This window comes from Binatus soli (SeqCode), assembly GCF_050015535.1.
Taxonomy (GTDB): Bacteria; Desulfobacterota; Binatia; order Binatales; family Binataceae; genus Binatus; species Binatus soli.
In genome coordinates this window covers 115344-172060 of sequence record NZ_JBEKBF010000002.1, presented here as the reverse complement: position 1 = coordinate 172060, position 56717 = coordinate 115344, and the positions used below count along the sequence as shown (strand labels likewise).

Sequence of the window (56717 nt, the reverse complement as noted above, 5' to 3'; positions counted from 1 at the left end):
CGACGCTCCCGGCACCGCGATCACGCGCACGTTTGCCTCCCACGCCGCCCGCACCAGTCGAAAGCCCGGATCCGAAATCGCCGGCGTGCCCGCATCGGTGACGAGCGCGATTTTTTCTCCCGCCTTCAGCCTCGCGATCAGCTCCGGCACGCGCCGCTCCTCGTTATGCTCGAAGTGGCTGACGGTGGGCGTGCGAATCTGATGACGCGCGAGCATCCGCCCGGTTCGCCGGGTGTCCTCGCATGCGATCAGGCTGACCTCCTCGAGCGTGCGAATCGCGCGCGCGGAAATGTCGTCTGGATTGCCGATCGGCGTCGCGACTACGTACAGAATTCCGACAGCGTCGGTTTGTTTATTTGCGCGCCGAGACATTAGAGTTCAAAATTACTATTCGCCCCCGGAGTAATCAGCGTGGCCGAAGGCAAAGCTACTCTCCTCATCTCATGCATCGACCGTCCCGGCATCATAGCCCGCGTCGCCACCCACCTGTTCGCTCTCGGATGCAATATTATCACCTCCGACCAGTACTCCGACGACGAGGACGGCCACTTCTTCTGGCGCGTCCACTTCGAAAGCCTGCGACTCCCCGTCAGCGAGCTGTCCAAAGAACTCGACGCGTCGATGCCGTCGCTGCTGCCGTGGGAGCGGCTCAAGTGGGATCTCTTCGACGCCGCCAAGCGGGACCGGATTGTCATCATGGTTTCGCGCCTGCCGCACTGCATGATGGATCTGCTGAGCCGCCATCGTTTCGGCGAGCTCGACGGCGACGTGGTCGGCGTGGTCAGCAATCATCCCGATCTCGAACCGCTCGCGCGCCCGTTCGAGGCGCCCTTCACGGTCATCGCGGTCGCGAAGGATCGCAAATCGGAGTCTGAAGCCGCACTGCTGAAGCATCTCGCCGGACTCCGTGCGGACACCGTCGTGCTCGCGCGCTACATGCAGGTGCTGTCGGGCGAATTTCTTCGCGCGTGGAACAAGCCGACCATCAACATTCACCACAGCTTCCTGCCCGCCTTCGCCGGCCAGCGGCCGCACAAGCAGGCGCACGACCGCGGCGTCAAGCTAATCGGCGCGACCGCGCACTACGTGACCGAAGAGCTCGACGCCGGCCCGATAATCGCCCAGGCCACCGCGCCGATGACGCATCGCGACACCGTCGCCGACCTGGCGCGCAAGGGCAAGGATCTCGAAGTGATGGTCCTGGCAAAGGCCGTGCGCGCCCACCTCAAAAAGCAGGTGCTGCTGCACCACAACCGCACGATCGTTTTCGAGTAACGAGTAATCCCCGGCCTCCGCTCAGGCGGGGCCGGTGAAGAAACTCAGCGAGCGGTTCGCAAACGAGATGATCGGCGACCAGTATACCCCAAACACGATTGTCGCGCAGGCCAGCACTCCCATCAGGCTGTAATTCCACGCCTCGAAACGCACCGTGCCTTCGTCGCCGCGCGGCTGTTCGAAGAACATCAGCCTAATCGGCTTCAGGTAGTAATACAGAGACACTACTGAATTGAGTATTCCAACAATAGCCAATATGTAGAATTGGCCGCGAATCGCGGCGGCAAGCAAATAGAACTTCCCAATGAATCCAACCGTCAGCGGAATGCCTGTCAACGAGAACAGGAAGATAGTCAGTGCGACCGCCGGAACGATTCCGCCGCGCCACGCCAGCCCGCGGTACGCGTCCACATCCTCGCGCCCCGTCGAGTTTGCCACGATCATCACCACCATGAAGGCGCCCGCATCCATTACATAGTAGGCAAACAGGTAAAACAGCATCGCCCGAATCCCGTCGTTCGACAGCACGACGAATCCCATCAGCGCGTATCCTGCCTGCGCGATACTCGAGTACGCCAGCAGCCGCTTCATGTTGGTCTGCTGAAGCGCCGCGAGGTTGCCAAGCGTCATCGTGATGATGCAAACGAAGAGCAGCAGTTGCGGCCAATCGACGCCGGCAAGCGCCGTCCAGCTCCCGCCCGCCGCCAGATGCGAAATCGCCGGAAAGAAAAAGCGCGTCAGCAGCGCAAAGCCCGCGGCCTTCGAGCCGATCGCCAGAAAAGTCGTGATTGGAATCGGCGCGCCGGTGTAAACGTCCGGCGCCCACATATGGAACGGCACCGACGCCACCTTGTAGCCCATTCCGGTCAGGATCAGCACCAGCGCGATGAATACCGCGAGCACCGGCAGATGCCCCGGCGTCGAGAGCGCCTTGTTGATCACGCTGAAGTCGAGTGAGCCGGTGATGCCGAAAATCCAGCTCATGCCGTAAATCATCGTGCCCGACGCGACGCCCCCGTAGATCAAGTACTTGAGCGCGGCTTCGAGCGAGCGCCGGTTATGCCGCAAAAAACCCGTCAGGATGTACGAGGTCAGGCTGACGAACTCCAGCGCCAGGTACGCCATCAGCAGGTTCGCCGACTCCGCCATCAGAAACATCGCGAACGTGCTCGCCAGCAATATCGCGTAGTACTCGCCCTGGTCGCAGCTCTTCACTTCCTTCGAGCCAATCGACATCCAGATAGCCACCACCGCGGCCAGCGCGATCAGCGTGCGGAAGTAAATCGCAAACGAATCGAATACCAACATCCGATGAAACAGCCACGCGCCCGACAGCGCCGGCTCCAGGCCAATCGCCAGCAATGACGCTGCGGCCGCTATCAGAGCCAATGCGCCGAGACGCGACTTGTCGCGTACCGCCAGGTCGATGAGCACGATCGCCAGGACGCCGGCCACCAGGATCATTTCCGGGATGAAATGTTTCAGGCTCGCGAGATTTCCGAGATCCATCTGCTTCCGTCCGACCTGCCTTGAGTCTCAGCGAACCATCGCGACGGCTGCGCCCGAAGTCGACAGCACAACCTGGTTGAGGTGAACCAGCGAGGTGTTGAGCAGGCCGAGAATCGCGTGCGGATAGACGCCGAGTATCAGCACGATGATCCCGAGCGGCACCAGCGTGAACGCCTCCCGGAACGACAAATCGGGAAAGTCCTTGTATTTTTCGTTCAGCGGCCCAAGGTAGATTCGCTGGAAGGTCCACAGCAGATAGCCTGCCGTCAGGACCGCGGTCGCCGCGCCGAATACCACCATAAACGGATGCGTCTGCCACGCGCCGAGCAGCACCAGCACTTCGGAAATAAATGCCGACATCCCCGGCAGTCCCATTCCGGCGAAAAACGCGAACCCCGTAATCGCCGTATATATCGGCATCTGCTGCGCCAAACCGCCGAAGCCGTTTATCTCGCGATGATGCGCGCGATCGTAGATCACGCCGACCAGGATAAAGAGCATCGCGGTGATCGTTCCGTGATTGAACATCTGCAGCACCGCGCCGTTGATTCCCGCCGTCGTGAACGCCGCCATCCCCAGCATCACGTAACCCATGTGGCTAATCGACGAATATGCAATCAGTTTCTTGTAGTCAGTCTGCGCCATCGCGCACATCGCGCCATACACGATGTTGATAGTGCCGATCACTCCAAGGAACAGCCACGCAAGCTGGTAAGTGGCGGCAGGCAGCACCGCGAAATTGACGCGCAGAATGCCATAGGTGCCCATTTTCAGCAGCACACCCGCAAGAATCACGGAAATCGCCGTGGGCGCTTCCACGTGCGCGTCGGGCAACCAGGTATGGAACGGGAAGGCCGGAATCTTGATCGCGAAACCGATAAACAGTGCGAGCCACACTATTCGCTGGAACCCGATTGAGTAATGACTCGAATTCGCCGCCAGCTCGGTCAAGTCAAAGGTCGGAGTCGCGCCGTAGTAATATAGTGCGAGCATCGCCAGCAGGATTAGCACCGAACCCAGTAGCGTGTAGAGAAAGAATTTGATCGCCGCGTACTCGCGTCGCGGACCGCCCCAGATGCCGATAAGAAAATACATCGGCAGCAGCATCACTTCCCAAAAAATATAAAACAGGAAGAAATCGAGCGACACGAACACGCCCATCATCCCCGTGTCGAGCATCAGCAGCATCGCGTAGTAGCCCTTCTCCGCGCGATTTATGCCAAAGCTCGCGAACACCGAGATGAACATGATGAGGGCCGTCAGCAGCACCATCGAGATGCTGATTCCGTCCACGCCCATGAAGTAAGTAATGTGGTACGAGGGCATCCACGACGCCTTCTCGGCGAACTGAACCGCGCTGGTCGTCGTGTCGAAGTGCTCGTACAGATGAATCGCGATCAAGAGTTGCGGTATCGTCGCCGCCACCGCGATCCACTTGAATGCGTTCTTCATCGCGTCGGGCAGCGCGAGAATCAGCACCATCCCGACGATCGGAACAAAGGTTATCAGCGTAAGCGCGTGACTCATTTCAGTTTCGCTCTTCCCGTTTGACTTGCAGCGGCGCCGCCGCCGAATCTGTCATGCCCTTGCCACCGCGCGCACCAGCAATATCAGCATTACCGCGGCCAGAAGTCCGTATAGGTATCCATTGATCGAGCCAGTCTCCAGCCGTCGCAGCCTGCCGCCCACGTCGAGCGTCAGGTTCGAGGCGAAATTCACCAGCCCGTCGACTACGTAGTGGTCGAATAGTCCCGACAGCCACGACAGAAATACTATGATGCTTGCCGCGAGGTTTACGACTCCGTCGATGATGTTGGAGTCGAACCATGCCAACGCCCGCGTCGCAAACATATATGGCTGTATAATCACTCGATTGTAGAATTCATCGACGTAGTATTTGTTGTATACCCATTCGTATGGCACTCCGTCGAGCATCTGACTAAAGCGCGCGGGATCCAGTTTGTGCTGCCGATACATCAGATCCGATACCAGCCATCCGATTAGCACTATCGTGAACGTGACAAATCCGAATGCGGCTTCGGTCGCGTGACTATGTATTCCGGCTTCGGTTATCCGGCGCGTCACTTCGGAGCTGAATACGGGATCGAGAAATGCCTCGAACGGTTTGAATGTCCCGATGAATTCCGGAATCATCACGAATCCGCCGACTACCGACAGCGCGCCCAGCGCGATCAGCACGTACGCGATCGACGGTGGCGATTCGTGGACATGATGCTCCTGCTCGTGCGTGCCGCGAAATTCGCCGAAGAACGTCATGTACACCTGGCGAAACATGTAGAACACCGTGATTCCCGCGCCAATCAGCAGCATCGCCCACACCACCGGGTGCCCGTGCGAGGTTGCCTGCCAGATGATCTCGTCCTTCGACATGAATCCCGCGAACGGCGGCACGCCCGAAATAGCCAGCGTCGCCGCCATGAACGTCACGAACGTCACCGGCATCTTGTGCCGCAGCCCGCCCATCTTGCGCATGTCCTGCTCTCCACCCATCGCGTGGATCACCGACCCCGCTCCCAGGAACAGGCACGCCTTGAAGAACGCATGCGTCATCAGATGGAACACGGCGGCCGCGTATGCGCCGACGCCCAGCGCCGCGAACATGTATCCGAGCTGGCTCACCGTCGAGTACGCGAGCACTTTCTTGATGTCGTTTTGCGCCACGCCAATCGTCGCCGCGAACAGCGCCGTCAGTCCGCCGACCAGCGCGATCACCTCCATCGTGAACGGCGACATCGAAAACAAAAAGTTCAGCCGCGCCACCATATACACGCCCGCCGTCACCATCGTCGCCGCATGTATCAGCGCGCTCACCGGCGTCGGTCCCGCCATCGCGTCCGGCAGCCACACGTACAGCGGAATCTGCGCCGACTTTCCCGTCGCCCCGATGAACATCAACAGCGTCACGAAGCCGACCAGGGGATACGCCGACTGATAGCCCGCGAGATTCAGCGGCACTCCCGCAAGCAGCGGCGCGTATCTCGCGATCTCGCGCGTCACCAGCGTCGCGTGCCCGATCGACTGCAGTCCCGCGAACAAACTGAACAGCGCGATCACGAATGCCAGGTCGCCGATCCGGTTGACGATGAACGCCTTGTTGCCCGCCGTCGTGTTCGCCGTCACCTTGTACCAGAACCCGATCAGCGCGAACGAGCACAGCCCCACGCCTTCCCAGCCCACGAACATCAGCCACAGGTTGTCGCCCAACACCAGCACCAGCATCGCGAACGTGAACAGGTTGAGCCATCCGAAAAAACGCCAGTAGGCGTCGTCGTCGTGCATGTAGCCAATCGAGTAGATGTGGATCAGGCCGCCCACGCCGGTGACTATCAGCGTCATCACCATCGACAACGGATCGAGCCAGAACGCGATGTCCAGGCTCAGGCCGCCGACGTCGAACCACTTCCACAGGTCGTCGAGCATGAAGCGGTTTTCCGGCGGGATCGCGAGCATCGCGATAAACGCGCGCACCGCAAGGATGAACGCCGCAATAACGACGCCGCATCCAATCAAACTGATCGCGCGCTTGCCGAACGTCTTCTGGAGCCACGCGCCCGCAATGAAATTGATCGCCGCGCCAAGCAGCGGCAGCGCCACGATCAATCGGATGAAGCTAACTGCAATCGGATGATCCATCGCTCAGCTATCCGCGCAGCGTCTCGGCCGCATCGACATCGATCGTCTTGAAGTTCTGATAAATCGCCAGCACCACGGCCAGTCCGATCACCGCCTCTGCCGCCGCCAGCATGATTACGAAAATCGCAAAAATCTGGCCGTCGTATTTGCCGCCGCCGTAATACGCGAACGCAAGGTAGTTGATGTTGGCGGAGTTGAGTATCAGCTCGACGCCCATCAGGATTCCAATCGCGTTTCGGCGCGTCAGAACCGTTACCAGCCCGAGCGAAAATATTATCAGGCTCAGAACCAGGAAATCGTTCAGCGTTATTCCCCCGCCCATCCCGGTCCTCCCGCTCCCCTATTCCCTGACTTCGTGACTCGAAATGACAATCGCGCCGATCAGCGCCGCCAACAGCACCAGCGACGCGACCTCGAACGGCAGCACGTAATCGCCCAAGAACGCGTTTCCGATCGCGTAGGTTGTCGGCGCGGGAGTGAATGCAGCCGCCTGATGCCACTGCGTTCGCATCACCGCATACAGCATCACAATCGCCGCGACTCCTGCTACTACAATCGCGGGTCCGGTTCCCACCGTGCGATTCGATACCTTCACGTCGGCGATTCCCGCCGTCAGCATCACCGCGAAGATAGTCAGTACCAGTATTCCGCCGACGTAAACGAGTAGCTGCACCATCGCGACGAAATCCGCCGCGAGCAGAATGTAGATACCCACTACGCCCATTAATGCGCCCAGCAGCGCAAAGGTCGAATAAACTATGTTGCGCGAGAACGCCACCAGCGCGGCCGACCCCACCGTCAACGCAGCCAGCGCATAGAATATTACCTGTGCGAGCATCGATTCGCCCTTCCCCGCGTTGCAGACCCGCGCGTGCGCTACGCCGGCTCTTCTCCGGCCGGCTTCTCACCTCCAGGTTGCGCCCATTGATCGAGGTAGGCCATGCCGCGACTCAGGATTGGCGCGATTCTCGGATCCGTCTCCGGCCCCTTCTTGGCCTTGTACGCTATCACCGGATCCTTGACGAAGCGGCGAATCAGGCTCTCCAGCGAATAGTCAGCGCCCTCGAACTCCGTCGTATGATGTATCGATCCGGTTGGACACGCCTCGCTGCACAGGCCGCAGTACATGCACTTGGCGATGTCTATATCGAACTGCGACAGCAGCAGCTGGCGCGTTTGCTGATCCTTGTCGGCGACGATGACGATGCAATCGATCGGACAGGCGCGCTCGCACGCCAGGCATCCCGTGCAGATTTCGAGATCGACTTCCAGAATCCCGCGATAACGGAACGGCAGCGTGTCCTGCACGCGCACCGGCATCCGATCCGGATATTGCACCGTGTACGGCTTGCGCATGAAATGCGACGCCGTGACCGCCATGCCCTCGAAGATCGTCGAGACCGTGTCCTTTATATTATGTGCGTATTCCGAAACCGCGCTCATCAATAGCCTCTATATAGTCGGATTCAAGTAAACTTCCATCTGCGAACGCCTGAGATAGTATATAACCCGCTGAATGAATATTGCCCCGAGCGCGATCGCCCCGGCGAACATGATATAGCCCATCGCCACGTTGCCGTCGGGCCATATAGCTACCCACACCGCGGTGCCGATCATATTCACAAACGATATCGGCACGAAGTACTTCCAGCATGCTGTCATCAGCTGATCGATTCGGACCCGCGGCAGCGTCGCGCGTATCCACATCGAAAGGAACACCAGGAATAGTACTTTGACGCTGAACGTAATCAGTTCCAGCACGTTCATTGCAACTACATTGTTCGTCACGTGCGGAAATTGCCATCCGCCAAGGAACAACGTCGTGATTATCGCGCCGATGATAAACAGGTTTCCCCATTCCGCCATGGAGAAACACGCGTAGCGCCAGCCGCTATACTCAGTCGCAAAACCTGCCACCAGTTCGGATTCGGCTTCGGGCAAATCGAACGGCGTGCGGTTAGCCTCGGCGAGCGACGACATATAGAGGATGTTGGCCGCCACGAACGTGAATGGATTGGCGAACAGGAACCAATGCTGCGGCGCCCAGCCCTGCCCGCGGATGATTCCCTGCATCGACAGCGTGCCCGTCATCAGCACGACCGGGAAGATCGAAAGCCCCGCCGGTATTTCGTAACTGACTATTTGCGCCGCCGAGCGGACTCCGCCGATCAGCGACCACTTGTTGTTCGACGCCCATCCCGCCATCAGCACGCCCACCACCGTAAGCGCCGTCACCGCCGTCATGTAAAGGATGCCCACGTTCAGGTCGGCCAGTATCAGCGACGACGAGAACGGCATCACCGCCCACGGCAGGGTGAACGCCAGCATCACCAGGAACGGCGCCAGCTTGAACAGGCGCGCGTCGGCTTCGTCGGGGACGATGTCTTCCTTGCAGACGATTTTCACTCCGTCCGCCAGCCACTGCAGAAAGCCCTGCGGACCGACGCGGTTTGGACCCACCCGCGACTGGATTCGCGCCCACACCCGCCGCTCGACCCAGGTAACGATTCCCGCAAACGGAAGCGCGATGGCCAGGAACACGACAAGGCTCATCACGAACACCACGATCGCGGCGACCAGGTCCCTCGGCGGGTTCTTGCCGAACGCGCCCGACGCAATCAGATTTTGAATCAGCGTCTGCATCAATGCCTAGCGATCGATCTCCGGCGCAATCACGTCCAGGCTCGCGATCAGCGTGACCAGGTCCGCGATCATCAATCCCGCGCTCAGCTTCTGGATGATACCCATCGCCGCGAACGATCCCGTGCGCACGTGAACCCGCCACGGATACCCGGTGCCATCGCTGACCAGGTACCAGCCCATGTCGCCGCGTCCGCTCTCGACGCGAATCTGGCATTCGCCGGCCGGCGGCTTGAAATTGCGCACCACTTTCGCCAGCACCGCGCCCGGCGGGATCTTCTCCAGCGCCTGGCGCAGAATTTTCGACGACTCCGCCATCTCGCGAATCCGCACCACGTATCGATCCATCGAGTCGCCGAGCTTGCCCCACTGGCCGTTGCCGACCGGCACCTCGAACTCGAACTCGGGATACACCGAATATGGAATATCCTTGCGGATGTCCCACTTGATCCCGCACGCGCGCAGATTCGGCCCGACCAGGTTGTAGTTGATCGCGTCCGCCGGCGTTATCACTCCGACGTTCGCCAGCCGCTCGATGTAGATTTTGTTCCACGAGATGAGCGCGTTGTATTCCTCGAGGATCGGGTCGAAATGATCCAGGTACTTAAGCGCCTTCTCGCGCCATCCGGGCGGCAGATCCCACGCCACGCCGCCGATTCGCATGTAGTTGAACGTCAGCCGCGCGCCGCACAGCTCCTCGATCAAATCGTTGATCATCTCGCGCTCGCGGATCACGTGCGCGAACGGCGTCATCGCGCCGATATCCATCGCCATCGCGCCCACCGACAGCAGATGCGACGCGATTCGGTTGAACTCCGCCGCGATCACCCGGCAGTACTCGCCGCGCTTGGGCACTTCGATTCCCGCCAGCTTCTCGCACACCATGCCCCAGCCCTGGTTGGTGAACATCGCGCACACGTAATCGACGCGATCGGTGTACGGCATGAAGCCGCGGTAGCCGACCTTTTCGGCAATCTTTTCGATCGACCGGTGCAGGTAGCCGACGTCCGGAATCGCCTCGCGCATCACCTCGCCGTCGGCGCGCACCACGAAGCGCAGCACCCCGTGCGTCGACGGATGCTGCGGGCCCATGTTGAGCGTCATTTCTTCGGTGCGCAGCGTGCTCATTTCTTTTTCGTGTCGAGCCGGACTATCGGGCTCTCCCTGACCGTTGAGATTCCGTGGTATTCGGGCGGCTCGACGAAATCCTTGCGCAGCGGGTGACCGATCCAGTCCTCCGGCATCAGGATTCGCCGCATGTCGCTATGCCCTTCGAAGTTGACGCCCAGCAGGTCGAATATTTCGCGCTCCATCCAGTTGGCCGACTTCCACACGCCCTCGAGCGTCGCCACGCTCGGGTTGTCGCGCGGCAGCTTCACCTTCAGCACCGCGCCGTGGCGATGCTGGTACGAGAACAGGTGATAGACCACCTCGACGCGGTCCTTGTAATCGACGCCGCTCTCGTTGGACAGGCAGTCCATCGCGAGCTCGGGGTCCTCATTCATGAAACGGCCGACCTCGACGATCGCGTTGGGGTCAATCACCGCGAATGGATCCGGCTTTTTCTCGGATATTTCCAGCACCCGATCGCCGAACCGATTCTTGACCCGCTCGAGTATTTGGAGCGCCTCCATTTGCTCAGGCTGCTGCGACCTGCTTGCCGTTGGGCGAGCGCACCAGCCAGCGCTCGGTCATGATTTTCTCTTGCAGCTTGAGCAGGCCTTCGGTCAGCGCCTCGGGACGCGGCGGGCAGCCCGGAACGTACACATCGACCGGCAGGATTTTGTCCACCCCGTCGCAAACCGAGTAGGCCAGTTGGAACAGTCCGCCGCAGCTCGCGCACGAACCCATCGCGATGGCGTATTTCGGGTCAGGCATCTGATCGTAAAGCAGCCGCGTCCTCAGCGCCATTTTCAGCGTCAGCGTTCCCGCTACGATCATCAGATCCGACTGACGCGCCGAAGCGCGCGGCACCGCGCCGAAACGATCGAGGTCCGCGCGCGGGCCGCCCGTATGCATCAGCTCGATCGCGCAACAGGCCAGGCCGAACAGCATGTACCAGATGCTCGATTTGCGCATCCAGTTCAGCAGTTCATCCGTCTTGGTGGTCAGAACGTAATCCGGGAGCGTATTCAGCAGGGGCATAAGATAAACCTCAATCTTCGACCGGGACCTTCTTGATCCATTCCAGGTCGTGCTTGACCCACACATAAACCAGGCCGACGAACAGGATCAGCAGAAAAATTAACATTTCACTGAGCGCGTAAAGGCGGCGGCCCGAACGCACCCACTCCAGGTAAACTGCGGCAATCGGATAAACGAACGCGATCTCGACCTCGAACACCACGAAAATCAGCGCGATCAGGTAGAAGCGGACGTTGAAATTGATCCACGCGCGGCCGGTCGGCGGCTCGCCGCATTCGTAAGGAGTCAGCTTTCGATCGTACGGATTTTGCGGCGCCAGCAGCTTCTGCAGACCGAGCATCAACGCCACGAAGCCGATCGCGATGATCGAAAGGGCCAGCGGCACGCCGAAATTGAGATACATTTTATGTTACCGAGTCCTCATTAATTGGACTGGGCTAAGCTGTCAAGAAGCACCGCTTTACCAGCGGTCGATTTCGCTTAAGTAATTCTTAATTTAAACCGGCGCGCTGCCAACCAACGGCAACGGCTATTTGCGCTCCTTCAGCACCGTCTTCAATGCCGGCGCGTCGAGCCACGCGCCGTGCCCTGCGGGGCACACGTGCATTGGTACTCCGGCCTCGGTTTTCGCCACCAAAAACTGCTTGCAATGCGGACAGGCCGTCCTGCTTAAGCGCTCGCGCATCTTCTCGAGCAGGTCGGCATCGCGCTCTCGCGCCCACTGATCTTCGCGCGCCGCCTCGACATCGTGCAGCTTGCTGCCCAGCCGATCCTTGTTATCACCCGTCATAGTCCCGCCTCTTCGTCGCGCGCCGTCAGGTCATCTCCTTGATCAGCTTGCCGCTGCGTGCTTTCTCGACCGTAGCCTCGAATTTCGATCCGAGATCGACGCCCATCTCCTTGGCCCGCTTCTTCGCCCACAGTCCAACGTTGCGCGAGTCGCGATAGAACGAATCGTCGCGCGGCTTCGACGCGTCGAAACTCGCAATCCGCGACGACTCGCTCTCGACCACCGCGAACGACGACATCACGCGTCGCAGCCGCGCCGACCCGCACTCGGGACAGCCGCGACGCTCGCGGCGGCGCGACGAACCCATTATCACGTGCGAGCTGACGAGCCCGCATCGCGAGCATTCGTACTCGAAAATAGGCATCCGATTTAAAGAATATGCTCCCCGTGAACGGCTCGCAAATGAGCCTGCTGGCGCGGCTTTTGCCGCCGTCAGGTGGGACTTTTGTTTTCGTGAGCGCCGGGCTTGGGCCGCGATAAGGGCCGCCAACTTTCGCGCACGTCGAGCACCGGTCCCGCCAACGGGTTGCCGACCAGCAGGATAAGTCCAACTGCGCCGACCACCAGCCCGCATCCGAGCCACCAAAGAGAGCGGTACTCGACGCCGAGCGCGAGCATCGCGAGCGCCCACAGCGGAATTATGAGCGAGACGACGAAGCGCATCAGCGCACTCATCGCATGTTCAGCATGTTCAACCCGATCAGCCATCGATTCTCTATTTAGCCGCTCCGCCTGAGCCTTTCAAACCCCCGTTCGCGCCGCTTGGCGAGATTTCATACAGCGCCGGCGGCCCGCCGCCACCGATGAGATTGGACTTCGCGATGAGCTTGAGCCGCGTCCGATACTCGGGCGTCATCGCGTCCAGCTCGCGCGGAGTCGCGATCAGATAAACCACCTTGCCGGCAGCAGCACTCGCGCATCGAGGATTGGCAAGATCGGGCACCGCGGCGCCGTAGTAGTACGACAGCTCGTAGTTGATACCCGACGGAATGCACAACTGATCGCCTTTGACGTGATCCACGATGATCGGAACGAAACTCTTCACACTGCGCGTAGCGGCGAGGAGGGGTCGCAGCCCCACAGTCGCGAACAGGCTCAAGGAAAGCGCGGTGACGCCAAACGCGGCGCCGCTTACAATCGCGCTTCGCCGGATTATCGCGAATATCGCGATGCCAATCGCGACCAACCATCCCGCTGCACATGCGAGGAACCCTCGCCCAAACGTTCCGACGTTGGCAAGAATGATCGAATAGTAAGCCGCGTCGCTCGATTGAAGATTTATGTGGGGGGCGTTGCGGCGGAGGAACAGGCCTAAGAGACCCAACCAAATTGGACTCAGCACGAATAGTGCGACGATCACGTCGCGCAACTTCGCCGCGGCGCCGCGTACGTCCAGCGTGAACACCGACGCGCACAGAATCGCGATTCCCGGGAGCGCGGGCAGGATGTAGTCGTCGCGCTTGACGCTTGCAATCGAGAAAAATAGCAACACCGCGAGCGACATGCTGACCTGGTAGAGCACCGCGCGCCGCTTCCCCGCCGAAATCTCGCCCGTAAAGAAGGCGAGCGCGGCCGGTAGAATCAGCAGGGTCATCGGAAAAGCGCCGCCCAACAGGCGCGCGGCGATGAAATAGAAGGGTCGAGAACTCTCGCCCGTCCCGCCGAGCGTGGCCGGCATGAAATGTCCAAAATTCTCCGCGACGATGATCCTGAGGATTTTATCTCCGCCGACGATCGCGGCCGGCACGTACCAGACCGCGCCCAATCCAACCGCAATCGCGACGACCTGCCACGGCCATCGTTGACGCAGCAGCACGATCGGGTTGCGCCGCTCGATCAGCAGATAGACCGAGGCGGCGAGCGCACACAGTACGATTGCAACCGGACCCTTGGCCAGCACTGCCAGCCCGAGGATCAAGCCTGCCTGTATCGGCCGGCGCGGCGCGGCTCGCGCTTGCGGCTGCGAGTTGTCAACTAAAGTTGCGAGCGTGCAATACGCTGCAAACAAAAGAAACGTGAGCAGCATGTCGGTCAGCGCTTCGGTCGCGCGCGACGCGAACCCGTAGGCGCCGAGCGTGAACAGAAACGCAAGCCATCCTTCGGATGCGCCGACGTTGGCGGCCGTCCAGGCGAGCACCGCGGTCGCAAGCGCGGTGCCTGCCACCACGGACACGGCGCGCGCGCGAACCTCGTCGACGGTGGCGCCGGTCGCCTTGGCGACTAGCGCCGAGAGCCAGTAGAAGAGCGGGGGTTTGCGATCGGTGTAGCCGTACGCGTCGTCCGGTATCAGCCAGTGTCCGTCGCGCACGATGCTTTGAATCCACTGGGCCGATTGCGGCTCCGCGTCCTTCTGAAACGGCGCACTGATTCCCTGTACGAGAACGATGAAGGCGAACAGCGAGGCAATCGCAAGTGTTGCGGGTTGCATGACCGCGGCGCGACCGGCAGCCGCCGTCGTATCGGGACGCTCGATAGTCACGGACGGCGGCCCGTCGCGATCGGCTTGAGCCACAGATGGCGCAGTCCGCCCGCGCGATCGTATCTCGCCACCTGCATCGAGGCGGCGTTGTGCCCGTAGCCGATTCTGCCGCGGCGGTCGACGAGTATTACTCCGGCTTCCGCGCCCGTCGCGTCGATCATTTCGAGGATCGCCTCGCGCGCGACGGGGCGCGGCGAGCCGTCCGCGAGCGCCAACACCGCCTCGCGGCACAGCGCGGTCAGAATGATCGCCTCGCCCTGCCCGGTGGCAGAGGCGGCTCCGAACCCGTGGGCGAAAGTGCCGGCGCCGATCAGCGCGGAATCGCCGACGCGTCCAAAGAGTTTGCCGGGCACGCCGCCGGTTGAGGTCGCAGCCGCGATGCCGCCGTGCACATCGACGGCGGCCGCGCCTACCGTGCCGTGTCCCATCGCGGCGCGCGCGGCGCGCTCGGCCTCGAGCATCTCGCTCTGCTGCTTTCGCGCGCGCCATCGTTCGCGTGCGCGCTCGGTAACCATTTCCTCGGGCCGCACGAGCCGGATGCCGGCCTTGCGGGCGAAGCTTTCCGCGCCGGCGCCCGCCATCAGGATGTGCGGCGAATGTTCCATCACGGCGCGCGCGAGCACTATTGGGTTTCGCACGCGGCTGACCGCGGCAACCGCGCCGGCTGAGACACTGTAGTCGGATCCGTTGGAATGGTCGGTATGGCCTGAGCGCTTGCCTCGTGAAGCAGGTCTGAGCGCGGCCGGGAGAGCGACAGGCTCGGCGAACATCACGGATGCATCCATTTCGACGTTGCCCTGGGAGTTGAGCAACGAGCCGTAGCCGGCATTGAAGAGCGGATGATCCTCCAGCGCCGCGACGGTCGCGACCACGGCCTCGAGCGCGCTGCCGCTGGCCCGAAGAATTCTTGCGCCCAGGCGCATCGCAGCCATCATCGCGCGGCGTCGCTCAGCGCGCTCCGCACCAGGACCGGCGGAACCGGCGCCGCCGTGCGCGACGAGTGCGGGACGATTGCGCGCGCGAGCCATCTTAAGGTCCAGGGCGGCGGCCCCAGATAAACAGCCGCTTGAAGTCGAACGTCATCGGCCCGGAAGTGCCGTAAGCCGAGTTGAGCCGCGCCGTCAACTGGGCAAGAAATTCGTCGTGACGATCTTTCGGGAGCGCGTCGAGAAAAGGCCGCAGGCCGGTCGAGCGGTACCATTGAACGACGTCGGCGGGCCGCTCCATCGGATGATGAAACGTCAGGTGATAGCAGTCGATGCGATCGTAGCCGAGCCGCGCCAGCATCGCGGCGTAAAACTTCGGCGGCTCTTCGTCAAACGCACGTTCGCGCCCGCCCAGCATCCCGCTCCATGGCGCCTCGCGCGCGAGCCGCCCGATTTCCATCTTCGCGGTCTCGGTCTCGTTGGCGGGCATCTGGACCACGATCCTTCCGCCGGGGCGCAGCGCGTCGAAGCACGCTGCGAACAGCGCCAACTTGTCGGGAATCCAATGAAAAGTGGCGTTCGAGAAGATCAGCGTGTATGCACGGTCGGCGCGAAACTCAGGCACGTTGAGCAACTCGAACGAGACGCGCGCTTTGAGCTCAGCGGGCTCGCCGTCAAGCAGCTTTGAAGCCGCCTCGATCATCGCGGGTGAGCCGTCGACGCCGCGCGCCGATCCATGCGGGCTGCGTCGCGCCAGTTCGATCGTGTTCTCGCCGGAGCCGCAGCCGAGGTCGATGATTTGTTCGTCGTCGCTGAATTGAAGGTGCGACAGGATATGCTCGACCGGTTCCGCGCGGTAGCGGCGAAAGCGGTTGTAGAGTTCCGGATCCCAATCGGACATGAGCGTCGCCTTGCTGTGAGGCAGCATAAGTGGCGGATGAAACGCTCACAAGCGCGCTTGCGGAGGCGTGTGCGATCGTGCACAAGCATAGCCGATGAGCGAACCTTCCCAATCTCCGCCGGCGGCGCCCAAGCACAGGCCGCGGCGCATCTTTGGCATCGGCGCAATCCTGCTGGGCATCCCGATCATTCTCTGGATGGGGGCAGCCCTCTTCGTCGCGCGATCGTTGATGTACCCGGACTTTCTTCGGCGCGGCGCGCAGGACGTTTTCGGACAACACGTTCCCTCGTTCAAGCGGGGCTCGCTGACAGACATCGGGGCCGCGCTCGGCGTCGAGCCGGAGCGATTGGATTGCGGCGTGGTCGAAGAGGATGGTATCCGCCACCGCAAGGTCAGCGTGGTCGGATGGTATTTCCCGGGCAAACGCCGCGAAGTAGTGGTGATCCTGCCGGCGGCGGGAGCACCGGAAGTCGCCATGATTCCTTACGCCAGGTTTCTGCTGGGCGCCGGCTACACCGTGGTCGCAACCTACAGCGCCAACAATCCGAGCTACGGAATCAACTGGGGGATGCTGAAGCGCAAATTCGCGCTGGCGACCGCGCGCACGCTTGGCGACGACGGCTTCGATAAAATCGCCGCGCTCGGAATATCCGAGGGCGCCGCCGGCGCGATCATGGCGCAGGCCGAGCAGCCGGTCTTCACCGCAATTGTCGCCGACAGTTCCTACGCGAACCTCGCGCAACTGTTCATGCGCAGCCCGTCGCTGTCACGGCTCAATCCCGCGTTCACCGGCACGGTAATGTGGGAAGCGCAGCTATGGTTCGGGCGCTCGCTGTACAAAATCTCGCCGGTCACCGACGCGGGCAACCTGGGCACTTGCTCATTGCTCATCATCCAGAATCGCGACGACAAGATCACGCCGGTCGCGGACGGCAAAGCGCTGCTCGACGCGGCCGGCTTCAACGCGCAGATGTGGACGGTGCCGTCGGGCGGCCACGGCGATGCGATCTACGAGGACCCCAACGGGTACGCCGCGCGAGTTATTAAATTCCTCGACGCGAGTTTTGACATTGAACGGCCCGCCGCCAAGCCGCAGAGTCATTGACGGCGGGTAAGCCTAACCCCTTCCTGAAGGGGAACAAACTCGGAAAAAAACGCCGCTACATTCGCGGCTGGCTCAGATCGACCAGCAGCGTGGACTTGAGCCGCTCGAACAGTTCGTCAACGTTCCACGGGCCGTTGTTATACAGAATCTTGTCGGGAACGATGTGCCGATAGCGTATGATGCGAAAGCCCGACGCGCCAAAGCATTGCCCGGTGACGTTCGCGGCGTCGTCGCTGGCGAGAAAAACCACGATCGGCGCGACGTTGGCGGGATCGCGCGGGGTGCCCTCGACCTGTTCGGACTGCGGGATTCCGGTTGCGCCGGGCATCCTGCCCGCGGGAATCGTGTCGGTCATGCGCGTCGCCGCTCCCGGCATGATCGCATTTACCGTGATTCCATACTTGTGCAGCGAGTTCGCGCTCGAGTACGTCAGGCCCAGGATTCCCGCCTTGGCGGCGGCGTAGTTGGGTTGGCCGGGACTGCCAAGCGCAGAGTTGGAAGAGAAGTTGATAATCCTGCCGTACTTGTGCTCGCGCATATACGCCGACGCGGGACGGATCGTGCAGTAGTGCCCCTTGAGGTGCACGCGGATCACGTCGTCCCATTCCTGTTCGGACATGTTGAAGATCATGCGGTCGCGCAGGATGCCGGCGACGTTAACCAGGATATCGAGCTTGCCGAATTCCTTGATCGCCTGGTTGATGAGGCCCTCGCCGCCTTCGACGGTGGCGATATCCATGTGATTGGAAACGGCGTTGCCGCCCGCGGCCTTGATTTCCTTGACCACGCCGTCGGCGGGCGATTGAGTTTCCTTCTGGCCCGCGACCGTGACGCCAAGATCGTTGACTACCAGTGCGCATCCCTGCGCGGCGAATGCCCTCGCGATGCCGCGGCCGATGCCGCGACCGCCGCCGGTGATGGCGGCTACCTTTCCGTCGAGCTTGCCCATCGTTCAATATCTCCCTTGCGGCATAATGCCGGAATCCAAACGCGCCCAGCGTTTTGGTTCGTATAGGGCGCTTATAGCGCAAAACCCGGCGAACGGAACAGATGCGCCATCGCTTGCGCCACGACCGTCGCCTTTGCGCTCACTTGGACTCGCTGTAGGGATTGGAGAAGACGAATTCCCTGACCTCTCCCGAGGTCGTGAGACGGCCTATCTTGCCGTTGGGCTCGGTGAACCACAGGCTGCCGTCAGGACCGGCCGTGATGAAAGTGGCCATCGACTTTTCAGGCGTGGGGAACGATGTGAAATCTCCCTTCGGCGTCACGCGATAGATCAGTTGCGCACGAATCACCGTGACCCAGAGATTTTTGTCGGCGCCCGCCGCGATTCCAAGCGGCACACCGGGATTGGGCAATGCGAACTCCGAGATGTAGCCATCAGGCGTGATTCTGCCAATTTTGTTGGCCCGCGGTTCGGTAAACCAGACGTTACCGTCGGCGCCGAGTGTCATCATCGCAGGGCGGCTGTCGGGAGTCAGGATTTGGAATTCCTTCACCGAGCCCGAGACGGTGACGCGCGCGATGCGATTGACCTTATCCTCGGCGAACCACAGGTTGCCGTCGCTGCCGGCGACTATTTCGGCGGGACCGGCGCCCTTGGGCAGCTCGATCTCGGTCAGAGTGCCGGTGGTGCTGAGCCGCCCGATGCGATCGCCCGAGTGCTCGGTGAACCAGAGATTGCCGTCAGGGCCCGAGGTGATTCCCGCCGGTCCGCTGCTCGAGTGGGGCAATTTGACGTACGCGATTTTTCCATCGGGGCCCGCCCGGCCGATGCGGTTGCCGGCCGTATCGGTGAACCAGACTGCGCCGTCGGGGCCCGCGGTGATCCGTTCGGCGAATCCGTCGGGATCGATCTGAAAGCGTTTGGTGGCACCGTACGGGGTCATCCGTCCGATGCCGTCGCCCTGGTACTCGGTGAACCACAGATTGCCGTCGAGGCCCGCCGTGATTGCAAACGGCGCATGCGTGCCCAGCGGAGCTCCGGTGGGCGTTGGTTTCGCGCTCGGAACGGCTGCGGCTGCGGGCGCGGGCTTTGAGGGCGAGGGCTGTCGCGCGGCGCATCCCTGCACGATCGCGATTGCGGCGGCAAAAATGGCGAATTTCAGCGCGCGGCTGATCGAGGGTTGATTCAATTGACGATCCGATTGGCTCTCAGCTCGAAAACCCCGCCGGCGCCAAATCCAAATCCGCCGAGAATTTCGTCGCTGTGCACCACGCTTAAATCGCGTATGCGGATTCCTTCCAATGGTGCGTCGGGGTCCGCCCGTCACTTGGAATAGAGCAAACGAAATCCGTGCTGTTTAGACTGACGCACGCGGTTACTAGTAACTCGTACACGTGGTGCTGTTGCGGTAGCTCGTGCAGCGAGTGGTGACCGTGTTGGCGCGTGCGTCAGCGGCGGCTGCGGCGCCCGCCAGGACGACGAGTGCGGCGACCAGCAAAGTTCCTCCGACAACTTTCCCGATGGTTCGAGCGGTATCGCCCTTGTGCTCATAGGCTTGCGCTTGTTGCAAGTCGGGGAAGAATTGAGAACCCCCTCCGTGATTCTTGGCAAGATAACCAAGCGTGCGGGTCCCCTCCACGTCGCGGACCATGATGAGCATCGGATCGTCGGTCTGGAGCAATTGATAAGCACCGTCGGGGAACACCTTACTTTCCGAGATCTGCAGATGCACGTCGGAGCACTTCTCATTCAGGCAGATTGCATCGATTTTCCCGCCGTTTGCTTTGTGGAAAATCGTCTCGTGCGGAGTAGCCTTATTTGGGTAGATGTCCTCGACATCGCCGGTGGGGAGCACGACTTCGTCGTGCTCCGACTCACCATTAACCATCGGAATGTAAACCGCTACGGGTTTAACCGCTTGCGCACACGAAGTCACCAGGAAACACACCGCCAATGCGCTAGCCAGATGTTTCATTGTCCTCCAGGATCGCCTGGCCCACAGATGACAGGTTGACGCGAAACCGTCCATAGCAGACAGCGCGGGCACTAGGCAAGAAGAGCTAGTCAGTTGAACAAAAAAGAAGAGCCGGATCCCATCGATGCCTCCGGGAAAATTGCTCCCCGAGTATTGCCGATCAGATTTCGCGGCCAAGTGTTGCTTATAGTTCAAGCCGCGGGCGCGCCACAACTTGAGCGCCGGTCGCGATCGATGCGGCTGACGGAGTATCGGAGAATCTAGCTGCTGAAGCGTCCGCTGCGGATGGCGATCTCGCGCAGCCTGGCGACGCGCGATTGTATCGCGCGGCTGCGGCGCATTCGTTCCAGCGTCAGCGGGATTCGATAGGTCCAGTTCGAATCGCTGATCGTTCCGGGCCGATTGATTCGCGCACTCCAGCCAAACAAATCCTGGATCGGAATTATCACGAGCCGCGACGGCGCCGCGTACAGCGCGGCCAGAATCGCATCGTGCGCCGCTTCCCCGAGCATTCGGCGCGGATTCACCTGGCTCTCGAGACCAAGTGCGCGCACGAATTTCTCACGCTCGGCAACCGGCTGCGCGCGCCACCACACAGTCAGAGGTTCGGTGTCATGCGTACCCGTAGTCGCGACCGAAAGTTCGGGATAGGCCGCGGGGCTGAGAAATGGTTCGTCGGCTTGGCCCCAGTTGCGTTCCCACTGCATCACTTTGTAGCCGGGTATGCCCAGGCGCGTGAGCGATTCGCGCACCCACGGCGGCACAGTGCCCAAGTCTTCAGCGATCAGTTCCCTCGCGCCAACTTCTTGTTTGATCGCGTGGATCACCTCTTCGCCCTGGAGCCGCTGATCCGCTTCGTCCGCCGGTGTGAAAGTTCCCGCCGCGTCCGGGTCCGAACCGAAATTGAAAGTTCGATAAAGCCCAACGACGTGATCGATTCGAATCAAATCGTAAAGCGAACTGGCGTGACGCGCACGCGCGCGCAGCAGCTTGAATCCATGCGCGCGCATTTGAATCCAGTTGGGGATCGGCAGGCCCCATCGCTGTCCCTTGGGATTGAAATCGTCGGGCGGCGCGCCGACGGTGCGCGACAGATCGAACTCGTCCTGGTCCGCCCACACCTCGGCGCTGTCGCGGCATGGCGAGAACGCGAGGTCTCCGCCGATCAGTGCGCCGTGCGACGATGCGTAGGCGCGCATCTGCGACCATTGCCGGTGCGCGATGAACTGCCAATAACCGTACATCTCGATCGGCTCGGCCAGTTCGCGGCGCGCGGCTGCGAGGGCGGCGGGATCGCGCTGCGCAATTTGCGCCGGCCACGTTTCCCAACTGGTCCAGTTGAAGCGCTCCTTGAGCGCGCGAAACAACGCGTAGTCGCGCAGCCAGTACGAGTTGGCCTCGATGAACGCATCGAGTTGCGCACCTTCGCAGCCGCCGCCGCGCGCTCGAGTCGCCCGGTAGGCGCGCTCGAGCAGTGCAAATTTTTCCCGCCGTATGATCGAACGTGGCACAAAGCGCGCCTTCCCCACCACCGCGCGCGCGCGCCTCAGCACGACCCGCCCGACGCCGGTCAGCCTGCTAACCGAGATGTACATTGGATCGATCGCCATCACGCTCATCGCGCTGTATGGGCTGAGATCGTCGGGGCCGGTCTCGTCCAACGGCAGCAGTTGGATTACCCGATGACCCATCGACAGCGCGAAATCCATCATCGGCGCGAGATCCAGTATTTCCCCGCGCCCGAGACTGTCGCGCGTGCGGATCGAGAACAGTGGAATCAGAATTCCCGCGGACCGCGTCAGCATCGTGGGATCATCCAGCCGGCCCGCTCAATCCTCGGAGTTCAAATCACATAGCCGCCGTTGGGGCTGAGCACCTGGCCGACCATGAACTTCGAATCCTCGCAAGCGAGGAAAAGCGCCGCGGCCGCGACGTCGCTTGGCTCGCCGAAGCGCCCCATCGGCGTCATCGCTTCCAGCTGCTTGCGGAACTCGCCCTCGATGAACGCGGTCATCGGCGTGTCGATGAATCCCGGCGCGATGCAATTGACAAGAATCCCCATCGTGACCACTTCGCGCGCCACCGACTTGGTGAACGCGATGATCCCGCCCTTCGCCGCGCAGTAGTCCGACGCGAAGGCCAGCCCCGTGGTACCGGCGACCGATCCCATATTGATGATGCGTCCCGACTGTTTCGGGATCATCACCTTGAGCGCCTCGCGGGTGCAGAAAAACGTCGAGTCGAGATGTGTCGCGAGCATCTTGCGCCAATCCTCGTCGGTCTTCTGGTAAGTCGGAATCACCTCGCTCGATTCGCGAGTGCGTCCGATGCCCGCGTTGTTGATCAGGATGTCGATCGTGCCGAACGCGGCGATGAAGTCGGCGAACATCTTCCGCACCGCCGTGCTGCTCGACACGTCCGCGACGAACGGCCGCGCCTTGCCGCCCGCGCGCTCGATTTCAGTCACGACGTTTTGCGCCGATTCGGGCCTGATGTCGTTGACGCCGATTTTCGCGCCCTCGCGCGCGAACGTCAGCCCCATCTCGCGCCCGAGGCCCGAGCCTCCGCCGGTGATCAGTACAACTTTGTCCTTGAGCTTCACCGCGCCCCCCTACTTCTTGCCTTCCTTGAGTTGTCGCTTCCAATCGAGTCGCCGCGCCTGGGCGCCGGCCGCTTCCGCTTCCGGCACCATGCCCTTTTTCTGATAGAACATGCTGAGGTTGGTGTACGCCAGGATGTCTTCCGGTTCCTGCGCGATATATTTTTTTGTCAGCTCGATCGCTGCGTCGAGATCTCCCTTGGCCTGGTAGCACATCGTCATTCCGTGGAGCGCATCGGTGTATTTCGGATCGATTTCAAGCGCTTGTTTGTACAACTCGATCGCTTCGTCGAACTTATCGTCGGCGTATGCGTCGACCGCCTGGTCGTAGAGTTCTTCTTTGTCGAGCATATCGGACCTCCGCTGAATGCGCGCGCCGCACGTTGCGAGACCGCGGATTTCGCGCACACCCACCCTCTTATATACTAGACTCTGCGCTATGGAGAATTCGCCCGCACCGACCGAAGCAGACGTTTACGAAGTGCTGCGCGAGTGCTACGACCCGGAGATTCCGGTCAATCTCGTGGATCTGGGACTCATCTACGGCGTCGCGATCAACAACCGCGTCGTCAATGTTACGATGACGCTCACCGCGCCCGGCTGCCAAATGGGCATGATGATCACGCAGGAGATCCAGGACAAGTTGCTCGGCATTCCCGGCTGCGACGACGCATGCGTCGAGATCGTGTGGGATCCGCCATGGACGCCGCACATGATAAGCGACGCGGCGAAAAAACAACTCAACCTCGACGACTAGCGCAGGCGCCGCTCAATCCGGATCGATCAGCACGCCCGGGTTGAGAATCCCGCGCGGATCGAGCGCGCGTTTCGCCGCCTTCAGCGCGCGCGCGAATCCGTCCGGACGCTGGCGGTCGTACCACGGCCGATGATACCGGCCGACCGAGTGATGATGCGTGATCGTGCCACCGAGCGCTATCAGCTTGTCCGAGACCGCCGCCTTTATTTCGTCCCACTGCTCGATCTCGGAGCCGCGTTTGCCCGGCGCCAGAACCGTGTAGTACGGCGCCGGCCCGTCGGGATAACCGTGCGTAAATCGGCACGTGACCGAGCCCTTGCCGCATACTCGGGCTATCGTATCGCGCGCGCACTCCATCACCTGGCGATGAAATTCCGGGAATCGCTCCCACGTGATTGCGGTCTCGAACGTGTCACTCACCATTCCCATCGCGGCCAGTGTGTCCATCAGGTAGGGCGCGCTCAGAAACGCGTTGCGCCACGCCCCCGCCGATCCTTCGTGCGTCGCGTCGGCGTCGGTGCGGGTCTTCGCGGCGTCCGCCGGGATTTTCCCGCCGTGATCCGCGCAGCACTCCAGCGCACGCTTCATCCATGCTTCCAGTGGATGGTCTGCCGACTCGAATGCGAGCACCAGCACGGCCTCATCGCCGCTGCCCGCGCCTGAATTGAAGGCCTCGCCTTCGTCGAGAACCCGGCAATTCGCGGGATACAGCCCAGCCTGCGAAATCTGGCGCACCGCCTCTGCCGCCTCGATCATGCTTGGAAACGGAACCGACGCACCCGCGCGAAACGTCGGCCGATCCTGAAGTCGCATCCAGGCCTCGGTGATAATGCCGAGAATTCCTTCGGAGCCGATGAACATCCGGTCCGGGCTGGGACCTGCGCCCGAGCCGGGCAAGCGGCGCGATTCGACGATTCCAGTTGGAGTCACGACGCGTAGCGATTCGACGAAGTCATCGATATGCGTGTATAGCGTCGCGAAATGCCCGCCCGACCGCGTCGCGATCCATCCGCCGAGCGTCGAGAATTCGAATGACTGCGGAAAATGACGAATCGTAAGGCCATGCGGCTTCAACTGCGCGTCGAGCGCGGGACCATACACCCCGGCCTGAATTCGTGCGGCGCGCGAGACCCGGTCAACTTCCACGACTTTGTCCAAATGTGTCAAATCGATCGAGACCGCGCCGCGATGGCGGTCGCCCTCGGGTGGTTCGACTCCGCCGACGACGCTCGAGCCGCCACCGTATGGCACCGCTGCAATCTGCGCGCCGTCGCACCATTCGAGCACCGCAGTCAGTTCTTTCTCATCGCGCGGAAACGCGACCACGTCGATCGGATTCGGATAGTAGCGGCGGAACGCCCGCCTGAGATCGCGCGATCCCTTGCCGTAGGTGTGGCCGGCGCGATCGTGGGTGCTGGTCGAGCAAATCGCCTCGAGCGCCGCCGGTGGTTTCACGCGCGGCGCGCGCAGATTCAGCTCGCTTTCCTTTGGCGCCGGCGTGAGCTCGAGTGGCCCGAGCCCAAATCGCTGGGCGATTCGCTCGGCCAAATGCTTTTGCTGCTCGGGAGTCAGCCCCTGGTCCTCGTAGCCCCATCCCCAGAACTTTCGCCTGCGATTCTCGGCCATCGGATTGCTCCTCGCGATACGCCAGGGTTTTTACGCGTCAAGTTTGCTGACTACCGCGATTTTGCGCCCGCACCGCCCGCGAGGGCAAACAACAAAACACCGCGCGAGAGCAAACCTTCATCGCCGCTTGCGCGTTCGCCGCCGGCGTCGTATCAGTCGGATCACCCGTTGAGGGCAATTTCCTGAATGCAACTGACTTGGGACATCCGCAGAATACCTGGGGACTGAAATTAAAACGCTCAAAACAGAGCTTGCGCTTGTAGGGAACCGAGATGGCTGAGCGAGGGCTGTTCGTCGACCTCCTGTATGCGGTGACTGTTGGGGCTACGCTGCCCCGCATCAACGATACAGTCCTTCACCTGGACTCGCCCGTGCTTTGGGGAGTTGCCTTTCTCATCGCAGTATTCCTCGAAGATTTCTATTTGTATCACGTAAAGGTCGTACCTCACCTTTCGGGTCCACATAGCTGGCGTGGGTTTTCGCTCTCGGTGCTCATTATAGGGACTTGGTACCTAACCCAAGCCGCGTTCCCGAGTAATGTGAATCTTTTTCTGGTGGGTTTCGCGGCGTTCTTTTCCCTTAGGATTATCTCAGCCGTTCAAAACCGGCCACTACCGTCTCGGCAGGACGCGATCTTCACAGTTCCGATCGTGGCTGCGGTCGCACTTCTGGCGCTTGCCGGATGCCCTCTTCTCTCAGGCCACCCAGGCCGCCTCTTATTTTTTCTGTTCCCGATCTGGCTTTTGACAATCTTAGTCTGGTGGTTTATCGATGCGCGACCGACGACCCTCGCCTCAAACTCAATCAGGACACCCGCGCCCCGCACTTAGGACACTCTGGTGCCTTTTAGGATGGTGTGCCAATCAGCGCGAGTTGACGGTCAAGGGCATCCACTTCATTGAGGAAGATTCGCCGCACGAGATCGGACGGGCGCTCGCCGGTTGTTACAAATTGAACTTACGAATTGATCCGCGCGGCACCCCGAAAATTCTGGAGAAGGTGAGATGAGGTCATCGACCCGGCTAGAGGTCTTCCGGCCTCAGCCCGGTTTTCTTCGCGATTGTGCTAACATCCGTGGACCAATCTCCTCGCTGTCGTGAAAGGCGAAGACGTAATCGGGGAATCCAGAACGCTCAAGTGTGCGATGAGAGCCGCGAGTGCGCTTGACGCTCCAGCCGATTCGCAGCAATCCGCCCACGACTCGACTTGCCTTTGTGGCCGACCACTCGCTCACGTTATCCTCTACGCTTTCCCTACGCTCAAAGGGATCGCCCATTTAAGAGAGTTAGCCCATTATGAGGGCAAAGATCAAGTTAATACGAGGTGATTCGGAATATTAATCCAGAGCATTCGAGAAGCCGCGCATGTCCTTGAAACGAAGAGATCTCATCGGCCGAAGACTCTCACTGAGAATTGTTCCAATGTTGCTGAAACTGAATTGTCTGCGGATGCGAAGAGGACGGCGACGCCTAACGGCGGGGAGTCATCGGAGCGCCATCATGGATAGCGGCTTTCTGGCCGAGCCGTCCGACGGATGGTCTTCGTATGTGGTGGGTAAGCGCGACAGCGCACGACGCAGACAGTTCGCCGAGCCTCTATCGGCCCGCACTGCACCAAGCAATCTTAACTTCGCCCGTACTCAGATTGAAAAAGCACATCAGGCAGGGCAGTAAGCTCCCCATTTTCGATCCTGTCGGCAATAACGCGGAGCGCCAGCGCCTCAACAGCCGCGAGCGCCGCTGCACGGGTCTTGCCGTATGCAAGCACGCCCGGCAACTCGGGGACCTCGGCGATCCAGCGACCATCCGTTTCCCGATCGAACTCCACTCTCAACTTCATAGCAGTCTTCGACTGTAGCACTATTCGTCGGCTACCTCACCGGCCGCCGCCCGTCGCGGCGGTGTCGCCCGCGGCCGGTTCCGGAGCATCCGGATGCGACGGCTTCGGCATGTGAATGTAAAGTTTGTCGGCTGCCGGACGCCCGTCGCTATGCATCGACGGCGGGCGCATCGCGTACTTCACTTCCCGCGAATGCTCGGCGAGCTGCCGGTCGGGATTGTACACGCTGTTGAACTTCCACAGCATCTTGATGAAGTTGGTCTGTCCCTTGAGCGCGAGCTTGCCCACGATGGCCGCCATCGACTTGAGCGCCGCGAAGCCAAGGTGCTTGCGGTTGAGCACGTCCTGCGTCTTTACCAGTTCCTGGTAGAACTGAAGCAGCGGCAGCTTGGTCGGCAGCACCGCATGCTGGATGTCGTAGAGCCGGTAGTCCAGCGTCGTCAGCTTGCGCGATTCCGTGAACCACAACTCCGTGCCGGGATACGGCGTCGCGACCGTCAGATGAACGACCTCCGGGACGCTGATCGCCCATTCGCGGATCACCTCGAAGCGCTTCTCGTCCCATGACGGGTCCGCGATCAGGTTGATCGCGACGATCAGGCCGAGCTCGCGCGCGACCTCGAGCGCCTTGAAGTTGACGCCCATCGACGAGCGCTTGCGATGCAGCTTCAGTCCCTCCTCGTCGATCGCTTCCAGGCCGAGGAACATGTACTCCATGCCGAGCTTGCGCCAGTAGCGGAACACTTCCGGATTGCGGCACAGCACGTCGGCGCGGGTCTCGAGGTAGTACTGCTTTTTGATCTTGCGCTTTTCGATTTCGTGACCGATCGCAAACCCGTGCTCGGGATGGACGAACGCGACGTCATCGACGATGAAGACGTTGGGCTCCTTGATCGACAACATGTCTTCGGCGGCGGCTTCCGGCGTCGATTTGCGGTAACTGCGGCCGTAGAACGTCCACGCGCTGCAGAACGAACAATCCCACGGGCAGCCGCGCGTGAACTCGATCGACGCGCACGGGTCGAGCACGCCGATAAAGTACTTGTTGCGCCGGCGCCCCAGGTCGCGCGCCGGAAAAAACTTGTCGAGATCGTCGAGCATGACCGGCGTCGGTCCCGCCCCTTGCATCGTCATGACGCCGGGAACTTTCGCGATCGAGCCGGTGCCGATCGCGTCGAGCAGCATCGGCGTCGCGGTCTCGCCCTCGCCGCGGATGACCGCGTCGATTGCGCCATCGGCATGCTCCAGGATTTCGTCCGCGACGAACGAACCGCTGTGCCCGCCGGTGAAAACGAAACAATCCTTCATCAGCCGCTTCACGTCTTTGGCGAGATCGATCACCTCGGGCACGTTGGCGAGATAATTGAGCGAGAAACCCACCGCATTTGGCCGGAAGCTTTCGAGTTCGGCAAACAGATCGCGATGCTTGAAAATTTGCAGGTCGATAATCCTCACGTCGTGGCCGGCCGCGCGCGCTGCCGCCGCCACCCGCTCCATCCCCAGCGGTTCGAGCCGCAAATAAATCTCGCTGTACATAAGCGGACTCGGATGTACGAACAGAACCCGCATAGACTCCCTCCGGCGCCGCATCTTTCGGGCGTGCGACAGCGACACCTTCCGCTTAATTCGCTAATCTTCGGTAAATCCTCCGCCTGACCAATCGGCCAGCGGGCTTTCCTGCATCCTAATATGCCGGCCAAGGCAATGAAACAGGATGCCCAAAGCGGGCGTCATGCTATTAATGATTCTTATGTCCACGAACGACAGGCCTCAGCCGGGAAAGTACGTCTTCATCGCCGTCATCTTTATTGCGGTGTTGATCGACGCCGTCCTGTTCGCGCACCTGCGCGCGAATTTTATTCATGACCACGGTTACGACATCCGCCCGCGGCATCCCGCGGTGGCGAAGCCCGCCCCGCCCTGAGGCCGCCCGCAGATCAATCCGGCCTTGACATACGCGAGCGAGCGCCGGAGTTTGGCCGTGCGGGCGCGGAACTCGGAACCCAACAAGAAACAAAAACAAAAAGCAAAAAACAATTCGGAGAAATCATGCAGTACTCAAAATTGGGCAAGACCGGAATCACCGTCTCACGCATCTGCCTCGGATGCATGAGCTATGGCGACAAGAAATGGCGCGATTGGGTGCTGACGATGGACGAGGCGCGCGAACATTTCGCCGCCGCCGTCGAGTCGGGGATCAACTTCTTCGACACGGCCAACGTCTATTCAATCGGCGTGAGCGAGGAGGTCACCGGGCGATGGCTCGGCGAGATGGCCAAGCGCGACGAGATCGTGGTCGCGACCAAAGTGCACGGCCCGATGGCGTCGGGTCTCAATCGCGCGGGGCTCAGCCGCAAGAATATTCTCGAAGCGTGCGACGCGTCGCTGCGCCGCCTCAAGATGGATTTCGTCGATCTCTACCAAATCCACCGCTGGGACTACACGACGCCGATCGAGGAAACGCTGGAGGCGCTGGACTCATTGGTGCGCGCGGGAAAAGTGCGCTACCTGGGCGCGAGCTCGATGGCCGCGTGGCAATTCGCCAAGGCGCTTCATCTGCAGAAGGAAAACGGATGGCACCGGTTCGTCGCGATGCAAAACCATTACAACCTCGTCTATCGCGAGGAGGAGCGCGAGATGAATTCGCTTTGCATCGACAACGGCGTCGGGTTGATTCCATGGAGTCCGCTCGCGCGCGGATTTCTGGCGGGCAATCGCGACAAGGGCGGCGCCGGTCCAACCGCACGCGCCAAGACCGACGACTTCGCCAAGAATATGTACTTCCGCGAGTACGACTTCGAAGTGCTGAGCGTGGTCGAACAGATCGCCAGGCAGCGCAGCGTCACGCCGTCGCAGATCGCATGCGCGTGGATTCTGCAGGCGCCCGGCGTCACCGCACCGATCATCGGCGCGACCAGGCTCTCTCATCTCAAGGAGGCGATCGCGGCCGTCGACGTGAAGCTCACCGCTGACGAAGTTGCCGCGCTGGAGAAGCCGTACCGGCCGCATCCGATTCTCGGCCACGAACAGCCACGGCCGGCGCGGATGATCCAGGCGCGCTGAGCGCGGCGCGAACCCGCCGAAAACAAACCTTAAAGCGTTACTTGAGGTTGGCGGAGGCGCTGCGGCGTCTGCGGGGATTGAAAATCGAGAGCCCGCGGGCGCCGAGATACTATTCGGTGCTGTTGGTTATCCCTTGAGCGTTGCATCCAGGTTTGCGCCTTCGCGGCGGCGGAAGCCGACCGCGACGCTCAGCCGCTCGAGGTGCTGATCTATAATCTTGCCGCCGAGCCGCACGCGATGCTCGGCGAAGAACTTCTTGACCTCGTCTTCGCGATCCAGGAGCGCGACCGCGGCTTCGCACATCCGCGGCATCGCGTTGTCGGGATACTTCTGAATCATCTCGTCCCAATGCGCGCGCGCAAAGTCCCACGCCTGGTAGCGGCAGGCGGGGTTGAGCAGCAGCGAATGCATCAGGTACGGCGCGTTCTGGGTTCGCACCTGCCCGTCGAGCGTCATCTCCATGGTTTTTTTCAGCAGATCGCGATCGCGGAAATTTGCCAGCGCAAACAGGAAGCGCTGTTCTTCCTGCGGCGTGCGCGGCGCTTTGAACTTTCGCTTGAACTCCTCGTAACGCGCGGCGTCGCCGCAATACGCGAGGATATTCACCAGCGCGGGCATCAGGTCGCGATCCGCGGAATCGGGATTGTCCTCGAAGCGCGCATACAGGTCGCGCGCGCGCTCGTGAACCTGGGGATCGTCGCCAAGCGTGCCGAGCGCGCCGATAAGCGTGCCGCGCAACTGGTGCACGAGCTCGCTCTCGCCGGACTTTGGCTCCCAGCCCAGCCGCGCAGCGGCGGGACCGACGATCTCGCGCACCGCGGCGGCCAGCGCGGGCCGGTCGGCGTCGGAGGCGATCATGTCGAGGTATGCAAACGCACCGATCAACGCGCGCCACACGTTGATGTCGGTCTCGCCGGTGAACAGCCGCGCCATCTTGAGGAACTCGCTGAGCGGGCCAAGTCCCGCGACGGTCGCCGCCCAGGTATCGCTGACCAGCCCGAAGCGTTCGATCGGCTGGAGCGCGCCGAGATTCTTCGTGATCGCAGCGAGCAGCGCCGGCGCATAATGCACGCGATAGAAGCCGTGGCCGCCCTCGTTCAACAGCGCCCATTCGAGCTTGCCCGGGATATCGAGAGTCGTCTCGCCAGTGGCGAGCAGCAGCTTATGGGTCGAAACGCCCTGGTCGGTCTTCGCGCGAACCATCACGGGCACATGCCAAAGCTGGTGGTTGTCCTCGACGAGATAGAAGAAGCGGCGCTGCGAGAGCTTGAGTCCGCTGCCGTTGGCAGCCGGCGCCGCCTCGATGATCGGAAAGCCGGGCTGGAGGATCCACGAGTCCATCACTTTGCGCACGGGATCGCGCGACGCCGATTCGAGCGCGTCCCACAGGTCGCCGGTCTCGGTGTTGTTGAATTGATGCTTGTTCAGGTAGAGGCGAATTCCGTCGCGAAAGACGTTGGCGCCGAGGAACTGCTCGAGCATCCGCAGCACGGCCGCGCCCTTCTCATAGGTCAGGATGTCGAACATCGCGCGGCAGTCTTCGGGACTGCGCACCGTGTATTCAATCGGGCGCGTGCTGCGCAGCCCGTCTATCGACATCGCCGCCGCGCGCGAGACGCTGAAGCTGTCCCATCGCTTCCACTGCGGCTTCCACGCGTGAACGGCCAGCATCTCCATGAAGGTGGCGAACGCCTCGTTGAGCCAGATCCCGTTCCACCATCGCATGGTGACGAGATCGCCGAACCACATGTGCGCGTTTTCGTGCGACACGACGTCGGCGATGCGCTCGAGCTCGGCGCGCGACGCGGATTTTTCGTCGGCGAGCAGCGCCGTCTCGCGAAACGTGATCGCGCCCAGATTTTCCATCGCACCCGAGGCGAAATCGGGAATCGCTATCAGGTCGAGCTTGTCGCCGGGATACTTGAGCCCGTAGTAATCGGCGAAATATTTGAGCGAGAACGCGCCAATCTGCCGCGCCCAACCGGTCAGCGACTCTTTGCCGGGAACGTGAACGATCCTGAGCGGCGTGCCCGCATCGACCGGCGCGGTCGCATCGAACTCGCCGACGATGAACGCGACCAGGTAGGTGGACATCGGGATCGTCTCCTTGAAGACGACCTCCTTCTTGGCGCCCGCCAGCTTGCGCTCGCTCTCCTGTCCGCCGTTGGAGATGGCGGCCAGGTGCTCATCGACAACCAGCGTCACTTTATAGCTCGCCTTGAGCTCCGGCTCGTCCCAGCACGGAAACGCGCGGCGCGCGTCGGTGGATTCGAACTGCGTCGTCGCGGCGAGGTGGGTCTTGCCCGACGCGTCCTGGTATTGGCTGCGATAGAAGCCGTGCAGCTTGTCATTCAGGATTCCACGGAACGCAATCTTAAGCCGCCATTCGCCCGGCGAAAGTTTCTCGGCGAATCGGAGATGCGCACGTTCTTTGGCCGGTTCCAGCTCGGTCTTCGCGGCCAGAGATTTTCCGCCGCGATCCGCGGTCACCTTGTCGATTTCCAGCTCGAGCGCGTTCAGCACGACGTCGTCGGTCGCATCGTTGACGACGACGGCGATATTCACCTCGCCCTGAAACGTGAACGCGCTGAGATCGGGCGTCAGACGAATTTCGTAGCGCTTGGGCGTGACGTTTTTCGGCAGTCGATAATCATCCGAAGCATCAGCGATTGGAGCTCCATCCTGATCGGGCATCTGGTCTCTCTTCCTTTTTCACTTTTCACTTTTCACTTTTTCACTTTTTCACCGTATGCAGTCGGGCGTGAAAAAGTGAAAAATCGCGCGGGGCGCGCGCCCCGCAGATGCATAGCCTAGTTCAAACCGCGCCGTGGCGCGAGCAATTGATTCGGTGGCGAGCCGCAGGCACTGGTTTAAGTTTACTTTTAGGCTATATGTTGAAAATTCGGTTGTGTCCTTGGCAGGAGGTATTCAATGAAGACCGGCAAGCCCGCAGAAATCGGAATCGATCCAGCACGACTCGAACGGGTCGCCGCCGCGATACGGCAGGATGTCGCGAGCAACCGCTACGATGGAGTTGTGTACGCCGTCGCTCGGGGCGGGGTGGTGGCGGCTCATGAGGCAGTCGGCTTCGCCGATAGGGCCAGCAGCCGCGCCGCGCGCACCGATGACATTTTCGCGATCATGTCGATTACCAAGACGATGACCACCGCGGCAGTCCTGGCGCGCGTGGAACGGGGTGAGCTTCTGCTGACAACGAAGATCGCAGACGTGATCCCGGAGTTCGGAGTCAAGGGCAAGCAGCGGATCTCAGTTGCTCATCTGCTGACGCACACGGGCGGGATGATGGCAACTCCCGTGCTCCCGCCGGAGTTGTTCGGCAACCTTGAGGTTTTTGTAGCGGCCGCGTGCCAGCAACTCCCCGATTCTGTTCCCGGCAGCGCCGTCAGCTACAGTGCGCTTACCGCGCACGCCGTGCTGGCGGAAGTGGTGCGGAGACTTGACGGCGGGCGTCGGTCGTTCCGCGACATTCTCGCGCAGGAATTCTTTGAGCCATTGGCCATGAAAGACACCGCCCTGGGTCGGCGCAAGGATCTCGCCGCGCGGTTCGTTCCAATAGTGGTGCGGGACCGAACTCCCGGAGTCTTCCAGCCCGAATTGCTCGAAGCGATGAACGCACTGCTAACCGCAGAGGCTGAAATTCCGGCCGGCGGTGCAGTTTCCACAGCAGGCGATATCTTGCGATGGGCCGAGATGCTCAGGCGCGGCGGCGAACTCGACGGAGTTCGAGTGCTGTCGCCGGCATCGATCCGGCTGGCCGCAACGAATCACACCGGCACGCTCCCGAATAATCTGTTCAGCTATGCCTTCGAGGCGCGCGGATGGGGCGAATTCCCCGCTTATCTCGGATTGAGCTTTTTCATCCGCGGGACCGGTATCTTCCCGCACCCGTTCGGCACGACGGCGTCGCCCTCGACGTTCGGCGGTCTCGGCGCTGGCTCGACGATGTTCTGGGTCGATCCGGAGCGGGATTTGACGTTCGTGTGCCTGACCGCTGGACTGCTGGAGGAATCGCGCAATTTCGACCGTCTTCAGCGGCTCTCAGACATGGTCCTCGCTTCGGTCGTGAACTGAAACGACTCACACGAATCGAACTTGACCACCACCGCTCTTATGGCACGGCGCCGAGCCGGAGCGGGCGCTGCATCCACACGACGTCCCAGTAACGGTCGAGCTTGCGGCCGCATTCGCTGAAGACGCCAATCTCGGTGAAGCCGAACCTTCGATGCAGCTTGATCGACGCGTCGTTGGGAATCGTGATGCCCGCCAACAGGCGATGAATGTCCTCGTTCTTCAGCGCGTCGAACAGCACCCGGTACATCATCGCACCGATTCCCCGCCCCTTCGCGTCATGCGCGCAGTAAACGGACGTCTCGACGCTCGTGTCGTACGCCGCCTTGTCGCGAAACGGTCCCGTGCACGCATAGCCGACGACCCGGCCGGCGTCTTCCGCGACGAACATGCGATACCGTTTCGTGCCGGCATGCTCATCGAACCATCGCGCGCGCTGGTGCACCGAGAGTGGTTTCAAGTCGAAGGTGATGGGCGTGTTGACGACGTAGTAGTTGTAAATTTCCGTCAGGCGCGGCAGGTCGTTGCGCTCTGCCGGTCGAATCTTTACCTCCGCCAGGACGCCGGCCTCCCGCTCGGGAAGTTTTTTTTTGGCACCACTCACAGGGAACGCCAGATGCAAAGTTGAATCAAGCGGCGGGATTGCCCTTTGCAAGATCGGCGAACGTGATCAGTTCGATTCCATTCCGATCGATCGCATCGCGCACGCGCCGGCTGGTGAGAATCTCGACCTCGAGTTGCGCCTCGACCGCAGGCGGGACTCCGCCGATATCGGCGGCCGGATGGAAATACATTTCCGTGGCGCCATCGCGGATACGATCGATCACACCCACGACGTAGTCCTCGCTCAGATGACCGCTCTGATGAAGTCCAAACAGTGCGTCGGTCGAGGTGAGGCCGCGCTCCGCCATCATCCGGCGGGTTCGGCGCGACAGGGTGCGAAAGATGATCGATTCGACGAGCTTGCGCGGCGCATTGTCCCGGCGCAGCCGCAGCGTCGTCATCACGCGCTCGCGCGGAAGCCTGATGCATGGCACTTTATATTCGACGGCGAGGTCAACCAAAATATCGGCGAATAACGGGTGGACGTGGAAATTCAAGTGCCCGTCGATATGGTTGAGGTAGCCGATCAGCTCGAGATGCCGCTCGACTTGCGCGCGCAGTTCGCCGGTCATCGCAGCGCGCATCGATCGGTCGAAGAAATATCGCATCCCCGCAGCCACCGGATTGTCGATGAACTCTCCCGACGCGCGCACCGCGGCGCCGAGCCGCGACGCATCGAGGAGGCTGCGTCCCCGGCAGACCACCACATGCAACCCCACGTCGAGCGCGGGATTTTCGCGCGCTATTTGAGCAGCGGCCGGCGCGGCGGGCTCCGCGACCATCAGGCTCGCACTGCGCAAAATTCCGTCGCGACTCGCCCGCACGACGGCGGCGTTGACCTCGGGCGACAAGCCGAAGTCGTCGGCGTTAACGATCAGGCGCTTCAAACTGCGCCACCGCGAATCGCCACGGATGACGGATAACGGCCCTGCTGGACCAGTGAAAAAGTGAAAACCACCGGCACAATTCTGCTAGCATCGGATGGTTCGCTCAAGCGCGCGCTCGGAAAAAGAAGTCCAAAATGAGACCACGCGATTGATTCTTCTCTTTTACGCTTTCGCGCGCGAGATCGCGCCTTTCAAGCGCCGGCTCCGCAACCGCTCTCCGCTCGCTCTCGACGGCTTGCATGGCTTTCGCGCGGAGATCGGCGGCAAACAATTCACTGTCGTTGGCCACGGAATCGGCCGCAGCCGCGCAAGAGATGCCGCGCGCCGCGCGTTCGATCTGATACCCGGCGCCGAGTTGGTAATCGGGACCGGCGTCGCCGGCGCGCTTTCGAGCGGGCTGAAGCCGGGCGATCTCGTCCTCTCCGACCGCACTCTGACGATTCACGCCGACGGCCAGGTTGCCGAGCAAGTGACGGCCGTCGGCGACGCGCACATCCGCGCGATCGGCCGCTCGCTTGCGATCGCGGGTATCGCGTACTCGACCGGCGCGATTTTGACATCGCATCGCGTGCTCGCCACCGGCGCCGAGAAGCGACGCGCCAAGGAAAGCACCGGTGCGATCGCGGTGGACATGGAAACCGCGGCGATTGCCGCAGAAGCCGCCGCGCGCGGGATCCCGTTCGTCGCGATCCGGGCGGTGCTCGACGAAGTTGACGACGAAATAGTCGGCGCGGCGATGGCCGACCAGGACGGCAACATCCGGCCGCTCGTCGCGACGTCCTACCTGATCCGCAATCCGGCAACGATGCTTAAGCTGCCGCGGATGATTCGAAACCTCTCGCGCGCAACCGCCGCAATCGCCGACGCACTGACGGCTATCGCGCACGACGGCGAGGTTCCGGCGGCTAGGCGTGCTCGCGAGCCGGTGGAGTGAAAGCGCCCGCGCTGAGCCCGCCGTCAATTGGCACCGCGACGCCCGTGATGAACCCCGCCTCATCCGACGCCAGGAACGCCGCCAGCGCAGCGACCTCTTCCGGCTTTCCGTTGCGCCCGAGCGGATGCATGTTTACGGTGCGTTCCCAAACCAACTGCGACGCGCCGGCGGGAACGATGTTGCAATTCTCGGCGATCGGCGTCTCGATCACGCCCGGGCAGATCGACACGCATCGAATCTTGTCGCGCGCGAAGTCGAGCGCGATTCCTTTCGACATGATCACGACGCCGCCCTTCGCCGCCTGGTAGGCGGCCAGATCCGGCACGCCCTTGATTCCCGCGCCGCTGGCGGTGTTGACGATGACGCCGCCGCCCTGCTTGATCATTTGCGGGATCGCATACTTGCAGCCGAAGAATACGCCCTTCAGACATACGTCCACGACCCAGTCCCATTCTTCCTCGCTCGTGTCCACCACGTTTTTGGGCACGAAGACGCCGGCGTTGTTGAACAGGATGTCGAGGCGGCCGAACGCGCTGACCGTTTCATTGACCATCCGCTCGACTTCGGCGCCGACGCGCACGTCCACCGACACTGACTTCGCAACGCCGCCAGCCCTTTCGATCTCAGCCGCGGTATTGCTCGCCGACTCGGCGCGTACGTCGGCGAGCATCAGCTTCGCGCCTTCTTGCGCGAACCGAATCGCGCTGGCGCGGCCGATTCCCGAACCCGCACCCGTGATCAACGCGACTTTGTCCTTGAGCAGCATGCTGAGTCACCTCCGGTTAACGTCGTCGCAGCTCGATGACCGACGCTTGTCACACTTGGCGAATGCGAACTTTTGCAGCTTCCTCTGGAGCTCTCGATGCTCGCCAGGCTGTGGCGCGGCGCGGCTCGCCTGTGCGCGCGCTCGTCGGCCTCCAGACAGGAAGAACGCGCTCGTAGGGAAAGTCTGCAAGATGGCGCTCGATCGCCGCGCGGTCGCCGTAGGATTCGCGGCGGCTCAGGATATGAATCGCCAGGGCCGTGAAGGGCAGGTAGATGAACACGGCAGCCCATCCGATTTCCGGCGCGTTGATTCGGAACAGCATCGTGATTCCGAAGATCACGATCCCCGCATAGAGCGCCGGACCAAGCAGCGCACGCGACCGCATCGCGGGAAGCGAACGCGCCAGCTTCGCCGAGCCGCGATTAAGCATCGCGTCGAGCCACTGGAAAATCGCAATCGTGATCGCGGCGACGAAATACCATCCCAGGTAGTTGCTGATCGGCACGCCGAAGTGCGGCCCTGGCGGATCGTACCAGAAAATTTTGCCGAGGAACCATCTGTCGCCGAGCACGCTCAGTGGATCGACGACCATGTCCACCATCATCATGAACAGCGCTGCCATCAGCCATACTCGCGGCGCACGGCGAATTTGCCATGTGTCGAGAATCCGAAAATCAGCACCCCGCCGATACAACGGCGAACTGAGCAACAGCGCGACCGTATAGCTGGCAAAAGCCAGGAACGTGAAAGACAACGAATCCATGAACGGAACGCCGAACACCCAAAGCTCGCGCCCGCGGCTCGCGTCAATATAGTGATACAGCCCGAACGGGAATCCGTTGTGAACTGAAGACCACTCGCACGCGAGCGAGGCGGCGTAGGTCAGGACCGTAAACAAAACAGTAGTGCGCAGACCGAAGTTCACGATCGCGATAAACAGAAAACTCGCCAGAAAGATGAACACGTACGGGCGCAGCATGATCGTGGACAGTATTAAATGCATGGCGTGGTTTACGCGGCGCTCCTGGCCGTCCCCTTGGATCTGAAGAATTCTATCGCTGCCGCCAGCGCCGCATCGATCGGCCCTGGCGAATAACCCAACTCTGCGCGCGCCTTCGATGAGTCGAAGAACATCCGCTTTCGCGCCATCCGCACTTCGGTCAGGCTGGCGCGCGGCGCCCGGCGTGTGACGGTGCGCGCATACGCTTCGGCGCCGAGCGCGTACCCCAACGCGACCGCGTACGGAATCCTCATCTTTGGCGCGGGCAGCCCGGAAATCATGGCGAGCCGCCCGAGAAATTCCCTGAGCGTGAGATTTTCGCCGCCGAGAATATACTTCTCGCCGATTCGGCCGCGCTCCGCCGCCAGCAAATGGGCGCGCGCGACATCTTCGACATCGACGATGTTGAGGCCGGTCTCCACGTACGCCGGCATCCGCCGATTGAGGAAGTCCACGATGATTCGGCCGGTCGGAGTCGGCTTTAAGTCGAGCGCGCCGATCGGCGTCGATGGATTCACGATCACAACCGGCGCGCCCGCGCGGGCGGCTTCCAGCGCCGCCTGCTCAGCCATATACTTCGACCTCTTGTAATGACCCGTCATCTCGGCGAGCGACGACGGCGTGTCTTCGCGCCCCACCCCGCCGTGCGGAATTCCGAGCGCCCCCACCGTGCTGGTGTGAACGATCCGCGAAACGCGCGCGTTGGCTGCGGCCCGGATAACATGCTGCGTGCCCCCGACGTTGGTCGCATACATCGGCGCCGGATCGGTCAGCCACAGCCGGTAATCGGCGGCGACGTGATAAACCTCGTTGCATCCCTTGACCGCGCGGTCCACGGAATCGAAGTACCGAAGATCGCCCCACACGATCTCGACCGGCAAACCAACCAGCGCACTTAAATCCGCGTTCTCGCGCGCCATCACTCGCACGCGATCGCCCCGGGCAAGGAGCGCGCGCACGACGTGGCATCCCACGAATCCGTTGCCGCCTGTCACCAGCGCTAACTTAGTAGTCATCGAATTCCATCAATAGCTATTCAGCACTTCGCTCGGAGACGGCAACGGCTGCGGCCCGTCCCGAAATCACCGCGCTCTCAATCGTTGCCGGCAGACCGGTTTGTATCCAGTCACCGGCCAGGAAGAAGTTCGCGATCGGCGTTTTCGCCGTCGGACGCAGTTCATGCGATCGAAGGTCCGGGGCCATCGTAGCGTTTTTCTCCTTGAGCACCAGCGACTTCACGACTCCGGCTCCGCGCGATGCGGGAATCATCGCGTGGAGATCGTTAATCACGATATCCAGGATTTCCTGGCTGCTGCGATCGACCAGCTTTCGCGCGCCGCTGATTACAAAGCTCAGGTAACCCGGATGCGCCTCGCCGCGCTGCGCGAATATTTGACGTTTGTTGAATAGCCATTGAGTAGTAGTGCCGATAAAGCCGATGAACGGTGAATTAGTCACTTCGCGATCGAGCCACACGTGAACGCAGATGATTGGCGAGCTCGAAAGACCCGTGAAGCGCGAGAAAAACGGATCGGCAACCGCACTTTCAGGCAGGAAACGCAGTAACTGAGGCGCCGGGACCGCGCTGATGAAGGCCGACGCCTCGATTCGCCGCCCGTCGCGCAGCCGCACGCTTGCGACATCCCCTCGAGCGCCAGGTTCCAGCATCTCCACGATCGAATGCGAAACAACCCTCCCGCCGGCGCGCTCGATCACCCGCTGCGCGCCGGTGCAGTACAGGTCGCTCAGCCCGACGCGCGAATAAACGAACGCCGAGTCGCGGCGACGCGAAAAGAACCCGCGCTTCAGGACCTCGGCCAACAACTGCGCCGACGACGATTGCGGCTCGTCGTTCAGCGTCGCGATCGACAGCGGATACCAGAAGCACCGGCGCGCTTGTTCTGATTGCCCGATGCGATCCATCAGCTGCGCGACGGTGAGACGACGCAATTCGCCATCGCCGAACCGTCTCATCGCGAGCATGCGCAGTCCGCCGCGCATAACAGCAACCCGCTCCGCGATACTCAGATGCCGGTATCCGAGCAACGCAGCCGTCATGTGCAGAGGTCCGGGCAGCCGCGCCGTTTTCAGGATCGCGCTGTGGCCGGGACCCGCGAGCATTTCGATTTCCAAATCTTCGTGAAATACCAACTGGTCGTAGGCGCCGATCCGCTTGAGGAAGTCGAGCGTCTCACCGTAACAACCCATCAGGACGTGCTGTCCGTTGTCGACGAAATCGCCCGTGTCCGGATCGGTGAACGAATACGCACGCCCGCCGGGCGCGGGTTTTCCTTCGAGCACTGTGACCCGCACGCCCCGCTCCGCGAGCGCAACCGCGGCGCTGAGTCCCGCGAACCCGGCGCCGATCACGACCGCGTCTTTGATCGCCGCTGCCATCTGATTCGCCACGCGCATCCGACTTATCCTTGCGGCGCGCCGAAGCGTCCCACCGCCCACGCGCGGCCGACCAGGTAGAGCTTGTGCGGCGCAGACAGGCTGTGGCGGCGGTCGAGCACGCGATAGTTCGACTTGATGATCCGTTCGAGCAACGCGGCATAGATAAGCCGCATCGCCTCGGCCGTCAGCAGCGTCGCGCGATCTTCCGGCGCGAGCGCGCTCCGCGCCTTCGCGTAAAGTTGCTGCGCGCGTTTCGCCTCGAATTCCATCAGGTTGACGAAGTTCGGCGAGTACACGCCGCCGAGAATTTCATCCTCGCTCACGTTGAATCGCGCGAGGTCTTCCAGCGGAAGATAAATGCGGCCGCGCGCGGCGTCTTCGCCCACGTCGCGGATAATATTGGTCAACTGAAGCGCCAGTCCGAGATTCTCCGCGTACAACTTCGCCGACGGATTGCGGTAGCTGAAAATCTCGATGCAGATGAGGCCCAGCGCCGACGCGACGCGATAGCAGTACGGCCGCAGCTCTTCAAACGTTTGATAGCGCTTGTGCGAGAGATCCATCTCCACGCCGGCGATGATCTCCTCGAAAAGACCCCGCTGAATTGTAAATCGCCGCGCGCTGTCGGCGAGCGCGCGAGAGAGCGCGCGCGTCGGCACGCCCGCATACACGCGGTCAAGTTCCTCGCGCCACCGCCTCAGCAGCAGCGCCGGCTCGCGAATCGCTTCGTCGTCGGCGATATCGTCGATGAAACGGCAGAATGCATAGACGGCGTGGAGCGCGCGGCGCCGTTCGGGCGGCAGCAAAATGAACGCGTAGTAAAAGCTCGACCGCGAGCGCCGCGTGATCTGCGCACAGCGTTCGTAGTCGGCATCGAGCGACGCGTCGTCGCGGCCGGCGACTTCTTCGATCCCGGCGGCGCTGCTGTCAGACTTCAAGCCGTCCACGCAGCGCGCTCCATCCGAGTTTCAGGTAGTCGAATTTCGCAAGTTCCGGACGCATCCGGAACACGTCGTAGTTGACGCGATCGATCGCGCGGATAATCGCCAGCCCGCCGCCCGCGAACATCACGATGTCGCGCCTGAGCCGCTTGTTCACGCACTTGTGCAATTCTCCCCCCTCAACAAGCATCGCTTGCGCGACTCCCGCTTCATGACGCATCAAATCCACGAACTCGCGCGACGACGTATGCGCGGCCAGGTCCGCCGGCGTGACTCCGAAGCGTTCCATGTCGCGGCGCGGAAGATAGATTCGTCCCTTGTCGAGATCGACTGCAACGTCCTGCCAGAAATTGGCGAGCTGCAATCCACTGCAGACCAGGTCCGACAGGTGCTGCCGTTCGGCGTCGCTGTAGCCGAACAGGTAAAGCACCAGCCGTCCAACCGGATTCGCCGAGTAGCGCGAATAGCCGAGCAGATCGTCGAGCGTGTCGAAGCCCTTGAAGTTCACGTCGGATCGAAACGCAGTCAAAAGGTCTTTGAACGGCTCGCGCGGAATTTCGAAGCGGCGCACCGTGTCGGCGAGCGCAATAAATACCGGATGGCGCGGCGTGCCGGCGTACGCCAGGTCGAGCTCGCGCTCCCATTCGTCGAGCATCGCGAGGTCATGATGCTCGTCGGCAAAGTCGTCCGCCATCCGCGCGTACGCGTAAATCGCATACATGTGCGGGCGCATCTCGCGGGGCATCAGCCACGACGCGACCGTGAAATTTTCGTAGTGCGATTTTGCCAGCCGCGCGCAGAACTGGTACGCGCTCGCTACGTCGAACGCTCCCGCCGGCGGCGACGCGTCCCGCGCTGCACTCACAGCATACGAGGTTCCTTCGCTTTGCACGTTGGCCCGCGCGTTTGCCATCGTCTCAGGCTGCGACCGGTCGCGCTCCGATAAGTTCGCGCGCCGCGGCCCGCGCCCATCCATCGGTCTCCAGCAGATCTTCGATCGTTCGCGCCGCCGAGTTGTGATGCCGTTGCATCACCGTTTCGATATGGCGCGGGATGTCCATGAAGCGCACGCGCCCCGCCAGGAAGCCCGCCACCAGTTCCTCGTTGGCGGCGTTGAGGCACGCGGGCATCGTGTGCCCCGCCGCGAGCGCCTCGTACGCCAGCCGCAGACACGGGAAGCGTCTCAGGTCGGGTTCTTCAAACGTCAACAGCGAATTTTCCACCAGTGACAGCGGCTTCAGATGCGTCATCGGCAGCCGCTCCGGATACGCAAGCGCGTAAGCCACCGGAATCGCCATGTCGGGTATCGCCATCTCCGCGATCACCGACCCATCGATCATTTCGACCATCGAATGGATCACGCTCTGCGGATGAATCACCACCGAGACCTCGGCGGCCTTGAGGTCGAACAGCCACCGCGCCTCGATCACCTCGAGCCCCTTGTTCATCAGCGTCGCCGAATCGATCGTAATCTTGCTGCCCATACGCCAGGTCGGATGCTTCAGCGCCTGCTCGACTGTGATCGATTCGAAACTATCGGCCGCCAGCTCGCGAAACGGTCCCCCCGACGCGGTCAAAATGACCCGCTTCAACGACTCGCGCCCGCGTCCTTCCAGGCATTGAAAAACCGCGTTGTGCTCGCTGTCCACCGGCAGCAGCCGCACGCGATTCTCCCGCACCGCCGCCGTGATCAACTCGCCCGCAATGACCAGCACTTCCTTGTTGGCAAACGCGATGTCCTTGCCGGCCTTGATGGCGGCCAGCGTCGGCTGCAATCCCATCGCACCGACCAGCGCCGACATCACCAGCTTCGCCGCGGGATGCGTTGCGACGGCAATCGCGCCTTCGAGTCCATGAACGATCGTCACGCGCTGCGCACCGACGCGCGCCGCCAGTTCGCGCGCGAGTTCGGGCGTCGCCACCGAGACGAGTTCGGGATGAAAGCGCTTTACCTGCTCCGTCAGCAGATCCAGGTTGCGTCCCGCGGCCATCGCGACGACGCGAAATCGGTCGCTGAATCGGGCGGCCACGTCCAGCGTGGTGACGCCGACTGATCCGGTCGAGCCGAGAATGGAAATCGCCTTCATCGCGATGCGCTCAATGTGACGCCGTCTCCGCCAGCCGCCGGCGGAACCGCCCGAGCGCCATCAGCGGAAAGTAATGCGCGTACATGTGGTAGCGAAGATAAAAATGATTTGGGAATCCGTTGCCGGTCGATTCCCTCTCGTCCCACGCGCCCTCATCGTTCTGCCGCTCTGAGAGCCACTGGACGCCGCGCATCGCGTGTTCGCTGATCCCTGACTCGCCCGCGATCAATCCGATCAGCGCCCACGCCGTCTGCGACGCCGTGCTGCTGCCGCGCCCGCGCCACGCGGGATCTTTGTCCGACAGCGGGCTCTCGCCCCAGCCGCCGTCGGGATTCTGCTTCGACTTGAGCCACTCGACCGCCCGCTTGATCCACGGCTCGTTGACATCGACGCCGATCGCGCGCAAGCCCGACAGCGCCGAGAATGTGCCGTAGATATAGTTGATACCCCACCGTCCCCACCATCCGCCCGCTGGCGACTGATTTCGCTTGAGCCATTCGATGGCGCGCTTCGCCGCCGGATGCTCGGTGCGATAGCCGACCGACGCCATCATCTCGAGCACCCTCCCGGTGAGATCGGGACACGACGGATCCGTCACCGCTTCCACGTCCGCGAGCGGCAGATGATTGAGCCAGGTTGAATCGTTGTCGGCGTCGAACGCCGCAAAGCCGCCGTCTTTCGATTGCATTCCCATTACCCAGTTCGCACCAGCGCGGATTGCGCGCTCCCTGGCCGCGCCGTCATCAGCTGCCGAGTCCGCCATCACCGACAGAATTACCGCCGAATCGTCCACGTCGGGATACCAGTCGTTGTAAAACTCGAACGCCCATCCGCCCGGTTCGAGGTCGGGCCGCTTTACCGACCAATCGCCCTTCTTGAAAATCTGATGATCGATAAACCATTGCGACGTTCGCTTCAGCACCGGATGGTCGCCCGGCAATCCCGAATCCAGCAGCGCCCGGCCCGCGAGCGCCGTGTCCCAGTTGACCGACACGCACGGCATGTACATGTCGTAGTCCTTGAAGTGCCAAATGAGTTCGTGCGACGCCTCGATCGCTTTCTTCAGCACGGGATGGTCGTTGCGGTAGCCGTTGGCTTTCAGAGCCATCGCGCTCAGCAGGTAGCATGGCTCGATTCCGCCCCATGAGCCGTTGGCCGCCTGATGTTCGATGAGCCAGTTTTCCGTTTGGCGCAGCGCGCGCGCGCGGATCGATTTGATTTTGTGCCGATCGTAGAATCGCAGCGCCTGGTCGGCGAGATTCAGCGCATTGCGCAGAGACAGCAATTTCTTTCCGCGCGGCTGTTTGAACTTCGTGAAATGCGGCGGCTGGATGAACAACTCCAGCACTCCGCGCTGGTAGTCGATCTTTTTCTCGGGACGCGCCGCCTGCAACATCATCAGCCCCATCAGCGTTCCGCGCGCCCATGAGCCGAGTTCGTAAATGTTGAACGGGAACCAGTTCGGGAAAAGCGCGAGTTCGACCGGCAGCGCAGCCGTCGCCTCCCACGTTATCTGGCCCATCGCCGCCAGGTAGAAGCGCGCCAGCGTCCCGCAGTTCACGATGCCGCCCTTGGACAGGATCCAGCGCCGCGCCGCCGCCATCGGCTCGTCACCCGCGCGCATGCCGGTGAGCTTCAGCGCAAAATAACTTTCGATCGTCGTCGAGAGATGCCCTTCGCCGCCCGCGTAAAGCGCCCAGCTCCCGTCCGGACTCTGAATGTCCAGCAGATGCTTCTTCAGAGGCGCTTCGACCTCGCGATCGACCGTGTCCATGAAATGGTTAAAGATGATGAACTCCGCGTTCATCTCCGCATTCGCCTCCAGCGGCGCGTGCCAGTAGCCCTCGGGCTTCTGCAGCGCGATAAGCGCGCGCTGCGCGCGATCTACCGTGTAATCAACCTTTGCGGCGAACTCATCATGCGGCGACATGGCAATCGCCGTGCTTTCAATTTCAATAGCCTGCCTCATATTTCACCCTTGCCTGAACTCAGCCCGCGTCCCCCCGGAACCCGCCGCAACCTCACCGCAATCCACTATGGAATCACGGCGCATTTCAGGACCACGCCGCGCTCGAGCATCGCAAACACTTCCACCAAATCGCCAAGCCGCATTCGCGCGTTGATGACCGAGCCTGCATTCAGCGCACGCCCCTCCAGCAATTCGTAAGCGCGCCGCACGTCGCGCGGCCGAAAATGAAACGCCGCCATCAACGTCAGATTGTCGTAATGCATCAGTCGCGTGTCGACGCTGAGTACCGTGCCCACCGGACATCCGCCGAAAAAAACTACCCGCCCTCCGCGCCGCACCCGCGCCACCGCATCCTGCCATCCCTCGACTTGCCCCGTGCACTCGATCACCAGGTCGGGACCGAAGCCGCCGTTGAGCCGTGCGATTTCCGCGGTCGCGTCGACGCTGCGCGCGTCGATCACCCGGTCCGCGCCCATCTCCTCCGCCCACTTCAGGCGCTTGGCGCCTCGCCCCACGACCACCACCTCGCGCACGCCCGCGGCCTTCAGCACGAGCATGTGCAGCAGACTGAATGCGCCGCCGCCGATGATCGCCACCGTCTCGGTCTTTTCGGGACGCGCCATTTCCTGGGCATGGACCACGCACGAAAGCGGCTCGAGCAGCGCGGCTTCTTCGAACGGCAGGTCCGCGGGTTTGATAAATGTGTTGCGCGCAACGACGTGCGCCGGCAGCACCAGCATGTCCGCATACGCGCCGAGCACCATCCGCCCCACAGCGTCGTCGCAAAGATTCTCCTGCCCATGCTGGCAGTAGAAACAGATCCCACACGGCGCGGTCGGCGCGGCCATTATTTCGTCGCCGGCCTTGAATGCCGTCACGCCCTCGCCGGCTTCCATCACCACGCCGGAAAACTCATGACCGAAAGCAATCGGAAGTTTCCACAGCGGATGTCCGCGCCGAAACATCTTCAGATCGGTGCCGCAAGTCAACGCGCAGCGGATTTGAATCAGCAATTCGCCCGGCCCCGGATGCGGCACGACGTAGTCGCGCAATTCGAGCCGCCCGGGCTCCACCAGCACGGCCTGGCGCGAATGCGTCCCCGCAATTTCCACCGACGCTTCGGCCGCGTTCACAGCTTGCGCTCCACGACGAAGGTTGCAAGGTGGCGCAGCGCGTCGGCGCTATCCCCGAAGCCGGCAATTGCGCGATGCGCTCGCGTTTCGAGCTCGCGCGCCAAATCGAGCGAGCGCTCGATTCCCAATATCGCGGGATAGGTCGCCTTGCCGCGCTCGACGTCCTTTTGCGTCCGTTTGCCCATCTGCTCGGGCGTGCCTTGCACGTCCAACAGGTCATCGACGACCTGGAAGGCCAGCCCGAGCGCGCGCGCGTATGCGTCGAGCGATTCGATTTGCGCCTCACTCGCGCCGCCCAGGCGCGCACCGCCGCGAACCGACGCCAGGAACAGCGCCCCGGTTTTCTTGCCGTGCAGTTCTTCGAGCTCCTCGACCGTCTTCGACTTGCCCTCGCCGAGCAGATCGATCGCCTGCCCCGCGACCATCCCGGCTGATCCCGCCGCGCCGGCGAGCTCCGCGATCGTTTCCAGCACGAGTGCCGGCGACGCGCTGTTGTCCGCCGGGCGCGCGAGCACCTTGAATGCGTCCGTCAGCAGCGCGTCGCCCGCCAGCGTCGCGATCGCTTCGCCATAGACCTTGTGATTGGTCGGGCGCCCGCGGCGCATATCGTCATCGTCCATGCACGGCAGGTCGTCGTGAATCAGCGAGTAGGTGTGAATCATCTCGACCGCGCACGCCAGTCCCATCGCCGCCTCGACTTTCCCTCCGACCGCCTCGCACGACGCCAGCACAAGCACCGGCCGCAGCCGCTTGCCGCCCGCCAACAGCGAGTAGCGCATCGCCTCATGCAAGCGCGCCGCCGCGCCCGCGGGTTCCTCGACGCTTTGAACGAGCGCTCGCTCGATAATCTGCCCGCGTTCCTTCAAATATCTGTGCAAGTCGAACACGTCTCGTTTCTCTTGCCTGGATGCCGGCGGCGCTGACGTCGGCTCGACGGCAGCACTGAAAAACTGACCGGGATTTTTCCTCACGCGATCGTTTCCCTCCCGCCTGGCAAGGGTGATTGGTCAGCTGCGCGCGAGCACTCTCCGCTTCGACAGCGCGAGCAATCCCTCACGCCGCGTAATGCCGCACCATCCGCCACGAGTCTTTGAGATTCTTGCCGAAATCAAGCGCCACTGTGCCTTCAAATCCCGAATGCAGCTTGCAGTCGCGGCAGCGGAAATCCTGTTTGGTCCGGTAGTACTCCCAGTCCGTTGCCGCATGCATCTCGTTGAACGTCTTGTAGTGCCCGTTGGTTATCAGGTAGCAGGGCCCCTTCCATCCTCGCGGATTGCGCGTCACCGTCGTCCACGGACTGCACTGCATGTCACGTTTGCCGATCAGGTAGTCCAGGTATATCGGCGTATTGATGATCTTGTAGTCGTCCGCCATGTCGCGGACTTTGAGGAACTTGGCCGGCATCTCCTCTTTCTTGAGATACTCCTCGCTGTTGCTCAGCACCTGGTAGTGATAGCCGGGGCTCAGCAGCATCCCATCGACGCCCAGGCTCGTCAGGTACTTGATCATCCTTTCGAGTTCTTCAGCGGTGGTCTCGCGGAACACCGTCGTGTTGGTCTGCACCCGGTAGCCCTTCTGCTTCAGCATCTTGAGCATCTTCACGACGGTGTCGAAATGCCCCTGCCTGTCGGTCACGCGATCGTTGGTCTCGCGCATCCCGTCCAGATGCAGGTTGAAGCTAAGGTAAGGACTCGGCGCCACCTGCTTCACGAATCGCTCCAGCAGGACCGCGTTGGTGCAGATCATGACGTGACGCTTCTGAGCCTCGATCAATCCCTGCGTCAGCGCCACGATATACTTGTACATCAGCGGCTCGCCGCCGCAGATCGACACGATCGGCGCGCCCGCTTCCTCGGCCGAATGCAGCGCCTCGTCCAGCGGCATCATGTCGCGAATCGTGTCCTTGTACTCGACGATTCGCCCGCATCCGATGCATGCAAGGTTGCACGCATGCAGCGGCTCGAGCATCAGCACCAATGGAAAATACTTCTCCCCCGAACGCTTCTTCGCGCGTATGTAGCGGCCCAGATCGATCATTTGTCTAAGCGGAATGCGCATACCCGTGCGTTCTCCTGGGATGTTGAAGAAAGTGAAAGAGTGAAAAATTCAGGCGGCCGGCGCGCCGCCCCCCTCCGTTGAAGATGACCCCGGCGGTGCCCCGAACAGCCACTCGCCGACCATCGCTACCGCCCCCTCCGGATCGACGGCGTTTTCGCCCATGAACAAGTATTCGATCAGCAATCCGTTCAGCGCCGACAGCAGAAACGCCGCCGCCGATTCGGGCGCCGTCCGCCGCGTGCAGATGCCCTTTTGCTGCGCGCGCGCGATCAGTTCGACCAGCATCGCGCGATATCCGCTATACAGCTTGAGCACCTGGTCGTTGAGACTCTCGGACAGCCGCTCGTCGTGGAGCATCTGCGCCAGGAAAAAACGCACCGAGCTCGCGTTGTCGCGCACGAATGACAGGTAGGACTCCGCCAGCTTCTCAATCTGCGCGCGCTCGTCCATCGCCGCTTCTTCCGCAAAATCGATGAAGTACGGCTCCAGCAACCGGTTCAGCACCGCCACGAACAGCTCTTCCTTGGTCTTGAAATGCCAGAAAATCAGCGCCTTGCTGACCCGCGCCTCGCGCGCCACTTCCGACATCGACGTCTCATGGAATCCGCGATTTGCAAATAGCTGCATCGCCGCCTTCAGAATCTCGTCTCGCGAATCCTGCGACTGTGTGCGCGGCTCGGATGTGCCTAGCTGTTTGACCTGCAATGCGCCCATAGTGCTTCCCGTCTCGATAATCCGCCTAACCTTTCGGTCAATGGCAACTTTACCGTCACACTCCCGAAAGTCAAGAGAGACAGTCCGAGCGGTCAGGCGATCAGTTCGAGCCAAAATGCTCCCGGTGAGAGATTTCGCTCTAACTACCTGATTTTACGGGATATTTATCTCGATGCCGCTGTTGACAGATGATTGTCGCGCCGCATCGATTAGTGCCAGCGCGACGCGCGCCTCGGCCAAATTGCGCCTTGCAACAGCGACGGCCGAATTGGTTCCTTCGGAAACAGCTCGTTCGAACTCCTGCGCGACTCCGCCGAACCACGCCGAATGGTACGAATCATCGGGGATATCATCCACCGACAGGTCTTCAGCCTTGCCCGACCGATCAGTCAGCCGGACCCGATCCCCCTCGATCTCGATACACGCGCGCTCTCCATAGATGACCGCCGAAGTTCTGCGCACCGGCGCGCGCCACGACAGATGCGCACGCGCCACACGCCCCGCCCCAAACCCGACTCGCACGTCGGCCACGTCCTCAACGTCAACGCCCGCCGGCGATTCAAGCCGCGCCGAAACCGACACCGGCGACTCGCCGCCGAACATCCAATACATCAAGTAGAACACATGCCATCCGTGATCGATCAGAATCCCTCCGCCCGACGCCGCCGACGCGCGCCACTTGCCGCCGCTTCCGCCCGCGCCCGCAGGCTCTGTGCGCAGCCGGTCGATCGACATGAAGCGAATCTCGCCAAGCCGCCCTGCTTCGACAGCCCGGCGCGCGGCCGCATACGCAGGCGCGTATTTCCAATTGTGCACGCACATCAGCACGCGCCGTTTTTCCGCGGCAATCGCGGCGAGTTCGTCGAAGTCGGCAAGCGTGAGCGCAAGCGGCTTTTCGACCAGCACGTGCGCGCCCGCTCTAAGCGCCGCGCGTGCGGCCTCATGATGCATCCCCGGGGGACTGGCGACATCGACAAAGTAGGGAGCCTCACCGTCGAGCATCAGCTCGAGGTCGTCGTACACCCGAACATTCTTGATCAGCCGAATCGCCTCGTGGCGGCGCTCCGCGATTGGATCGTGGATCGCGCCGATGGCGATATTTTCGCGCGTGCGCCATCCGGGGAGATGCGCACGCGCAACGACCTCGCCGAATCCTGAGATCGCACCCCGGATTTTGGATCGAATCGCCACCGCGGCGATCAGTTTTAGCTAAACCGATATCTGGGGCAACCTCCGTCTTACGCCTCCCCCCTGCCCCGCAGCCGCAATCCGGCGGTGCAGTCGAAATTCGGCATCATATCCGCCGCACTTGCGCCTGATTCACCCACCAATTCGCGCGTATCCCCGATGGCAACGCTCTTGCTCCTTCTTGCATGAAGGCTCGACGCCGAACTTTCGGGCGTCGCGGCCGACAACAGGGAGGACAGGGCCGATCATGTTCGCATGGATTCTAATCGGACTCATTTCGGGATGGCTGGCCGGGAAGATTCTCAACGGCGACGGCTACGGCATGATGGCTGATATAGCGCTCGGCCTGCTTGGCGGAGTGATCGGAGGAATGATTTTCGCGGTGCTCGGCGTGCAGGCGCATAACTTTGTCGGCGCGATCCTGATGTCCACGGCCGGCGCCACCGCGCTGGTAATCGCGACGCGAATCATCCGCGACGAGATCTGAGCAGGCGCCTGCCCCTGCACCCATCGCCCTGCCGCTTAAAATTCAGAACTCCACGGGATGCCCGAGCTGCTCGGATATCGCCTCTGCCAGACGTGGAAACAACTCGTGGCCGTCCTTGTCGTCGAGCCACAGACCGCGCACAGCGTCCCAACTGTAATGGAATCCGTGCGAGCCGGCGGCGAGCCACATCTGCTTCATCTGCGATTGCCTCGACAGGATAAACTTCGCGCCGCCCGTGAACTCAATCGTCACGACGCCGTCGGCCGTCGTGTAGTCCACTTCGTCCGGGTCGAGGTCCTCGAGCCATTTCGCGACTTTGGTCAAGGCGATATCGGACCGCTCCCGAAATTCGTTATCGTCCATGCCCCCGATTGTATCAAACCGCCAACCCAACGTACCCACTATCTCTCGCCTGCTCTTAACATTGGGTGCAGTGCCCGCGCGCGACAACGGAGCGCGGCCTTAATACTGGGTGCAGGGCTCAGCCCTGCGGTGCAAGGGTCACCCCTGCCGCTGGGGGCCCTTCTTGCGCATCTCTTCGTCGCGGTAGCGCTTGTAGAGGATGCTCCATTCGTTGGAACCCTCGACGATGCCGCGTTTGATCGAATTGATCTTGCGCCTCACGATCGCATCGATCTCGTCGCCCTGCTCGTTGAACTGTGCGACGATTTCGCGCGCCTGACGTAGCGCGAGCGGAAAGTTCGCGATCTCGGCCAGGCCCTCGTCGCGCAATTTTGCCAGCGACTCGCGCGCCAGGAACAGCACTCGTGCTTCGGTGAGCTTCATGAAGACTTACTCTGCGGGTATGTCGCCTAGAGCGTGAAGTTCTTCTTCTCGGCCAACCGCTGGCGAATCAAATTGCGCAGCCGCGTTACGTCCAGGCGCGTATCGCGGCGCGCCTCCGCCTCCGCCATCTTGTCGGCCTCTTCGTCGATCTGCGCTTCGGTCTCGAAATTCGCCGACATCAGCTCGACCACGCACGCCACCAGTTCCTTGACGTCGCCCTTGGGCTTGATCATGCCGCGATCGATAAGCCCCTGCACGAGATGAGTCGCCAGCGCGTCGATCTGAGTCTCCCGCATCGCCATACGATCACAGCTTGACCGGATCGCGTGCGTCTTGTCAAAAGCACTGCTGGTAGCTACTGCCGCGGGCGCGCGGTCTCTTAATACTGGCCAGCCGTGCCAACGGCCAGGGGTCACCCCTGCGCGCGCGTGCGCGTTAGCGCGGCTTCTTGGCGTTCTCCCGGTCCTGCTCTTCCTTGTAGACCTCATCCATCTTCGGCTCGAGCGCCTCGTAAAATTCCTTGATATGCCCAATGTTGGCGCCGAGGTCACCGGGGAAGTAGCGCAGCATCGAGGTCGCATCGGGGCGCGCCAAGCCGGAGCGCGAGCACACGTCGATCACGCCTGATGGTTGCACCGTGATCCTCACGTCGTCCTCGAATTTGAAGATTTGCGTCGTGTAGATGCAATCGATGGTGAAGTTGCGGGGATCCGCCTTGACGATTTTCCATCCACCGAGCGAGTTGATCGTGTCCTGCGAGAGCTGGAACAGTTTCTGGCGCGGGATTCCCGGATATGAGCGGCGAATCAATTCCGGAAAGACATCGTCGAACGGCGCCGGCGTCGCGATCGGCAGCGCGGTTCGGCCCCCATGAGCTTTGCCGAAGACTTCTTCTTTTGCGACGCGCTTGCGCGGCGCGGTCTCGGCAGGAGTCCCTGGCTGGGGCTGATTGCCCATCTGGCAAATCACCGAGCCGGAACCTGACTGGCTGGCGGCCGCGGAGTTCATCGTGACGAACCGGACCACGCGCTGCGCGGCACCGGGTCTTTCGAAAATCGTCTCGTCGTTCATGATCATCGCGATGCCCATGACGGCGATCGCCACAGGTATGAAAAAGGTCGCGAGGCGGACAAGCAGCCGGAAGATGTGTGGGACGAAGATCAGTACCGCGATGGCGACCAAGGCGGCGACGATGACGGTCGGCGTGATCACGACGGAATCCCCGGGCAATCCCTAGCCCTTTATACGGCTTCGGCGCAAGCCTGGCGCGGATAATTCTGAGGCGATGCGGATGTTAGCGCCCGATAGCGCCCGATAGCACCCGAAAAGCACACCGGCGCGATCCCGATCGGATCGCGCCGGTCTTCTGTCAGGTCGTTAAATTGGCGTCGCTTACGCCGGAGCCCCGGCGAATCCCTCGCCGGCGTCGCCGCGCAAAATCGCGCCGAAGCGCTTCCCGCCGAGGTAGAAGCGGCGCGCCTCATCGTCGGTGACTGCCACACGGCGGACGTCGCGGCGCCGAATCGGCCATATCCCGCCGACCATCGGATGCCGCCCCTGGCGATGGCTGAAGAAATAATAGGTGAACTGACGGAGCACCGAGCAGCGCGCTTCCGCATTGAGTCCGCGGCCGGCGCATACGGTGAAAATGCTGTGAAGAAAGCGCGGGATCGAGTAGAAGCCCATGTAAGCGTCGCGGTACGCGCCGAGCCAGCTTTCCTTGTCCATCTTGTCGTGCTTGAGCGTGACGTGCTGCGAGTCGAGCTGGTTGAAGTCCCAGTCGATGATGGCGCCTTCCCTGGTGAAGCGCGCCTGATCTTCAGTGCCCGGCAGCGGAGTCATGATAAAGAACGACACAAGGTCGAAGCCGATCTTTTTCAGAGTTGCCACCGCCACGCGCCCGCAATCGGGACCGTCGAACGGGAATCCCAGCATGTAGCCGGCGTGCACCGACACACCGACTTTGTGCCAGTTCTCGACGACGCGACGATACTTGTCGATCACGTGCGCGCGTGCCGCTTCCAGCTTCCACTTGTGCTGGCGGTCGTCGGTATTCTGGTACTTGGTCGCAAAGTTCAGGTTGTCGGGATTGAGCGACTCGATTCCGACGAACGCCTGGTAGCATCCCGCGGCTGCGGCCAGTTCGGTGAAACGTTTGCTGCGCCGATGCTTGGCGGTCTCGGTCTCGCCGTCGGCGACATTTGCGTAGCATGACGCATCGACGTCCACCTGCATCATGAAGGAGAGCTTGGGATACTCCTTCTTCACGTCAATCAGGCCGCTGAGAATCTCTTCCCATCGCGGCGAGCGGAAAAAGTCGTCATCGACCAGGAACAGCGACTCGATGCCGTGATTGCGGCATGCGTCGCGCACCCAGCTTACGACGGCGTCGGGCTCGCGCGAGCGCATCGTGCGGCCCATCACGTTTTTCACGCTGCAATACGAGCAGGTAAAAGGGCACCCGCGCGAAGTGTCGAGCGTGGTCATCGTATCGTTGAAAAATCGCGTCAGATAACGATCGTCGAGCATCGGCAACAGCGACTCCGTCATTAGCGGAACGGTGATGTCGTCCTGGCCGGTCTTGGCGCGAATTCCCTCCGTGACCGAGTAACTCTTGCGCAACTCGCCGCGCAGGAAGTCCTCGACGATAACGCCCCAAATGTTTTCGGCCTCGCCGACGACGGTCGTGATGCCGCATTCGTTGAGGAACTTGCACGAATCCGGAAAGCCGCTGACATGGAAGCCGCCCATCATCGTGGGCAAGCCTTCGGCGACGAACTGAAGCGCGAGGTCGCGCCCGCGCGGATACTGATTCGATTGCACACCGGCCAGCCCGATCAGCAACTCGACCCCATCTTCGTGCGCCTTTTCCTTTATCGCCTTGATTGTCTCAGGGCTGACTACACCGTCGCAGATTTCGTCCCAAATTACCGTCTCGAGGCGGACGTTTCGCTCGACCGCGTAACGCTTGTTGAACGCCTCGTTGAGCGCCGTCAGCACCGTCAAAGTGTTGTTGGGCTGAACCCCGTAACGGAAATATTGGACGAAGCCCTCCTCGTCGTAGCGCGAGGGTTTGATGAAATAGACGCGAATCGTGCGGCAAGGCTCCGGCTTTATCGCCGCATCGGCGGTCGCGCCCTTGCGTGCGGTCAACTGAAGCGTGGCGGCCGGACGATCACCGCCATAACGATTCGTCCCCAACAGCCAATAGAGGACACCTGCCGCGAAAACCAGAAATCCGCCTAATAATATAAGAAATACCATAGATCCTCTACTTTTTTTCCTACCCCAGCATACCCACCCTGCGCATCATACCCGAACGCGGGCCCTGACGGTATCTAACCGGTCGGTCAGAGAGAGTAAATAAATCCCGACCAAAAATGTCAACAATTCATTGAAACACATTAATAGCGCCAAAGTCGAGTGAATTTATCGTGACAATTCTGGAAAGAGGGTAACTAGCGGTACATTTCGACCAGATTGATGAGGCCCAAATCGCGATAGCGTTCGACCAGGTAACCCTTGATCTCCTGCACGCTGGCCATTTGTAAAGTCTCGCGCGCGATCAGGCGGGCGGTCTGATAATCGACCTCCCGAATGACTTTGCGCACCACCGGAATAAATAGCGGGCTCAGACTTAGTTCGTCGAGACCCATCCCGACCAGCAGCAGCGTTGCCAGCGGATCGCTGGCCATCTCGCCGCACAGGCAAACCTCCTTGTCGGCCGCGCGCGCGACGTTGACGACCTCGGCGATGGCGGAAATGACCGCGGGATGCAGCGCCTCGTACAGGTGCGCGACTTTGCGATTGTTGCGATCGGCGGCGAGCAGGTACTGGATCAGATCGTTGGTCCCGATCGAGAAAAAATCGACCTCGCGCGCAAGGCGCGGCGCGAGCCACACCGCCGACGGCACTTCGACCATGATTCCGACTTCGATATTGGGATTGTGCTCGAGTCCTTCCTTGAACAGCTCGGCCTGCGACTCGGCCAGCAATTCCTTGGCGCGGCGCAATTCCTCTAGGCTCGAGATCATCGGGAACATGATGCGGACGTCGTGCTTGGCGGCGGCGCGGAGAATGGCGCGGAGCTGAACTTTGAACAGCCCCGGCATCTCAAGTGAGACGCGTATCGAACGCCAGCCGAGGAACGGATTGTCCTCGCGCGGCACCCGCATGTACGGCGGATACTTGTCGGCGCCGATATCGAGCGTGCGAATCGTGATCGGGCGCTTGCCGAGCAGCTCAAGCATCTTGCCGTACAGCGCGAGCTGCTGAGTCTCGTCGGGAAAATCCTCGTAGGTCAGGAACGAGAATTCCGAACGCAGCAGCCCGACGCCCTCAGCGCCATAGCGCAACGCCAGGTGGATATCCGGCAGCAGCGCGATATTCGCAAGCATCATGACGCGATGGCCGTCGCGGGTCGCGGTCGGCGCGTTGCCCTCTTCG

The 56717-nt window shown here is 61.7% G+C and carries 57 protein-coding genes and 1 pseudogene (2 of these 58 cut by a window edge); 8 read left to right on the top strand and 50 right to left on the bottom strand.

The genetic code is table 11. The features are described 5' to 3' along the window. Window positions 1-372, bottom strand: the 5' end (the start) of a protein-coding gene (gene rsmI / locus ABR989_RS02325) for a 16S rRNA (cytidine(1402)-2'-O)-methyltransferase (RefSeq protein WP_428125481.1). 528 nt of this gene lie to the left of the window's left edge; only the first 372 of its 900 coding nucleotides appear in the window; the start codon lies at window positions 370-372; the stop codon falls past the left edge of the window. A 39-nt stretch (window positions 373-411) separates the two neighbouring features. On the opposite strand from rsmI, the gene purU reads away from it, so the two are divergent. Beyond that, window positions 412-1275 carry a formyltetrahydrofolate deformylase gene (purU, locus tag ABR989_RS02320; RefSeq protein WP_428125480.1) on the top strand — a complete coding sequence of 288 codons (864 nt, stop codon included), beginning with the start codon at window positions 412-414 and terminating at the stop codon, window positions 1273-1275. A 21-nt stretch (window positions 1276-1296) separates the two neighbouring features. On the opposite strand, the gene ABR989_RS02315 is transcribed toward purU, so the two are convergent. The 17 genes from ABR989_RS02315 to ABR989_RS02235 all read right to left on the bottom strand — a co-directional run bounded on the left by ABR989_RS02315 (window position 1297) and on the right by ABR989_RS02235 (window position 16346). Then, complete coding sequence (locus tag ABR989_RS02315) at window positions 1297-2784, bottom strand: NADH-quinone oxidoreductase subunit N (RefSeq protein WP_428125479.1); 1488 nt, start codon at window positions 2782-2784, stop codon at window positions 1297-1299. 27 nt (window positions 2785-2811) lie between these two features. Further along, window positions 2812-4311 (bottom strand): complex I subunit 4 family protein, encoded by a 1500-nt coding sequence (locus ABR989_RS02310; protein ID WP_428125477.1) that lies wholly within the window; start codon window positions 4309-4311, stop codon window positions 2812-2814. 51 nt (window positions 4312-4362) lie between these two features. Continuing rightward, window positions 4363-6438, bottom strand: coding sequence for an NADH-quinone oxidoreductase subunit L (gene nuoL, locus ABR989_RS02305; RefSeq protein WP_428125476.1), 2076 nt, complete (start codon window positions 6436-6438; stop codon window positions 4363-4365). 7 nt (window positions 6439-6445) lie between these two features. Beyond that, window positions 6446-6760, bottom strand: coding sequence for an NADH-quinone oxidoreductase subunit NuoK (gene nuoK / locus ABR989_RS02300; protein ID WP_428125474.1), 315 nt, complete (start codon window positions 6758-6760; stop codon window positions 6446-6448). Window positions 6761-6778: 18 nt separating this feature from the next. Then, the gene (locus ABR989_RS02295; protein ID WP_428125473.1) at window positions 6779-7276 is read right to left on the bottom strand and encodes an NADH-quinone oxidoreductase subunit J family protein; all 498 of its coding nucleotides are present in this window, start codon (window positions 7274-7276) and stop codon (window positions 6779-6781) included. Between the two features lie 38 nt (window positions 7277-7314). Next, window positions 7315-7881: a 4Fe-4S binding protein gene (locus ABR989_RS02290; protein ID WP_428125471.1), complete on the bottom strand. Its 567-nt coding sequence runs from the start codon at window positions 7879-7881 to the stop codon at window positions 7315-7317. A 9-nt stretch (window positions 7882-7890) separates the two neighbouring features. Further along, window positions 7891-9081 carry an NADH-quinone oxidoreductase subunit NuoH gene (nuoH, locus tag ABR989_RS02285; RefSeq protein ID WP_428125469.1) on the bottom strand — a complete coding sequence of 397 codons (1191 nt, stop codon included), beginning with the start codon at window positions 9079-9081 and terminating at the stop codon, window positions 7891-7893. Window positions 9082-9087: 6 nt separating this feature from the next. Beyond that, entirely contained in the window at window positions 9088-10206 is a 1119-nt protein-coding gene (locus ABR989_RS02280; RefSeq protein ID WP_428125468.1) for an NADH-quinone oxidoreductase subunit D, read from the bottom strand. Further along, on the bottom strand, window positions 10203-10712 hold the full coding sequence (locus ABR989_RS02275; protein ID WP_428125466.1) for an NADH-quinone oxidoreductase subunit C: 510 nt from the start codon (window positions 10710-10712) through the stop codon (window positions 10203-10205). Before ABR989_RS02275 ends, ABR989_RS02280 begins: the two co-directional genes overlap by 4 nt. A 4-nt stretch (window positions 10713-10716) precedes the next feature. Continuing rightward, window positions 10717-11223, bottom strand: a complete 507-nt coding sequence (locus tag ABR989_RS02270; protein ID WP_428125464.1) for an NADH-quinone oxidoreductase subunit B — start codon at window positions 11221-11223, stop codon at window positions 10717-10719. A 10-nt stretch (window positions 11224-11233) separates the two neighbouring features. After that, the gene (locus ABR989_RS02265) at window positions 11234-11626 is read right to left on the bottom strand and encodes an NADH-quinone oxidoreductase subunit A (RefSeq protein ID WP_428125462.1); all 393 of its coding nucleotides are present in this window, start codon (window positions 11624-11626) and stop codon (window positions 11234-11236) included. Window positions 11627-11752: 126 nt separating this feature from the next. After that, on the bottom strand, window positions 11753-12013 hold the full coding sequence (locus ABR989_RS02260; protein WP_428125461.1) for a TFIIB-type zinc ribbon-containing protein: 261 nt from the start codon (window positions 12011-12013) through the stop codon (window positions 11753-11755). 25 nt (window positions 12014-12038) lie between these two features. Next, window positions 12039-12377, bottom strand: coding sequence for an FmdB family zinc ribbon protein (locus ABR989_RS02255; protein ID WP_428125459.1), 339 nt, complete (start codon window positions 12375-12377; stop codon window positions 12039-12041). A gap of 68 nt (window positions 12378-12445) precedes the next feature. Then, on the bottom strand, window positions 12446-12721 hold the full coding sequence (locus ABR989_RS02250; RefSeq protein ID WP_428125458.1) for a hypothetical protein: 276 nt from the start codon (window positions 12719-12721) through the stop codon (window positions 12446-12448). Between the two features lie 7 nt (window positions 12722-12728). Continuing rightward, window positions 12729-14525: an ArnT family glycosyltransferase gene (locus ABR989_RS02245; protein ID WP_428125457.1), complete on the bottom strand. Its 1797-nt coding sequence runs from the start codon at window positions 14523-14525 to the stop codon at window positions 12729-12731. After that, window positions 14489-15520: an isoaspartyl peptidase/L-asparaginase family protein gene (locus ABR989_RS02240; RefSeq protein ID WP_428125456.1), complete on the bottom strand. Its 1032-nt coding sequence runs from the start codon at window positions 15518-15520 to the stop codon at window positions 14489-14491. Before ABR989_RS02240 ends, ABR989_RS02245 begins: the two co-directional genes overlap by 37 nt. Window position 15521: 1 nt before the next feature. Further along, the gene (locus ABR989_RS02235) at window positions 15522-16346 is read right to left on the bottom strand and encodes a methyltransferase domain-containing protein (RefSeq protein ID WP_428125455.1); all 825 of its coding nucleotides are present in this window, start codon (window positions 16344-16346) and stop codon (window positions 15522-15524) included. Between the two features lie 67 nt (window positions 16347-16413). Between ABR989_RS02235 and ABR989_RS02230 the strand changes: the two genes are divergently transcribed. After that, entirely contained in the window at window positions 16414-17424 is a 1011-nt protein-coding gene (locus ABR989_RS02230) for an alpha/beta hydrolase (RefSeq protein WP_428125454.1), read from the top strand. 55 nt (window positions 17425-17479) lie between these two features. On the opposite strand, the gene ABR989_RS02225 is transcribed toward ABR989_RS02230, so the two are convergent. The 6 genes from ABR989_RS02225 to ABR989_RS02200 all read right to left on the bottom strand — a co-directional run bounded on the left by ABR989_RS02225 (window position 17480) and on the right by ABR989_RS02200 (window position 23298). Next, window positions 17480-18373, bottom strand: coding sequence for an SDR family NAD(P)-dependent oxidoreductase (locus ABR989_RS02225; protein WP_428125452.1), 894 nt, complete (start codon window positions 18371-18373; stop codon window positions 17480-17482). 139 nt (window positions 18374-18512) lie between these two features. Beyond that, the gene (locus tag ABR989_RS02220) at window positions 18513-19562 is read right to left on the bottom strand and encodes a Vgb family protein (RefSeq protein WP_428125451.1); all 1050 of its coding nucleotides are present in this window, start codon (window positions 19560-19562) and stop codon (window positions 18513-18515) included. Window positions 19563-19751: 189 nt separating this feature from the next. Further along, window positions 19752-20348 carry a hypothetical protein gene (locus ABR989_RS02215; RefSeq protein WP_428125450.1) on the bottom strand — a complete coding sequence of 199 codons (597 nt, stop codon included), beginning with the start codon at window positions 20346-20348 and terminating at the stop codon, window positions 19752-19754. 260 nt (window positions 20349-20608) lie between these two features. Beyond that, window positions 20609-22153 carry a 4-alpha-glucanotransferase gene (malQ, locus tag ABR989_RS02210; protein ID WP_428125448.1) on the bottom strand — a complete coding sequence of 515 codons (1545 nt, stop codon included), beginning with the start codon at window positions 22151-22153 and terminating at the stop codon, window positions 20609-20611. A gap of 38 nt (window positions 22154-22191) precedes the next feature. After that, entirely contained in the window at window positions 22192-22950 is a 759-nt protein-coding gene (locus tag ABR989_RS02205) for an SDR family NAD(P)-dependent oxidoreductase (protein WP_428125447.1), read from the bottom strand. Between the two features lie 9 nt (window positions 22951-22959). Further along, window positions 22960-23298, bottom strand: a complete 339-nt coding sequence (locus ABR989_RS02200; protein ID WP_428125446.1) for a tetratricopeptide repeat protein — start codon at window positions 23296-23298, stop codon at window positions 22960-22962. A gap of 88 nt (window positions 23299-23386) precedes the next feature. Between ABR989_RS02200 and ABR989_RS02195 the strand changes: the two genes are divergently transcribed. Next, entirely contained in the window at window positions 23387-23704 is a 318-nt protein-coding gene (locus tag ABR989_RS02195) for a metal-sulfur cluster assembly factor (RefSeq protein ID WP_428125444.1), read from the top strand. A 12-nt stretch (window positions 23705-23716) separates the two neighbouring features. Here the strand turns inward: ABR989_RS02195 and ABR989_RS02190 are convergent, their stop codons facing one another. From ABR989_RS02190 to hpnR, 4 genes and pseudogenes are all read right to left on the bottom strand, one after another. Next, complete coding sequence (locus ABR989_RS02190) at window positions 23717-25330, bottom strand: FAD-binding oxidoreductase (RefSeq protein ID WP_428125443.1); 1614 nt, start codon at window positions 25328-25330, stop codon at window positions 23717-23719. Between the two features lie 1022 nt (window positions 25331-26352). Further along, window positions 26353-26564, bottom strand: a pseudogene (locus ABR989_RS02185) (type II toxin-antitoxin system HicA family toxin). Between the two features lie 389 nt (window positions 26565-26953). Beyond that, on the bottom strand, window positions 26954-27169 hold the full coding sequence (locus tag ABR989_RS02180; protein WP_428125442.1) for a type II toxin-antitoxin system HicB family antitoxin: 216 nt from the start codon (window positions 27167-27169) through the stop codon (window positions 26954-26956). Between the two features lie 36 nt (window positions 27170-27205). Beyond that, window positions 27206-28738: a hopanoid C-3 methylase HpnR gene (gene hpnR, locus ABR989_RS02175; protein ID WP_428125441.1), complete on the bottom strand. Its 1533-nt coding sequence runs from the start codon at window positions 28736-28738 to the stop codon at window positions 27206-27208. A 145-nt stretch (window positions 28739-28883) separates the two neighbouring features. Between hpnR and ABR989_RS02170 the strand changes: the two genes are divergently transcribed. Further along, window positions 28884-29093, top strand: a complete 210-nt coding sequence (locus tag ABR989_RS02170; protein ID WP_428125440.1) for a hypothetical protein — start codon at window positions 28884-28886, stop codon at window positions 29091-29093. 125 nt (window positions 29094-29218) lie between these two features. Beyond that, entirely contained in the window at window positions 29219-30232 is a 1014-nt protein-coding gene (locus ABR989_RS02165) for an aldo/keto reductase (protein ID WP_428125438.1), read from the top strand. Between the two features lie 126 nt (window positions 30233-30358). Here ABR989_RS02165 and ABR989_RS02160 read toward each other — a convergent pair whose 3' ends face one another. Further along, on the bottom strand, window positions 30359-32926 hold the full coding sequence (locus ABR989_RS02160) for a M1 family metallopeptidase (protein WP_428125437.1): 2568 nt from the start codon (window positions 32924-32926) through the stop codon (window positions 30359-30361). 237 nt (window positions 32927-33163) lie between these two features. Between ABR989_RS02160 and ABR989_RS02155 the strand changes: the two genes are divergently transcribed. Continuing rightward, window positions 33164-34324: a serine hydrolase domain-containing protein gene (locus ABR989_RS02155; RefSeq protein ID WP_428125436.1), complete on the top strand. Its 1161-nt coding sequence runs from the start codon at window positions 33164-33166 to the stop codon at window positions 34322-34324. A 37-nt stretch (window positions 34325-34361) separates the two neighbouring features. Here ABR989_RS02155 and ABR989_RS02150 read toward each other — a convergent pair whose 3' ends face one another. Together ABR989_RS02150 and hpnK are read right to left on the bottom strand one after the other, a co-directional pair. Continuing rightward, window positions 34362-34925, bottom strand: a complete 564-nt coding sequence (locus ABR989_RS02150) for a GNAT family N-acetyltransferase (protein WP_428125435.1) — start codon at window positions 34923-34925, stop codon at window positions 34362-34364. A gap of 25 nt (window positions 34926-34950) precedes the next feature. Further along, on the bottom strand, window positions 34951-35811 hold the full coding sequence (hpnK, locus tag ABR989_RS02145; protein ID WP_428125433.1) for a hopanoid biosynthesis-associated protein HpnK: 861 nt from the start codon (window positions 35809-35811) through the stop codon (window positions 34951-34953). Between the two features lie 148 nt (window positions 35812-35959). Between hpnK and ABR989_RS02140 the strand changes: the two genes are divergently transcribed. After that, window positions 35960-36745, top strand: coding sequence for a phosphorylase family protein (locus ABR989_RS02140; protein WP_428125432.1), 786 nt, complete (start codon window positions 35960-35962; stop codon window positions 36743-36745). On the opposite strand, the gene ABR989_RS02135 is transcribed toward ABR989_RS02140, so the two are convergent. The 13 genes from ABR989_RS02135 to ABR989_RS02075 all read right to left on the bottom strand — a co-directional run bounded on the left by ABR989_RS02135 (window position 36717) and on the right by ABR989_RS02075 (window position 51001). Next, a complete protein-coding gene (locus ABR989_RS02135) occupies window positions 36717-37511 on the bottom strand; it encodes an SDR family NAD(P)-dependent oxidoreductase (RefSeq protein ID WP_428125430.1) in 795 nt (264 codons plus the stop codon). The two genes, ABR989_RS02140 and ABR989_RS02135, sit on opposite strands and share 29 nt — an antisense overlap. A gap of 49 nt (window positions 37512-37560) precedes the next feature. After that, on the bottom strand, window positions 37561-38514 hold the full coding sequence (locus ABR989_RS02130; RefSeq protein WP_428125429.1) for a carotenoid biosynthesis protein: 954 nt from the start codon (window positions 38512-38514) through the stop codon (window positions 37561-37563). 8 nt (window positions 38515-38522) lie between these two features. After that, window positions 38523-39527 (bottom strand): hopanoid-associated sugar epimerase, encoded by a 1005-nt coding sequence (gene hpnA, locus ABR989_RS02125; protein ID WP_428125427.1) that lies wholly within the window; start codon window positions 39525-39527, stop codon window positions 38523-38525. Window positions 39528-39543: 16 nt separating this feature from the next. Continuing rightward, the gene (gene hpnE / locus ABR989_RS02120; protein ID WP_428125426.1) at window positions 39544-40926 is read right to left on the bottom strand and encodes a hydroxysqualene dehydroxylase HpnE; all 1383 of its coding nucleotides are present in this window, start codon (window positions 40924-40926) and stop codon (window positions 39544-39546) included. A 5-nt stretch (window positions 40927-40931) separates the two neighbouring features. After that, on the bottom strand, window positions 40932-41855 hold the full coding sequence (gene hpnD, locus ABR989_RS02115) for a presqualene diphosphate synthase HpnD (protein ID WP_428125425.1): 924 nt from the start codon (window positions 41853-41855) through the stop codon (window positions 40932-40934). Further along, complete coding sequence (gene hpnC / locus ABR989_RS02110) at window positions 41836-42762, bottom strand: squalene synthase HpnC (protein WP_428125424.1); 927 nt, start codon at window positions 42760-42762, stop codon at window positions 41836-41838. Before hpnC ends, hpnD begins: the two co-directional genes overlap by 20 nt. 4 nt (window positions 42763-42766) lie before the next feature. After that, on the bottom strand, window positions 42767-43936 hold the full coding sequence (locus tag ABR989_RS02105) for a 1-deoxy-D-xylulose-5-phosphate reductoisomerase (RefSeq protein ID WP_428125423.1): 1170 nt from the start codon (window positions 43934-43936) through the stop codon (window positions 42767-42769). A 10-nt stretch (window positions 43937-43946) separates the two neighbouring features. Further along, window positions 43947-45905, bottom strand: a complete 1959-nt coding sequence (gene shc, locus ABR989_RS02100; protein WP_428125422.1) for a squalene--hopene cyclase — start codon at window positions 45903-45905, stop codon at window positions 43947-43949. Window positions 45906-45970: 65 nt separating this feature from the next. Beyond that, window positions 45971-47038, bottom strand: coding sequence for an alcohol dehydrogenase catalytic domain-containing protein (locus ABR989_RS02095; protein WP_428125420.1), 1068 nt, complete (start codon window positions 47036-47038; stop codon window positions 45971-45973). Continuing rightward, window positions 47035-47925 (bottom strand): polyprenyl synthetase family protein, encoded by an 891-nt coding sequence (locus ABR989_RS02090; RefSeq protein ID WP_428125419.1) that lies wholly within the window; start codon window positions 47923-47925, stop codon window positions 47035-47037. Before ABR989_RS02090 ends, ABR989_RS02095 begins: the two co-directional genes overlap by 4 nt. Window positions 47926-48091: 166 nt before the next feature. Beyond that, window positions 48092-49096, bottom strand: a complete 1005-nt coding sequence (gene hpnH, locus ABR989_RS02085; RefSeq protein WP_428125417.1) for an adenosyl-hopene transferase HpnH — start codon at window positions 49094-49096, stop codon at window positions 48092-48094. Window positions 49097-49144: 48 nt separating this feature from the next. Continuing rightward, window positions 49145-49810 carry a TetR/AcrR family transcriptional regulator gene (locus ABR989_RS02080; protein ID WP_428125415.1) on the bottom strand — a complete coding sequence of 222 codons (666 nt, stop codon included), beginning with the start codon at window positions 49808-49810 and terminating at the stop codon, window positions 49145-49147. 153 nt (window positions 49811-49963) lie between these two features. After that, window positions 49964-51001 carry a Gfo/Idh/MocA family protein gene (locus ABR989_RS02075; protein ID WP_428125414.1) on the bottom strand — a complete coding sequence of 346 codons (1038 nt, stop codon included), beginning with the start codon at window positions 50999-51001 and terminating at the stop codon, window positions 49964-49966. Window positions 51002-51245: 244 nt separating this feature from the next. Between ABR989_RS02075 and ABR989_RS02070 the strand changes: the two genes are divergently transcribed. Beyond that, the gene (locus tag ABR989_RS02070; protein ID WP_428125412.1) at window positions 51246-51485 is read left to right on the top strand and encodes a GlsB/YeaQ/YmgE family stress response membrane protein; all 240 of its coding nucleotides are present in this window, start codon (window positions 51246-51248) and stop codon (window positions 51483-51485) included. A 42-nt stretch (window positions 51486-51527) separates the two neighbouring features. Here ABR989_RS02070 and cyaY read toward each other — a convergent pair whose 3' ends face one another. From cyaY to ptsP, 6 genes are all read right to left on the bottom strand, one after another. Next, window positions 51528-51848: an iron donor protein CyaY gene (cyaY, locus tag ABR989_RS02065; protein ID WP_428125411.1), complete on the bottom strand. Its 321-nt coding sequence runs from the start codon at window positions 51846-51848 to the stop codon at window positions 51528-51530. A 138-nt stretch (window positions 51849-51986) separates the two neighbouring features. Beyond that, window positions 51987-52271 (bottom strand): DUF507 family protein, encoded by a 285-nt coding sequence (locus ABR989_RS02060; RefSeq protein WP_428125410.1) that lies wholly within the window; start codon window positions 52269-52271, stop codon window positions 51987-51989. Window positions 52272-52297: 26 nt separating this feature from the next. Then, the gene (locus ABR989_RS02055) at window positions 52298-52567 is read right to left on the bottom strand and encodes a DUF507 family protein (RefSeq protein ID WP_428125409.1); all 270 of its coding nucleotides are present in this window, start codon (window positions 52565-52567) and stop codon (window positions 52298-52300) included. Between the two features lie 139 nt (window positions 52568-52706). Further along, the gene (locus ABR989_RS02050) at window positions 52707-53501 is read right to left on the bottom strand and encodes a DUF1499 domain-containing protein (RefSeq protein ID WP_428125408.1); all 795 of its coding nucleotides are present in this window, start codon (window positions 53499-53501) and stop codon (window positions 52707-52709) included. A gap of 162 nt (window positions 53502-53663) precedes the next feature. Next, complete coding sequence (locus ABR989_RS02045; protein ID WP_428125407.1) at window positions 53664-55535, bottom strand: B12-binding domain-containing radical SAM protein; 1872 nt, start codon at window positions 55533-55535, stop codon at window positions 53664-53666. Window positions 55536-55729: 194 nt separating this feature from the next. Beyond that, window positions 55730-56717: the 3' portion of a phosphoenolpyruvate--protein phosphotransferase gene (gene ptsP / locus ABR989_RS02040; RefSeq protein WP_428125406.1), read on the bottom strand. It continues 1388 nt past the right edge of the window; the window shows 988 of its 2376 coding nt (coding positions 1389-2376); its start codon lies beyond the right edge, outside the window; the stop codon is at window positions 55730-55732.

Excerpts from the sequence above, each read along its gene's own strand:
- ABR989_RS02215 (WP_428125450.1), bottom strand. The coding sequence starts at position 20,348 with ATGAAACATCTGGCTAGCGCATTGGCGGTGTGTTTCCTGGTGACTTCG.
- ABR989_RS02155 (WP_428125436.1), top strand. The coding sequence starts at position 33,164 with ATGAAGACCGGCAAGCCCGCAGAAATCGGAATCGATCCAGCACGACTC.
- cyaY (WP_428125411.1), bottom strand. The coding sequence starts at position 51,848 with ATGGACGATAACGAATTTCGGGAGCGGTCCGATATCGCCTTGACCAAA.
- ABR989_RS02060 (WP_428125410.1), bottom strand. The coding sequence starts at position 52,271 with ATGAAGCTCACCGAAGCACGAGTGCTGTTCCTGGCGCGCGAGTCGCTG.
- ABR989_RS02180 (WP_428125442.1), bottom strand. The coding sequence starts at position 27,169 with ATGAAGTTGAGAGTGGAGTTCGATCGGGAAACGGATGGTCGCTGGATC.
- hpnR (WP_428125441.1), bottom strand. The coding sequence starts at position 28,738 with ATGCGGGTTCTGTTCGTACATCCGAGTCCGCTTATGTACAGCGAGATT.
- hpnC (WP_428125424.1), bottom strand. The coding sequence starts at position 42,762 with ATGGCAAACGCGCGGGCCAACGTGCAAAGCGAAGGAACCTCGTATGCT.
- ABR989_RS02055 (WP_428125409.1), bottom strand. The coding sequence starts at position 52,567 with ATGCGGGAGACTCAGATCGACGCGCTGGCGACTCATCTCGTGCAGGGG.
- ABR989_RS02165 (WP_428125438.1), top strand. The coding sequence starts at position 29,219 with ATGCAGTACTCAAAATTGGGCAAGACCGGAATCACCGTCTCACGCATC.
- ABR989_RS02275 (WP_428125466.1), bottom strand. The coding sequence starts at position 10,712 with ATGGAGGCGCTCCAAATACTCGAGCGGGTCAAGAATCGGTTCGGCGAT.
- ABR989_RS02235 (WP_428125455.1), bottom strand. The coding sequence starts at position 16,346 with ATGCTGCCTCACAGCAAGGCGACGCTCATGTCCGATTGGGATCCGGAA.
- ABR989_RS02170 (WP_428125440.1), top strand. The coding sequence starts at position 28,884 with ATGCCCAAAGCGGGCGTCATGCTATTAATGATTCTTATGTCCACGAAC.
- ABR989_RS02260 (WP_428125461.1), bottom strand. The coding sequence starts at position 12,013 with ATGACGGGTGATAACAAGGATCGGCTGGGCAGCAAGCTGCACGATGTC.
- ABR989_RS02280 (WP_428125468.1), bottom strand. The coding sequence starts at position 10,206 with ATGAGCACGCTGCGCACCGAAGAAATGACGCTCAACATGGGCCCGCAG.
- ABR989_RS02105 (WP_428125423.1), bottom strand. The coding sequence starts at position 43,936 with ATGAAGGCGATTTCCATTCTCGGCTCGACCGGATCAGTCGGCGTCACC.
- ABR989_RS02315 (WP_428125479.1), bottom strand. The coding sequence starts at position 2,784 with ATGGATCTCGGAAATCTCGCGAGCCTGAAACATTTCATCCCGGAAATG.
- ABR989_RS02295 (WP_428125473.1), bottom strand. The coding sequence starts at position 7,276 with ATGCTCGCACAGGTAATATTCTATGCGCTGGCTGCGTTGACGGTGGGG.
- malQ (WP_428125448.1), bottom strand. The coding sequence starts at position 22,153 with ATGCTGACGCGGTCCGCGGGAATTCTGATTCCACTGTTCTCGATCCGC.
- nuoH (WP_428125469.1), bottom strand. The coding sequence starts at position 9,081 with ATGCAGACGCTGATTCAAAATCTGATTGCGTCGGGCGCGTTCGGCAAG.
- ABR989_RS02070 (WP_428125412.1), top strand. The coding sequence starts at position 51,246 with ATGTTCGCATGGATTCTAATCGGACTCATTTCGGGATGGCTGGCCGGG.
- ABR989_RS02225 (WP_428125452.1), bottom strand. The coding sequence starts at position 18,373 with ATGGGCAAGCTCGACGGAAAGGTAGCCGCCATCACCGGCGGCGGTCGC.
- ABR989_RS02270 (WP_428125464.1), bottom strand. The coding sequence starts at position 11,223 with ATGCCCCTGCTGAATACGCTCCCGGATTACGTTCTGACCACCAAGACG.
- hpnH (WP_428125417.1), bottom strand. The coding sequence starts at position 49,096 with ATGCGCATTCCGCTTAGACAAATGATCGATCTGGGCCGCTACATACGC.
- hpnE (WP_428125426.1), bottom strand. The coding sequence starts at position 40,926 with ATGCGCGTGGCGAATCAGATGGCAGCGGCGATCAAAGACGCGGTCGTG.
- ABR989_RS02265 (WP_428125462.1), bottom strand. The coding sequence starts at position 11,626 with ATGTATCTCAATTTCGGCGTGCCGCTGGCCCTTTCGATCATCGCGATC.
- ABR989_RS02200 (WP_428125446.1), bottom strand. The coding sequence starts at position 23,298 with ATGCTCGACAAAGAAGAACTCTACGACCAGGCGGTCGACGCATACGCC.
- ABR989_RS02130 (WP_428125429.1), bottom strand. The coding sequence starts at position 38,514 with ATGCATTTAATACTGTCCACGATCATGCTGCGCCCGTACGTGTTCATC.
- ABR989_RS02255 (WP_428125459.1), bottom strand. The coding sequence starts at position 12,377 with ATGCCTATTTTCGAGTACGAATGCTCGCGATGCGGGCTCGTCAGCTCG.
- ABR989_RS02195 (WP_428125444.1), top strand. The coding sequence starts at position 23,387 with ATGGAGAATTCGCCCGCACCGACCGAAGCAGACGTTTACGAAGTGCTG.
- nuoL (WP_428125476.1), bottom strand. The coding sequence starts at position 6,438 with ATGGATCATCCGATTGCAGTTAGCTTCATCCGATTGATCGTGGCGCTG.
- shc (WP_428125422.1), bottom strand. The coding sequence starts at position 45,905 with ATGAGGCAGGCTATTGAAATTGAAAGCACGGCGATTGCCATGTCGCCG.
- ABR989_RS02250 (WP_428125458.1), bottom strand. The coding sequence starts at position 12,721 with ATGGCTGATCGGGTTGAACATGCTGAACATGCGATGAGTGCGCTGATG.
- ABR989_RS02190 (WP_428125443.1), bottom strand. The coding sequence starts at position 25,330 with ATGGCCGAGAATCGCAGGCGAAAGTTCTGGGGATGGGGCTACGAGGAC.
- hpnA (WP_428125427.1), bottom strand. The coding sequence starts at position 39,527 with ATGACTACTAAGTTAGCGCTGGTGACAGGCGGCAACGGATTCGTGGGA.
- ABR989_RS02080 (WP_428125415.1), bottom strand. The coding sequence starts at position 49,810 with ATGGGCGCATTGCAGGTCAAACAGCTAGGCACATCCGAGCCGCGCACA.
- ABR989_RS02135 (WP_428125430.1), bottom strand. The coding sequence starts at position 37,511 with ATGCTGCTCAAGGACAAAGTCGCGTTGATCACGGGTGCGGGTTCGGGA.
- ABR989_RS02230 (WP_428125454.1), top strand. The coding sequence starts at position 16,414 with ATGAGCGAACCTTCCCAATCTCCGCCGGCGGCGCCCAAGCACAGGCCG.
- ABR989_RS02240 (WP_428125456.1), bottom strand. The coding sequence starts at position 15,520 with ATGGCTCGCGCGCGCAATCGTCCCGCACTCGTCGCGCACGGCGGCGCC.
- ABR989_RS02310 (WP_428125477.1), bottom strand. The coding sequence starts at position 4,311 with ATGAGTCACGCGCTTACGCTGATAACCTTTGTTCCGATCGTCGGGATG.
- ABR989_RS02045 (WP_428125407.1), bottom strand. The coding sequence starts at position 55,535 with ATGGTATTTCTTATATTATTAGGCGGATTTCTGGTTTTCGCGGCAGGT.
- nuoK (WP_428125474.1), bottom strand. The coding sequence starts at position 6,760 with ATGGGCGGGGGAATAACGCTGAACGATTTCCTGGTTCTGAGCCTGATA.
- ABR989_RS02160 (WP_428125437.1), bottom strand. The coding sequence starts at position 32,926 with ATGCCCGATCAGGATGGAGCTCCAATCGCTGATGCTTCGGATGATTAT.
- ABR989_RS02290 (WP_428125471.1), bottom strand. The coding sequence starts at position 7,881 with ATGAGCGCGGTTTCGGAATACGCACATAATATAAAGGACACGGTCTCG.